Origin of the sequence: Paraburkholderia sp. BR14374 (assembly GCF_040948685.1) — a bacterium.
Classification (GTDB): Bacteria; Pseudomonadota; Gammaproteobacteria; order Burkholderiales; family Burkholderiaceae; genus Paraburkholderia; species Paraburkholderia youngii.
Map to the genome: position 1 here is coordinate 1 of NZ_JBFPKF010000002.1, position 56,351 is coordinate 56,351.

The 56,351-nt window shown below is 65.7% G+C and carries 50 protein-coding genes and 2 pseudogenes (1 of these 52 running past the window's edge); 20 read left to right on the forward strand and 32 right to left on the reverse strand.

Annotation, left to right across the window (positions count from 1 at the left end):
• Positions 1-78: 78 nt before the first annotated feature.
• Together phnX and AB3X86_RS03940 are read right to left on the reverse strand one after the other, a co-directional pair.
• The gene (gene phnX / locus AB3X86_RS03935) at positions 79-654 is read right to left on the reverse strand and encodes a phosphonoacetaldehyde hydrolase (RefSeq protein ID WP_368595007.1); all 576 of its coding nucleotides are present in this window, start codon (positions 652-654) and stop codon (positions 79-81) included.
• A gap of 49 nt (positions 655-703) precedes the next feature.
• Positions 704-1,957 (reverse strand): 2-aminoethylphosphonate--pyruvate transaminase, encoded by a 1,254-nt coding sequence (locus tag AB3X86_RS03940; protein WP_368595008.1) that lies wholly within the window; start codon positions 1,955-1,957, stop codon positions 704-706.
• Between the two features lie 118 nt (positions 1,958-2,075).
• Between AB3X86_RS03940 and AB3X86_RS03945 the strand changes: the two genes are divergently transcribed.
• Positions 2,076-2,975: a LysR substrate-binding domain-containing protein gene (locus tag AB3X86_RS03945; RefSeq protein ID WP_368595009.1), complete on the forward strand. Its 900-nt coding sequence runs from the start codon at positions 2,076-2,078 to the stop codon at positions 2,973-2,975.
• Between the two features lie 115 nt (positions 2,976-3,090).
• On the opposite strand, the gene AB3X86_RS03950 is transcribed toward AB3X86_RS03945, so the two are convergent.
• A complete protein-coding gene (locus AB3X86_RS03950; RefSeq protein WP_368595010.1) occupies positions 3,091-3,837 on the reverse strand; it encodes a glucose 1-dehydrogenase in 747 nt (248 codons plus the stop codon).
• 701 nt (positions 3,838-4,538) lie between these two features.
• On the opposite strand from AB3X86_RS03950, the gene AB3X86_RS03955 reads away from it, so the two are divergent.
• A complete protein-coding gene (locus AB3X86_RS03955) occupies positions 4,539-5,426 on the forward strand; it encodes a LysR family transcriptional regulator (RefSeq protein ID WP_176108421.1) in 888 nt (295 codons plus the stop codon).
• A 35-nt stretch (positions 5,427-5,461) separates the two neighbouring features.
• Here AB3X86_RS03955 and AB3X86_RS03960 read toward each other — a convergent pair whose 3' ends face one another.
• The 3 genes from AB3X86_RS03960 to AB3X86_RS03970 all read right to left on the reverse strand — a co-directional run bounded on the left by AB3X86_RS03960 (position 5,462) and on the right by AB3X86_RS03970 (position 7,334).
• Positions 5,462-5,833 (reverse strand): copper resistance protein CopC, encoded by a 372-nt coding sequence (locus AB3X86_RS03960; protein WP_184227150.1) that lies wholly within the window; start codon positions 5,831-5,833, stop codon positions 5,462-5,464.
• A gap of 19 nt (positions 5,834-5,852) precedes the next feature.
• A complete protein-coding gene (locus AB3X86_RS03965; RefSeq protein WP_368595011.1) occupies positions 5,853-6,785 on the reverse strand; it encodes a hypothetical protein in 933 nt (310 codons plus the stop codon).
• Positions 6,786-6,893: 108 nt separating this feature from the next.
• The gene (locus AB3X86_RS03970) at positions 6,894-7,334 is read right to left on the reverse strand and encodes a DUF2946 domain-containing protein (RefSeq protein WP_368595012.1); all 441 of its coding nucleotides are present in this window, start codon (positions 7,332-7,334) and stop codon (positions 6,894-6,896) included.
• Between the two features lie 205 nt (positions 7,335-7,539).
• On the opposite strand from AB3X86_RS03970, the gene AB3X86_RS03975 reads away from it, so the two are divergent.
• Positions 7,540-8,889 (forward strand): TAXI family TRAP transporter solute-binding subunit, encoded by a 1,350-nt coding sequence (locus tag AB3X86_RS03975; protein ID WP_368595013.1) that lies wholly within the window; start codon positions 7,540-7,542, stop codon positions 8,887-8,889.
• Positions 8,890-8,916: 27 nt separating this feature from the next.
• On the opposite strand, the gene AB3X86_RS03980 is transcribed toward AB3X86_RS03975, so the two are convergent.
• The 3 genes from AB3X86_RS03980 to AB3X86_RS03990 all read right to left on the reverse strand — a co-directional run bounded on the left by AB3X86_RS03980 (position 8,917) and on the right by AB3X86_RS03990 (position 11,943).
• On the reverse strand, positions 8,917-9,828 hold the full coding sequence (locus AB3X86_RS03980; protein WP_368595014.1) for a ProQ/FINO family protein: 912 nt from the start codon (positions 9,826-9,828) through the stop codon (positions 8,917-8,919).
• A gap of 91 nt (positions 9,829-9,919) precedes the next feature.
• Positions 9,920-11,284: an ATP-binding protein gene (locus tag AB3X86_RS03985; protein WP_368595015.1), complete on the reverse strand. Its 1,365-nt coding sequence runs from the start codon at positions 11,282-11,284 to the stop codon at positions 9,920-9,922.
• The gene (locus AB3X86_RS03990) at positions 11,281-11,943 is read right to left on the reverse strand and encodes a response regulator (RefSeq protein ID WP_018434619.1); all 663 of its coding nucleotides are present in this window, start codon (positions 11,941-11,943) and stop codon (positions 11,281-11,283) included. The genes AB3X86_RS03985 and AB3X86_RS03990 overlap by 4 nt, the downstream gene beginning before the upstream one ends.
• Positions 11,944-12,165: 222 nt before the next feature.
• Between AB3X86_RS03990 and AB3X86_RS03995 the strand changes: the two genes are divergently transcribed.
• Genes AB3X86_RS03995 through AB3X86_RS04005 form a run of 3 tightly spaced genes read left to right on the forward strand, consistent with a single transcriptional unit; the run spans position 12,166 to position 17,748 of the window.
• A complete protein-coding gene (locus tag AB3X86_RS03995) occupies positions 12,166-13,578 on the forward strand; it encodes a TolC family protein (protein WP_368595016.1) in 1,413 nt (470 codons plus the stop codon).
• Complete coding sequence (locus AB3X86_RS04000; protein ID WP_368595017.1) at positions 13,568-14,692, forward strand: efflux RND transporter periplasmic adaptor subunit; 1,125 nt, start codon at positions 13,568-13,570, stop codon at positions 14,690-14,692. The genes AB3X86_RS03995 and AB3X86_RS04000 overlap by 11 nt, the downstream gene beginning before the upstream one ends.
• Positions 14,689-17,748 (forward strand): efflux RND transporter permease subunit, encoded by a 3,060-nt coding sequence (locus AB3X86_RS04005; protein WP_368595018.1) that lies wholly within the window; start codon positions 14,689-14,691, stop codon positions 17,746-17,748. Before AB3X86_RS04000 ends, AB3X86_RS04005 begins: the two co-directional genes overlap by 4 nt.
• Positions 17,749-17,786: 38 nt before the next feature.
• On the opposite strand, the gene hpnK is transcribed toward AB3X86_RS04005, so the two are convergent.
• Genes hpnK through AB3X86_RS04020 form a run of 3 tightly spaced genes read right to left on the reverse strand, consistent with a single transcriptional unit; the run spans position 17,787 to position 20,252 of the window.
• A complete protein-coding gene (hpnK, locus tag AB3X86_RS04010) occupies positions 17,787-18,620 on the reverse strand; it encodes a hopanoid biosynthesis-associated protein HpnK (RefSeq protein ID WP_368595019.1) in 834 nt (277 codons plus the stop codon).
• Positions 18,617-19,882, reverse strand: a complete 1,266-nt coding sequence (gene hpnI, locus AB3X86_RS04015; RefSeq protein ID WP_368595020.1) for a bacteriohopanetetrol glucosamine biosynthesis glycosyltransferase HpnI — start codon at positions 19,880-19,882, stop codon at positions 18,617-18,619. Before hpnI (AB3X86_RS04015) ends, hpnK begins: the two co-directional genes overlap by 4 nt.
• Positions 19,883-19,901: 19 nt before the next feature.
• A complete protein-coding gene (locus AB3X86_RS04020) occupies positions 19,902-20,252 on the reverse strand; it encodes a hypothetical protein (protein ID WP_368595021.1) in 351 nt (116 codons plus the stop codon).
• 383 nt (positions 20,253-20,635) lie between these two features.
• On the opposite strand from AB3X86_RS04020, the gene AB3X86_RS04025 reads away from it, so the two are divergent.
• The gene (locus AB3X86_RS04025; RefSeq protein ID WP_368595022.1) at positions 20,636-21,295 is read left to right on the forward strand and encodes a response regulator; all 660 of its coding nucleotides are present in this window, start codon (positions 20,636-20,638) and stop codon (positions 21,293-21,295) included.
• The gene (locus AB3X86_RS04030) at positions 21,292-22,695 is read left to right on the forward strand and encodes an ATP-binding protein (RefSeq protein ID WP_368595023.1); all 1,404 of its coding nucleotides are present in this window, start codon (positions 21,292-21,294) and stop codon (positions 22,693-22,695) included. Before AB3X86_RS04025 ends, AB3X86_RS04030 begins: the two co-directional genes overlap by 4 nt.
• Positions 22,696-22,754: 59 nt before the next feature.
• Here the strand turns inward: AB3X86_RS04030 and AB3X86_RS04035 are convergent, their stop codons facing one another.
• From AB3X86_RS04035 to AB3X86_RS04055, 5 genes are all read right to left on the reverse strand, one after another.
• Positions 22,755-23,816, reverse strand: a complete 1,062-nt coding sequence (locus AB3X86_RS04035) for a lysylphosphatidylglycerol synthase domain-containing protein (RefSeq protein ID WP_368595024.1) — start codon at positions 23,814-23,816, stop codon at positions 22,755-22,757.
• Between the two features lie 193 nt (positions 23,817-24,009).
• The gene (gene hpnI, locus AB3X86_RS04040) at positions 24,010-25,170 is read right to left on the reverse strand and encodes a bacteriohopanetetrol glucosamine biosynthesis glycosyltransferase HpnI (RefSeq protein ID WP_368595025.1); all 1,161 of its coding nucleotides are present in this window, start codon (positions 25,168-25,170) and stop codon (positions 24,010-24,012) included.
• Positions 25,167-26,588: a hopanoid biosynthesis associated radical SAM protein HpnJ gene (gene hpnJ / locus AB3X86_RS04045; protein ID WP_176108403.1), complete on the reverse strand. Its 1,422-nt coding sequence runs from the start codon at positions 26,586-26,588 to the stop codon at positions 25,167-25,169. Before hpnJ ends, hpnI (AB3X86_RS04040) begins: the two co-directional genes overlap by 4 nt.
• A 380-nt stretch (positions 26,589-26,968) precedes the next feature.
• Positions 26,969-27,379 (reverse strand): hypothetical protein, encoded by a 411-nt coding sequence (locus AB3X86_RS04050; protein WP_176369188.1) that lies wholly within the window; start codon positions 27,377-27,379, stop codon positions 26,969-26,971.
• Between the two features lie 36 nt (positions 27,380-27,415).
• Positions 27,416-27,619 (reverse strand): cold-shock protein, encoded by a 204-nt coding sequence (locus AB3X86_RS04055; RefSeq protein WP_007181784.1) that lies wholly within the window; start codon positions 27,617-27,619, stop codon positions 27,416-27,418.
• Positions 27,620-27,912: 293 nt separating this feature from the next.
• On the opposite strand from AB3X86_RS04055, the gene AB3X86_RS04060 reads away from it, so the two are divergent.
• Positions 27,913-29,358 (forward strand): NAD-dependent succinate-semialdehyde dehydrogenase, encoded by a 1,446-nt coding sequence (locus AB3X86_RS04060; protein ID WP_176108401.1) that lies wholly within the window; start codon positions 27,913-27,915, stop codon positions 29,356-29,358.
• Between the two features lie 134 nt (positions 29,359-29,492).
• On the forward strand, positions 29,493-30,113 hold the full coding sequence (locus tag AB3X86_RS04065) for a GNAT family N-acetyltransferase (protein ID WP_368588741.1): 621 nt from the start codon (positions 29,493-29,495) through the stop codon (positions 30,111-30,113).
• Positions 30,114-30,167: 54 nt separating this feature from the next.
• On the opposite strand, the gene kdgT is transcribed toward AB3X86_RS04065, so the two are convergent.
• Positions 30,168-31,172, reverse strand: a complete 1,005-nt coding sequence (gene kdgT, locus AB3X86_RS04070) for a 2-keto-3-deoxygluconate transporter (protein ID WP_368595026.1) — start codon at positions 31,170-31,172, stop codon at positions 30,168-30,170.
• 306 nt (positions 31,173-31,478) lie between these two features.
• Between kdgT and AB3X86_RS04075 the strand changes: the two are divergent.
• The 5 genes and pseudogenes from AB3X86_RS04075 to AB3X86_RS04095 form a co-directional block, all read left to right on the forward strand.
• Positions 31,479-31,652, forward strand: a pseudogene (locus AB3X86_RS04075) (5-dehydro-4-deoxy-D-glucuronate isomerase); the annotation flags it as partial.
• A 21-nt stretch (positions 31,653-31,673) separates the two neighbouring features.
• Positions 31,674-32,429: a 2-dehydro-3-deoxy-D-gluconate 5-dehydrogenase KduD gene (kduD, locus tag AB3X86_RS04080; RefSeq protein ID WP_368595027.1), complete on the forward strand. Its 756-nt coding sequence runs from the start codon at positions 31,674-31,676 to the stop codon at positions 32,427-32,429.
• 102 nt (positions 32,430-32,531) lie between these two features.
• Positions 32,532-33,431: a DNA-binding transcriptional regulator KdgR gene (gene kdgR / locus AB3X86_RS04085; protein WP_368595028.1), complete on the forward strand. Its 900-nt coding sequence runs from the start codon at positions 32,532-32,534 to the stop codon at positions 33,429-33,431.
• Positions 33,432-34,081: 650 nt separating this feature from the next.
• Positions 34,082-34,483, forward strand: coding sequence for a hypothetical protein (locus tag AB3X86_RS04090; RefSeq protein WP_368595029.1), 402 nt, complete (start codon positions 34,082-34,084; stop codon positions 34,481-34,483).
• 75 nt (positions 34,484-34,558) lie between these two features.
• On the forward strand, positions 34,559-34,807 hold the full coding sequence (locus AB3X86_RS04095; RefSeq protein WP_176384842.1) for a hypothetical protein: 249 nt from the start codon (positions 34,559-34,561) through the stop codon (positions 34,805-34,807).
• 46 nt (positions 34,808-34,853) lie between these two features.
• Here AB3X86_RS04095 and AB3X86_RS04100 read toward each other — a convergent pair whose 3' ends face one another.
• Together AB3X86_RS04100 and AB3X86_RS04105 are read right to left on the reverse strand one after the other, a co-directional pair.
• Entirely contained in the window at positions 34,854-36,236 is a 1,383-nt protein-coding gene (locus tag AB3X86_RS04100) for an MFS transporter (RefSeq protein WP_368595398.1), read from the reverse strand.
• A 159-nt stretch (positions 36,237-36,395) separates the two neighbouring features.
• Positions 36,396-36,584, reverse strand: a pseudogene (locus tag AB3X86_RS04105) (hypothetical protein); the annotation flags it as partial.
• 5 nt (positions 36,585-36,589) lie between these two features.
• Between AB3X86_RS04105 and AB3X86_RS04110 the strand changes: the two are divergent.
• On the forward strand, positions 36,590-37,480 hold the full coding sequence (locus AB3X86_RS04110) for a helix-turn-helix domain-containing protein (protein WP_368595030.1): 891 nt from the start codon (positions 36,590-36,592) through the stop codon (positions 37,478-37,480).
• Between the two features lie 35 nt (positions 37,481-37,515).
• Here AB3X86_RS04110 and AB3X86_RS04115 read toward each other — a convergent pair whose 3' ends face one another.
• From AB3X86_RS04115 to AB3X86_RS04135, 5 genes are all read right to left on the reverse strand, one after another.
• Entirely contained in the window at positions 37,516-38,706 is a 1,191-nt protein-coding gene (locus AB3X86_RS04115) for a 4-hydroxybenzoate 3-monooxygenase (RefSeq protein WP_176108393.1), read from the reverse strand.
• Between the two features lie 254 nt (positions 38,707-38,960).
• Complete coding sequence (gene ilvA / locus AB3X86_RS04120; protein ID WP_368595031.1) at positions 38,961-40,532, reverse strand: threonine ammonia-lyase, biosynthetic; 1,572 nt, start codon at positions 40,530-40,532, stop codon at positions 38,961-38,963.
• 364 nt (positions 40,533-40,896) lie between these two features.
• Positions 40,897-42,162 (reverse strand): virulence factor family protein, encoded by a 1,266-nt coding sequence (locus tag AB3X86_RS04125; RefSeq protein ID WP_368595032.1) that lies wholly within the window; start codon positions 42,160-42,162, stop codon positions 40,897-40,899.
• The gene (gene mprF, locus AB3X86_RS04130; RefSeq protein ID WP_368595033.1) at positions 42,159-44,750 is read right to left on the reverse strand and encodes a bifunctional lysylphosphatidylglycerol flippase/synthetase MprF; all 2,592 of its coding nucleotides are present in this window, start codon (positions 44,748-44,750) and stop codon (positions 42,159-42,161) included. Before mprF ends, AB3X86_RS04125 begins: the two co-directional genes overlap by 4 nt.
• Positions 44,751-45,115: 365 nt before the next feature.
• Positions 45,116-45,259, reverse strand: a complete 144-nt coding sequence (locus AB3X86_RS04135) for a hypothetical protein (RefSeq protein ID WP_013089588.1) — start codon at positions 45,257-45,259, stop codon at positions 45,116-45,118.
• Between the two features lie 230 nt (positions 45,260-45,489).
• On the opposite strand from AB3X86_RS04135, the gene AB3X86_RS04140 reads away from it, so the two are divergent.
• Positions 45,490-46,893 carry an MFS transporter gene (locus AB3X86_RS04140; RefSeq protein ID WP_368595034.1) on the forward strand — a complete coding sequence of 468 codons (1,404 nt, stop codon included), beginning with the start codon at positions 45,490-45,492 and terminating at the stop codon, positions 46,891-46,893.
• A gap of 63 nt (positions 46,894-46,956) precedes the next feature.
• On the opposite strand, the gene AB3X86_RS04145 is transcribed toward AB3X86_RS04140, so the two are convergent.
• The 5 genes from AB3X86_RS04145 to AB3X86_RS04165 all read right to left on the reverse strand — a co-directional run bounded on the left by AB3X86_RS04145 (position 46,957) and on the right by AB3X86_RS04165 (position 52,087).
• Positions 46,957-47,451, reverse strand: coding sequence for a DUF421 domain-containing protein (locus AB3X86_RS04145; RefSeq protein ID WP_368595035.1), 495 nt, complete (start codon positions 47,449-47,451; stop codon positions 46,957-46,959).
• A gap of 89 nt (positions 47,452-47,540) precedes the next feature.
• On the reverse strand, positions 47,541-48,206 hold the full coding sequence (locus AB3X86_RS04150) for a glycosyltransferase family 2 protein (protein WP_176126246.1): 666 nt from the start codon (positions 48,204-48,206) through the stop codon (positions 47,541-47,543).
• Positions 48,203-48,808 (reverse strand): SAM-dependent methyltransferase, encoded by a 606-nt coding sequence (locus tag AB3X86_RS04155; RefSeq protein WP_176385015.1) that lies wholly within the window; start codon positions 48,806-48,808, stop codon positions 48,203-48,205. Before AB3X86_RS04155 ends, AB3X86_RS04150 begins: the two co-directional genes overlap by 4 nt.
• A gap of 33 nt (positions 48,809-48,841) precedes the next feature.
• Positions 48,842-49,996: an acyl-CoA dehydrogenase gene (locus tag AB3X86_RS04160; RefSeq protein WP_368595036.1), complete on the reverse strand. Its 1,155-nt coding sequence runs from the start codon at positions 49,994-49,996 to the stop codon at positions 48,842-48,844.
• Positions 49,997-50,116: 120 nt separating this feature from the next.
• A complete protein-coding gene (locus AB3X86_RS04165) occupies positions 50,117-52,087 on the reverse strand; it encodes a PAS domain S-box protein (protein WP_368595037.1) in 1,971 nt (656 codons plus the stop codon).
• Between the two features lie 281 nt (positions 52,088-52,368).
• Between AB3X86_RS04165 and AB3X86_RS04170 the strand changes: the two genes are divergently transcribed.
• Positions 52,369-52,602, forward strand: a complete 234-nt coding sequence (locus tag AB3X86_RS04170) for a hypothetical protein (RefSeq protein ID WP_176110575.1) — start codon at positions 52,369-52,371, stop codon at positions 52,600-52,602.
• Between the two features lie 48 nt (positions 52,603-52,650).
• On the opposite strand, the gene AB3X86_RS04175 is transcribed toward AB3X86_RS04170, so the two are convergent.
• Complete coding sequence (locus tag AB3X86_RS04175; protein WP_368595038.1) at positions 52,651-53,709, reverse strand: NAD(P)/FAD-dependent oxidoreductase; 1,059 nt, start codon at positions 53,707-53,709, stop codon at positions 52,651-52,653.
• A gap of 242 nt (positions 53,710-53,951) precedes the next feature.
• Here AB3X86_RS04175 and AB3X86_RS04180 point away from each other — a divergent pair, with 242 nt between their 5' ends.
• Complete coding sequence (locus tag AB3X86_RS04180) at positions 53,952-54,389, forward strand: carboxymuconolactone decarboxylase family protein (RefSeq protein WP_176126241.1); 438 nt, start codon at positions 53,952-53,954, stop codon at positions 54,387-54,389.
• A gap of 53 nt (positions 54,390-54,442) precedes the next feature.
• Here AB3X86_RS04180 and AB3X86_RS04185 read toward each other — a convergent pair whose 3' ends face one another.
• The gene (locus tag AB3X86_RS04185) at positions 54,443-55,303 is read right to left on the reverse strand and encodes a LysR family transcriptional regulator (protein ID WP_018435610.1); all 861 of its coding nucleotides are present in this window, start codon (positions 55,301-55,303) and stop codon (positions 54,443-54,445) included.
• A gap of 85 nt (positions 55,304-55,388) precedes the next feature.
• On the opposite strand from AB3X86_RS04185, the gene AB3X86_RS04190 reads away from it, so the two are divergent.
• On the forward strand, positions 55,389-56,351 hold the 5' portion of the coding sequence (locus tag AB3X86_RS04190) for a DHA2 family efflux MFS transporter permease subunit (protein ID WP_368595039.1). The gene runs 501 nt beyond the window's last position; 963 of the gene's 1,464 nt are visible here — the first part of the coding sequence; its start codon is at positions 55,389-55,391; its stop codon lies beyond the right edge, outside the window.

Genomic DNA, 56,351 nt, shown 5'->3' on the forward strand with positions numbered 1-56,351 from the left:
CTCCGTGCCGGAAACAGACCGTTGAGCGGCGGATCCGTCCCCACTCAATGCGGCTCTGGCAGCCATGCTAACCCGCGCTCAAATCCGCACGGCGGCTAGCCTCGTCGCACGGGAGTCATACTGACTTGCGCGCCATACGCCGAGCTGCGGCAGCGTCCGGTAGATCATGTACGGCGACGGCCGTCCTTCCGGCGTATCGCCGGTGCACACGATGCTGTCAGGCGAGAAGCCCTGCGCGGCCGCGCCCGGCACGATTTCGTCGATGATCTCGCGGGTATAGCCGGTGGTCGTGCCGATGCGGATATCCTCGTAACGCAGTGCGCTCGCGACTTCGGCGACGCCCGGGATCACCGCGCTATAGCTCGCCGCGACCGCGATGTTCTTCGGCACGAACACGTCGTACACGGCGTCGATATCCGCGTCGGTCGGTGTATGGCCGTGACGCTCGGCCCAGGCTTGCGCGACGCGCGGCAGCGCCATCAGCGCCGCGATATGCGGCCGCTTGGCCATGCCCATCGGGCCGCGTGCTTCGTCGATCGTGATCGGCACGCCGAACTGCTCGAAGGTCTCGACGAAGGCGCCCATCGGCGCGCGTGAACCGTAGTCGACCACCGTGCCGGCCCAATCGAAAATCACCGCCTTCACGTGTTTCATCTGCTTGAATCCCCAGGAATCCGAATGTTGTTGGGTTTGCCGTCGCGGCTCAGGCCGCCTGTGCGAGCGCCTTGCGTTCGTCGAGCGCGGCGGGCGGCGGCGCCGCGTGCGTGACGCCCATCGTGCGCAGCGCCTGCGCGCAGGCCTCGACCACGCGACGCATCACCTGCTCGTCGACCTGGCCGATGCAGCCGATGCGGAAACTGTCGACCACCGTCAGCTTGCCCGGATAGATGATGAAGCCCTGCTCCTTCATCAGTTCATAGAAGCGCGCGAATTCGAACGACGGATGCGCGGGCGAGAAAAACGTCACGATGATCGGCGAGCGCCAGTGCGCGCTGAGCAATGGCTCGAAGCCCAGTTCGTGCATGCCGGCCACCAGCACGTCGCGATTGTTCGCGTAGCGCGCGAGCCGCGCGGGCTGGCCGCCTTCGAGCCTGAACAGCCGCAGCGCCTCGAGGAACGCAGCCACCGTATGCGTGGGCGGCGTGAAGCGCCACTGGCCCGTGCGATTCATCACCTCCCATTGATCGTGGAGATCGAGCGCGAGCGAATGGCTGCGGCCCTTCGCTTCGGAGAGCGCGCTCTTGCGCGCGATCACGAAGCCGAAACCCGGCACGCCCTCGATGCACTTGTTCGCCGAGGACACGAACGCCTCGCACGCGATCTGCCGCACGTCGAGCGGCACCGCGCCGAAGGCGCTCATCGAATCGATCAGCAGTTTGCGGCCGTGCTTCGCGACCGCGGCTGCAATTTCTTCGAGCGGATTGAGGATGCCGGAGCTCGTTTCGCAATGGATCGCGACCACGTGCGTGATCGACGGATCGGCGGCCAGCATGCGCTCGACTTCGACGCCGCGCGGCGGCAGGTAGTCGCCCTTGTCGAGCAGCGTGCAGGCGCGGTCGAGGTAGCCGAGCGTGGTCGCCGCGCGCTTGCCGTACGCGCCGTTCGCGAGCACGAGCGCATGGCCGTCGCGCGGAATCAGGCTGCCGAGCATCGCTTCGACGCAGTAGCTGCCGCTGCCCTGCAGCGGCACGCAGTCGTACTCCCCGGCGGTATCGCCGGCGATTTCGAGCAGGCTCGCGCGCAACTGAGCGGTCATCGCGCGGAAGTCGCCGTCCCATGAGCCCCAGTCGCGCAGCATCGCCTGTTTCGTCGAGAGTGCCGTGGTCAGCGGACCCGGTGTCAACAAGTAAGGCTCGCCGCCAGCCGGCGCCGCGCAGGATGTCGTGCCACGGCTGACGGACGTTGCCGCGGCCGCAACGCTCAATGCCGCCGCCGAACCGCCGATCGCGCTTTCCATGTCGGGTACTCCGATATCGCTATGTCGATACCTCACACGATATAGAAACGCTGTCCATCGGTAAAATCGATATAATCGATGGCGGTATCGTAAAAACTTATTCGTCGGCGAGGCACACGTGCAGTACGCGCAATTGCGGGCGTTTCATGCGGTCGCTGAACATGGCGGTTTTTCTAAAGCGGCCCAGGCGTTGTCGTTGACGCAGCCGGCGGTGTCGGACCATGTGCGGCGCCTCGAACAGGATTACGGCGTCAAGCTGTTCGAGCGCGGGCCGCGCGGCGTGGAGACGACCGAACTCGGGCTGCGCCTGTTCAGCGTGACGCGGCATATGCTCAGCTGCGAGCGTGATGCGCGTCAGTTGCTCGAATCGGCGGGCGGGCTCGAGTCGGGTTCGCTATCGCTCGCGGCCGATGCGCCCGATCTCGCCGTCGCGCTGATCGGCGCGTTTCGCCAGCGGCATCCGGGCATCGTCGTCACGCTGTCGATCGCCAATGCGGCCGAGTGCATGCAGCGCGTGCTGTCGAGTGCGGTCGACGCGGCGATCACGGCCGCGCCGCAAGTGCATAGCCGCCTGCGGTCGCGCGTGTTGCGGCGCGATCCGCTGGTCGCGATGGTGCCGGCCAGCTATGCGGCCGCGAGGAAGCGCCGCCTCAGCTACGCGGAGCTCGTCGAACAGCCGATGATCTTCCGCGAGCCGCAATCGGTCACCCAACAACTGCTCGAAATCGAGCTCGTGCGCGGGTCGTTGCAGGTCGAGCCGGTCATGTACGTGGATGGCCGCGAGGCGCTCGAGGAAGCGGTCGCGCAGGGAATCGGGGTCGGCGTGATTGCGCGCGCCGAGTTCAATGAGTCGCGGCGCATCCGGATGGTGCCGCTCGTCGACTGCCGCGTGCAGATGATCGAATCGCTGACGCGGCTCGCCGAGCGGCCGGGTTCGAATCTGCTCGACGCTTTTTTTGCGGTGGAATTGCCGGGAGCGGAAACCGAGGTCTCGGTCGGCGAGGTTCAACGCGCGTAACACGCGCGCCGTCGCTGCAACAAGCGGCGCGGCCGTCGTGCTACCGGCCGCGCCATCCGTTATCGCACTCGATCTGAAGAGCGGGTTGCCGTAAGCGTTGGCAACCCGGTCAGACTCAACGCGCGCCGCCGCTCGCGATCAGGCTCTCGCCCGTCATCCAGCGCGAGTCGTCCGAAGCCAGGAACGTGACGACATCGGCGATATCGTCGGGTTGGCCGATACGGCCGAGCGGCGTCGTGCTGATCGCCCACGTTTCGAACTCCGAGCCCATCACGCCGGCGGTGTGCGCGCCTTCGGTTTCGACCACGCCCGGATTCACCGAATTCACGCGGATCTTGCGCGGACCGAGTTCCTTCGCGAGCACGCCGGTGATCGCATCGACCGCGCCCTTGGTCGCCGTGTAGACCGCGGTGGTCGCCGGTGTGATGCGGGTCACGACCGAGCTCACGTTGACGATGCTGCCGCCTTCGCCGAGATGTTTGGCCGCCGCCTGCGTCACCAGCAGCAGACCCAGCACATTCACATCGAAGTGCTTATGAAAATGCGCTTCGGTGATCTCTTCGAGCGCCGCGAATTCGTAGACACCGGAGTTGTTGACGAGAACGTCGAGCCGGCCATAGGTTTCGATCGCCGCATCAATGATGCCCTTCGCGTCCGCGGCCTTCGACACGTCGCCGCCAACCGCGACCGCCTTGCCGCCCGCCGCGGTGATATCGGCGACCACCTTGTCGGCGCCCGCGCGGCTCGACGCATAGTTCACCACGACCGACGCGCCTTGCGCCGCCAATGCCTTCGCAATCGCCGCACCGATGCCTTTCGATGCACCCGTTACAACCGCTACCTTGCCTGTGAGCTTGCTCATCATCGTGTCCTTTCAATGGTTCGCGCCGGCATGCCTCGCGAGAAGTCACGAGGTCCACGCCGCTAAATGCTGGAAATGCAGTGGCGCTGTCACAGGTCGTAAATTTAGGCATCGCGTGAGATCGGATAAAGCGGCTCGAGGCGAATTGACACGCCGCTTCCGACGAACAATCGATTCGAAGCGGATTTCGCTGGATATGTTTACGCGGGGCTTACGAAGATTTCGGGGAATACGCGCTGATCTGGGTCGCGGTGCATCTCGTACCAGATCGATGCATGAGACTCCTACGAGTAGACGCCACGATCAGGCGCTACACGCTGAAAGCACTTTATTCACTGCGCTTTTTATTCAATGCTTGCGCAGCAGCGCGATCTGCGCCGCCACGCTCGCGAGCACCGCGAGCGCACCGAGCGTATCGAGAATAATGGACCACATGATCTTCCTCCTCCGCTATCTGCTGCCTCGACGTCATTTAAACGAATGCGCGCGGTATTGATTGAACGTCGAGGCCGAGCAGACAGATAAAGAACCAGCGACGAAAATTCGTCGAGCCCCTGCAGATAGGGTTTGACGGTGCTGTTGCTATCATTCGTTGCCGCCACGGAGCGCTCCTTCGGGAGCACAGAGCCGTAAACGGACATTCAGCGCGCGGCATTCCAACACTAACCCGATCGCCGACGCATCACACCTCTGAGGCATGCATGGAATTTCGCCAACTTCGCTACTTCATCGCAGTCGCCGAGGAGATGAACATCACGCGGGCGGCCAATCGTCTGCATATGACGCAACCGCCGCTGTCGCGGCAGATCCAGCAGATCGAGGAAGACGTCGGCCTGCCGCTGTTCGAGCGCGGCTCGCGACCGTTGCGGCTCACCGAAGCCGGCCGCATTTTCTACACCCAGGCGAAGCGTCTGATCGATGAAGCCGACGAGCTCGCGCCGCTCACGCGCCGGCTCGCACAACTCGCGGAGCGCATCGTGATCGGCTTCGTGCCGTCTACGCTGTATGGCGCGCTGCCCGCGGTGATCCGCTCGTTTCGCGAGGCCGCGCCTCATATCGAGCTATCGCTGATCGAGATGTTCACACTCGAGCAGTTGGCCGCGCTCAAAGGCGGCCGCATCGACGTCGGCTTCGGCCGCCTGCGCTTCGATGATGCGCAACTCGCGCGCGAAGTGCTGGTCGAGGAACGGATGATCGCGGCGTTGCCGCAGGACCATCCGCTCGCACGGCAGAAGAAGCCGCTGACGCTCGCAGCGCTCGCCGAGGAAACGCTGATCGTCTATCCAAGCACGCCGCGGCCGAGCTACGCGGACCAGCAGATCTCGGCGATGCACGATCAGGCGCTGGAGCCGAAGGCGATTCACGAAGTGCGCGAGTTGCAGACCGCGCTCGGTCTGGTCGCCGCGCAGGTCGGCGTGTGTCTCGTGCCGGAGAGCGTCGAGGGCTTGCGCGCGCACGGCGTCGCGTACCGGCCGATTCCGTCGGCAAGCGCGGCGTCGCCGATCATCATGAGCCGGCGCCTGCAGGACGAATCGCCCGCGACGATGCTGATGTGCTCGCTCGCGCGGCAGTTGTTCAAGCGGGTTTGAGCGCCGCTTGCGCGAGCACGGCGCATCGTGCCGCCCTACTTCACATCGAAGCCATAGTCCCCATGCGTTCGATGCCCGTCGGACGCCACCGCGACCCAATGCACGGTGTAGTGTCCGGCCGCGAGCGTCGGCAGCGGCAGCGTCATCACCGCGGGTTGCCGCGCATCCACCGATGACTTCTGCGTGCCGACCTGCTTGCCGCTCGCATCGGTGACGCTCAGCGAGCTGAACGCCGGTTCGAGCGGCCCGTCGAAGGTCACCTTGACCTGCGCGGGCGCGGCCACCGATGCGCCCGCGCCCGGCTCCTGCTTCTGCGGAAACACATGCGCGAGTGCCGCGCTCGCGAACGTCACACCGGCGATCAGTGCCGCCAGGCGCATTGCGTGAGATTCGAAGCTGTTCATCATCGTTTTTCTCCTGCACTACTCATGGAAACAGCGGCTTGCCGAGCGTAGTCGGCGCAATGTCGTCGAAGAACAAATGCGCCTGCACCAGAATGCCGACGTGCGAGCCGCTCGCACGGTTGATCGGAAGCTGTGCCTCGACGCCGAACTGTCCGTAGCGATTGATCCAGATAAAGCCCGGATTGACCGTGCCGGTCGTCTGCCCCTGGCTGCGCGACAGCGGGACCTCGACGAGCGGGATCAGGTTCGAGAACGGCTGCGGCAGACCCGCGTCGTGCACGTGCTGCTGCAGATACGGCAGGCTGTACTGCACGGTGAAGCCGTAGTTGAACGCGTTCGGCTGACCCGCGCCGGTGTTGAGCGCGGGGGCCGCCTCGGCCGTGATCGCGAGCGGGCGCAGATACGCGAGCGAATCGGGCAGATCGCCCATGCCCTTGCCGATGTAGACGGTCGGCGAGATCGTCGAGAAGTTGTCGGCGATCGCTCGACTGCCGGTGCCGCCGAGCTCCGCAGTGACGCCGATCGACGTCATCAGCTCGTGCGGCTCGTTCACGTACAGCAGGTACTTGAGGCCGACGCCGAAGTTGTTGAAGCCGGCCGCGCGCGGGTTGTTCTGGAGCACGTACGCGCCGTCGATCGACACGGCCAGGCGCGGCGTGATCAGCTTGTCGTACTCGAAGCTGAACGTGTTGATGCTCTGGTCGCCGTTGTCGCCAGGCACGCGCTGATGGCCGTACTCGAAGTTGGCTTCGTCGCCGACGCCGGGGTCGTCGACCGCGAGCGTCGCCGGGAAGACGCGGTTGCCGGCGATCGCGTGCGCCTGCGCGATGGACGGCGCAGTGATCAGGCCTACGACGCCGCACGCGGCGTAAGCGGTGTAGGCGACATAGGTGGCAGCCGCGATGAGCGGCGCCGCGCGCGGCGGACGGCCACCGCGCGTTGCTGATGTATGCATGAGTGCATCCTGTCTGTTCGGTGATGACGAGGCCGGCGCGCGCCGTCGAACGGACGCGCGCGAGCAAGCACGATGCACGTAGGCGCATCGCGTCGTAAGGGATTCGGATCAGGAAGCGGAAGGCGGGGCGCGGGGCTGCGCGAAGGTCAGCGGTTCGACACGGCGCACGCTGTTATCGCGCGTCACGGCCGTGTGCTGGCGCGCGCGGAGCGCGGCGACGAACAGCATGCCGACGTTCGGCATCACCGGCAGATGCGCGAGCAGGCTGCAATAGCCGCAGGCATCGCCGGACATCTGCGCGTGCTTGTCCGTGGGATTGCCGGTGTCGTCGGTGTTGTCTGGCGGGTTGGCGATGGCCTGGGTGGGCTCGGGCGTGTCGTCCTGCATCCGCATGCCCGGCATCGACGCCATCTGGCAATGCTCGCCCATCACCGCGTCGGCATGGCGATGGGCGGCGAGCGTCTGCGAGATCGTCGGCGCGAGCGTCGTCAGCAGGATCGCGAGCGATCCTAGCCAGCTGCCGATCTTCCGATACCGACGATTCAACATGCGCCCAGCGACACGCCGCGAGTTGTGAAGTCCACTACTGCCAGACCGCGATTTGCGGCAAATTATGCCATGTACGCGTTATTCTCGGCCGCGGGCGGCAGGCTCCGTCGAGCGCCGCGCGCCCGGTCGATAGAACGGACCGCTACGGCAAAGCCACCGCGCACAGGCGACAATGCCTGCTCCCGGCGTCAAGCACGGAGTATTCATGAAAGCGCAGCGTCCGCGTCCTCCGCACTTTTCCGCCGAACTTACGCGCGCCGAATGGCGCGAGCACCTGCTGCCCTACTTCATCACGGCGCTGCTGATCGCGTTCGCGATCGTGCTGATCGTCTGGATCGCCAATCCGGCGCCGCCGCGCACGATCACGATCAGCGCCGGCCCGCGCGACAGCTCGTTCGTCGTCACTGCGAACCAGTACCGCAAGATCCTCGCGCGCAACGGCATCCGCCTGAACGTGCTCGAATCCGATGGGTCCGTGCAGAACCTGCAGCGGCTGCTGGACCCGAAGCAGCAAGTCGATATCGCGTTCGTGCAAGGCGGGGTGGCCCAAGGGCTGGATACGTCGTCGCTGGTGTCGCTCGGCAGCGTGTTCTATGTGCCGATCGTGGTGTTCTACCGTGGCGCGGCGCTCACGCAACTCGCGCAGCTCGAAGGCAAGCGGATCGCGGTCGGCCGCAAAGGCAGCGGCACGCGGCTGCTCGCGCTGCAACTGCTCGCGGCGAACGGCATCGAGCCAGGCGGCGCCACGACGCTGGTGCCGAGCGACGGTCTGCAGGCCGCCACGCAGCTGGTCGCCGGCGAGGTCGACGCGGCGCTCCTGAGCGGCGACTCGGCGACGCGCGGCCTGATGCTGCGGCTGTTGCGCGTACCCGGCATTTCGGTGATGAATTTCGACGAAGCCAGCGCCTATACGCGCGTGTTCCCGTTTCTCGACCAGATCGACCTGCCGCCCGGCGTGCTTGACCTGAAGCGGCGCATTCCGCCCGAGACCGTGCATCTGATCAGTCCGACGGTCGAACTCGTCGCGCGCAGCACGCTGCATCCGGCGATCTCGGATCTGCTGATCGAGGCGGCGCAGGAAGTACATGGCGCCGCGGGCCTGTTGCAGCACGCCGGCCAGTTCCCGACACCGGTCGAGCACGAATACCGGATCAGCGAGGACGCGCAGCGCTATTACCGGACCGGCAAGGGCTTTTTGTATCGGACGCTGCCGTTCTGGCTCGCGAGCATCGGCGATCGCACGCTGGTCCTGCTGTTGCCGGTCGCTGTGCTGCTGTTGCCCGCGATGCGGGTGATTCCGGCGCTGTACCGGTGGCGGGTGCGCTCGCGCATCTATCGCTATTACGGTTCGCTGATTGCGATCGAGCGGCACGCGCTCGCCGGCGCAACCGACGAGGAGCGCACACAGCTACTGGGACAACTGGACGAGATCGAGGCGGCGCTGAACCACCTGCGCATGCCGTTAGCGTATGCGGATGCGTTTTATGTGCTGCGGGAGCATGTGGGATTCGTGCGCAGCCGGCTGACGGCTGCGCCGCACGTCATGGCCTCTTGAGCGAGGCCGCGACGGGCTATGCCAGGCTTAGGCCTGGGAGGGAGTGGAAGCTTGCGTCTCGTGTTGGGCGCTGGTTTGCGCCTGGGTGTCCGCGCTGCCGGCGGCATTCGGTGCTACGGCTTCCGGCGTTGCAGCAGCGGCATCCGCTTGCGGAACCGCCTGTTCCGCGACTGCCGCTGCGACTGCTTCGGTCTGCGGCTCGTCGGCGGTCGCCTTCCCGGACGGTGACGGTGTACCGGCATCGGTCGGAGCATTCGCGCTTGCCGTCGCCGCGGCGGCCTTCTGCGCGCCCTTCGCCGCGCGATGCGCGAGCAGGCGCTGCGCACCGGCCGCTTCCTGCGCCGTAACCTTGCCGGCTTCGACACCCGCCAGATCGACGCGCGCGGCGCCTTCGACGAGGCTCTTCCAGTAGCGCCCGCCACGGCACCACGTCTTGATCGCGTCGCGCAGCTCGGCTTCGGTCAGCGACAGTTCCTTCGCATGCACGACGAGGTCTTCGAAAACGCCGATCTTCAGCGGCAGCTTCGGGGCCGGATTCTTCGGGAAAGCGACCGGGAAACGCTTTTGCAGACGACCGATCGACCGCACCACCGGGTCCACCGGCTTGGCCTCCACCGCCGCCGCCCTGGCGGGCGCGGCGCCCTCGGGTGCGGCGTGGCGCGGCTGCGGGCGGCCGGGTCGCGTGCCCGGCTTGCCTTCCGGCCGACCACCGGCCTTCGCGGCCGGCTTGCCGCCGGGCCGGCCACCGGACTTCGTGCCCGGATTGGCGCCACGCTCGGCGTTAGAGCCAGGATGTGCCCCAGGATTTGAAGCGGGCTTGCCAGCGGACTTCGAAGCGGGGCGCGCAGCCGATTTGCGATCGGGCTTGCCGGCGCCCTCGGCGGCGGCTCGCGCCGCGGCCAGTTGCTTCTTCAGTTCAGCGAGTTGTTCGAAACCCATAGTGCACAACCAATCTGTCGATCTGTAAAAATGAGATTGTAGCAGCGTGCGCCTATATGCTTGTGACAACCGCTAGCCGCAATGACGATCGTTAATTCGCGGCCGTGACGGGCGCATCGGCGGCGGGCGCGTGCAGCCCGGTGACCGACACCCGCAAGCCCGGCGCGCCGACATTGTTGCGCAGCGACAGCCCGAGCTGATGCCGCTCGGCGATCCGCGCGACGATCGCGAGACCGAGCCCGCTGCCCTCGCCCTTCGACTCCTCGCCGCGATAGAAACGGTCGAACACGCGTTCGAGCTCCGCCTCCGGAATCCCCGAGCCGCTGTCGACGACCTCGAAGCCCACCCGCTCGCCCGTGCGCCGCAGCACCACGTCGACACGGCCGCCCCGCGGCGTATGACGAATCGCGTTGTTGATCAGATTCCCCAACAACACGCTGATACTGTGCGGCTCGGCGAGCACCGTGTAGGCGTCGTTCGGTGTGCGGGCCTGTTCGCATTCGAGGCCCAGATCGATCTCGCGCAGCTCGGCGAGCACGGAACAATCGCTGACCGCCTGCTCGCCGATGCGGCGCAGGCTGACCGGCACCGTCGACGTGACCGGCTGCGCGTCTTCGCGCGCCAGCGTCAGCAATTGCTGCACGAGGTGGATGATCCGGTTCACCCGATTTTCGACACGCTCGAGCGTCTGCCCCTCGCCCCTCAGCGAGCCATCGCGCGACGCCGCCTGCAGTTGCAGCTTCAGCGCCGCGAGCGGCGAGCGCAACTCGTGCGCGGCATCGGCGATGAACGTGCGCTGCGCCTGCGACGCCGTATGCAGCCGTTGCAGCAGATCGTTCAGCGCTTCGACGAGCGGCCGGATTTCGACCGGCATGTTGCCGTCGAGCCGCAGCGGTTCGAGCGAATCGATCGAACGCGTCGCGAGCGCGCGCGACAGCCCGCCGATCGGCGCGAGCCCGCGCGCGACCACCAGCAGCACCAGCGCGATCGTCACCGGCAGCAGCACGCCGAGCGGCCATAGCGTGTGCAGCGCAAGATGCAGCGCGAGATCCTCGCGCACCGATACGGGCTGCGCGACCTGCACGTAGCGGTCTGGCTGCGCGACGCCGAAGACGCGCCAGTGGTACTCGCCGCGCGGTACCGTGTGGAAGCCCGGCGCCAGACGCTCGAACATCGGCGTCTGCGCGGAGTGATAGACGAGCGTGCCGCTCTGGTCCCAGATCTCGATGACGATGCGGTCGTCGGCCAGATCGCCGAGGTCGGGGGCGCGACGCTCGCGCAGGCCCGCGCCGCTCAGCGACGACGGCAGCGACAGCGCGACCGTGCGCAGTTCGTAGTCGAACAGCTCGCTCGCCTCGCGCCGCGCGGTATGGAAGATCGCGAAAGCCGCGACCATCGAGGTCGCCGCCATGCCGAAGATCAGCCAGCCGAGCAGCCAGCGGCGAATCGACGTCATCCGCACCTCTTCAGGCGGTAGCCGACCCCGCGCACGGTCACGACCTGGTCCGCGCCGATCTTGCGCCGCAGACTGTGCACATGCACTTCGATCGTGTTGCTGCCGACTTCTTCGCCCCAGCCGTACAGCTTTTCTTCGAGCTCGGCCTTGGTGAACACGCGGGTCGGCTCCTCGATCAGCGCCTGCAGCAGCGCGAATTCTCGCGGCACGAGCGGCAGCGGCACCCCGTCCTTGGTGACTTCATGCGCGGCGGGGTCGAGCGTCAGTTCGCCGTGGCTGTAGACCGGCTGCTTCTGGCCAGTGCGTCGGCGCAGCAGCGCGCGAATGCGCGCGGCCAGTTCGTCGAGATCGAACGGCTTGATCAGGTAGTCGTCGGCGCCGGCGTCGAGACCGCGGATGCGTTCGTCGATCGCGTCGCGCGCGGTCAGGATGATGACCGGCGCCGCGCCGCCGTTGCGGCGATACGCGTTCAGCACGTCGATGCCGTCTTTTTTCGGCAGGCCGAGGTCGAGCAGTACGAGGTCGTACACGCCGTTATCGAGCGACAGTTCCGCCGCGCGGCCGTCCTCGGCCCAGTCGATCGCGTAGCCGGCGCGGCGCATCGCGCCCAGCACCGATTCCGCGATCATGTCGTCGTCTTCGACCAATAGCAGGCGCATGGTCTCTCCCTTCCTTGCTGCGGTTTTAGCCGCCGCATTATCGGCCCCAGCAGCTTAACGAACCCTTACGGGGTACTGATGACGGCGCCGATTTCGCGCGGCTCGGGTCACGCTATTCGACGTTAAGCCTGTCTTAAGCGCGCGCTTCGGAAAATTGGCTCCCATTGCGAGGCCTCGTTCGCGAGTCGCTCGCCCCTTCCGATGATTCGCAGGAGCCGGATTTTGCCCGATTTCCATCCCGTGACGGCGCTGCGTCGGCGCGCGCTGGTGCCGTTATGCGCGCTGCTGATGAGCGGCTGCGCGACCTATCACCGCGAACCGCTCGCGCCGCAGGTCACCTCGACGTCCGCGCGATCGCTCGAACGGATCCGCATCGATCCCGCGAGCATGCCGCTGCCCGAGTTGGCCACGCATCGGTTCGATCCCGCCGACGGGCTCGACATCGACGAAGTCGCGATGCTCGCGGTCGCCAACAACCCCGATCTGAAGCTGGCCCGCGACGATCTCGGCATCGCCCGCGCGCAGGCTTATTCGGCGGGTCTGCTGCCCGATCCGCAACTGAGCGTGTCGAGCGATTATCCCGGCGCGGCCGGCACCACGCGCGCGTTCAATTATGGCCTCAGCATCGACGTGATGGCGATCGTGCTGCGCAGCGCGAACAAACAGTCCGCCGACGCGACGCTGGCGAAGACCGATCTCGGCCTTCTGTGGCAGGAATGGCAGGTGGTCGCGCAGGCGCGCCAGCTGTTCGTGAAGAGCTGCTTTCAGCAGCGCACGCTGCCGCTGTTGCAACAGCAACGCGAACTCGCGCGCACCCGCTACGAGCGCATGGCCGCGGCGCGCGCGGACGGCAATCTGACCGACGATACGCTCACCGCCGCGCTCATCGCTTACAGCGACGCGCGCAAGCAGTACACGGACGCCGAGCGCGCGGCCGTGCAAACCCATCACGATCTGAACGCTCTGCTGGGTCTCGCGCCCGACGTGCAATTGCAGTTGCAGGCAGGCCACGACGACAATGTCGCACCGCTTTCCGACGCCACGCTCGACTCAGCGCTCGCCGAGCTCGCGCACCGCCGCCCCGACCTGATCGCGCTGCAGGCCGGCTACGAAGCGCAGGAGCAGAAATACCGCGCGGCGATTCTGAGCCAGTTCCCGAGTCTGTCGGTCGGTTTCGTGCGGGCGCGCGACACCTCGAACATCTACACGAGCGGCTTTCAGATCAACCTGAGTCTGCCGATCTTCAACCGCAATCAGGGCAATGTCGCGATCGAAAAAGCGACCCGTCAGCGACTTCGCGACGAGTACCAGACCCGACTGAACCAGGCGTATGCGGACGTCGCCCGGCTGCGCGAGGACAGCGCGATTCTCGCGCGGCAGTTGCAGCAGACCGAAGCCGCATTACCCGGCGTCGAGCGCTCCGCGCGCGAAGCGGCGGCGGCCTACGCCGAACATAACCTCGCGCTCGGCGCGTACACCGACGCGCAAAGCGCCGCGCTCGCGAAACGCATCGACGTCGCGACGCTGCGCGAAGCGCTCGACGAACAACGCGTCGGCTTGCAGGCGCTGCTCGGCAGCGCGATTCCCGACGCTTTCACTCCCGCTCAAACTTTCATCGACACTCATGCGAAATAGCCTGTTTCCATCGCGGTACGGATGGCCGCGTGTTGCGGCCGTCGCCGCGCCGCTGGTTTGCGCGGTCCTGCTGTATGCAGCGGTCCATCCGGTGCGTGCGGACGACAACCCCGCCAGCGAAACTCAACCGTCGGTCGCGGTGCAGACCGTGCGCGTGCAGCGCGCCGCGATCGCGCAGCCGGTGCGCGGCTTCGGGATCGTCGCGACCACCGCGTCGAACCTGACGACGATCAACCTGCCCTATGTGTCGCGTATCGCACAGATGCGCGTGCAGGCGGGCGAGACCGTCAAGCGCGGCACGCCACTGTTCGTCGTCCAGGCCGATCCTGCCGCGGTGCTTGCCGCCACTCAGGCGAGAAGCGCGCTGACGCTCGCGCAAGGCGAACTCGCGCGGACCCGGTCGCTGTACGACAAAGGTCTCGCGACGCAATCGCAGCTCGCCACCGCGAGCAAAGCCGTCGACGATGCGCGCGACGCGCTCGCCGCGCAGAATCAGACCGGCGCCGCGAGCGGCAGCAAGGTCGTGACCGCGCCGTTCGACGGCGTAGTGCTGCAGCTATCGGCGGCGCAAGGCGACCAGGTGCAGGCCGGTGCGGCGATTCTGCAACTCGCGAGCGGCAGCGGCCGCGACGCGCGCGCAAACGTAACGCTCGGCGTCGAGCCCAGCGATGCCGCAGCGATCCATCCGGGCGACGTCGTCACGCTGCACGGCCTGTCCACGGCGCTCGCGCGGACGTCGATCGAAGGCCGCGTGGTGCTGGTCGGTGCCGCGATCGATCCGCAATCGCAACTGGTCAACATCGGCGCGACGGTACCGCTCGCGCAGACGCCGTTCATCCCCGGCACACGCGTTTCCGGCGACATCGCGACCCGCACGGGCACGCACTGGATCGTGCCGCGCGCGGCCGTGCTGCAGGATGGGCAGCATGCGTACGTGTTCCAGATCACGCCGCAAAACAAGGCGCATCGCGTCGCAGTGAGCATCGCGATCGAAAACGGCGAGCGCTACGGCGTCGATGGCCCGCTCGACCCCATGCTCGGCGTCGTGACGAGCGGCAACTACGAGCTGAAAGACGGCATGGCGGTCCGCGCCGCGGGAGATGGCGCGCGATGAACTTCGGCCAATGGATGCAGACGCATCGCCGCTCGCTGCTGTTCGTCATCGCGTTGCTCGCGATTGCCGGCGTGTTGAGCGCGTTCCGTCTGCCGATCTCGCTGTTTCCGAACGTCGCGTTTCCGCGCGCGGTCGTATCGCTCGACGCGGGCGATCGCCCCGCCGAGCAGATGACCACGCTCGTCACGATGCCGGTCGAGGAAGCGCTGCGGCGCGTGCCGAACGTGCGCGACGTCGAATCGAGGACCAGCCGTGGCGCTGCGGAGATCTCGCTGAACTTCGACTGGGGCACCGACATGGCGCAGGCGACGCTGCAGGCTCAATCGGCGATCAGCGAAATTCTCGCGACGCTGCCGCCCGGCACGACGATGCAGGTGCGGCGCATGGACCCGACCGTGTTTCCGGTGCTCGCGTACAGCCTCACGTCGAAGCAGCAGTCGCTGTCCGCGCTGCGCGATCTCGCGCAGTTCCAGATGCGGCCGCTGTTGTCGTCGGTGGAAGGCGTCGCGCGCGTCGAGGTGACCGGCGGCGCCGAGGACGAGTTCGAGGTCGCGGTCGATCCCGCCCGCCTCGCCGCGTACAAGCTGTCGCTCGCCGATGTATCGAAGGCGATCGGCGCGAGCAACGTGCTGATGGCAAACGGCCGCATCGAGGATCACGACAAGCTGTACCTCGTCGTCACGAACTCGACGATCACGCAGCTCGACGAACTGCGCAACGTCGTCGTGGCCGCCAACGGCAATGCGAACGGCGCGCAGATCCGTCTGGGCGACGTCGCGACGGTGCGCCAGGGCGTCGTGCCGCAATGGATGCGCGTCACCGCCGATGGTCAGGATGCGGTGCTCCTGAACGTGTACCAGCAGCCCGGCGCCAACAGCGTCGCGATGGCACGCGCGATCCGCGCGAAGATTGCCGCGTTCCAGCCGCAGATGCCCGCGGGCGTGCATCTGTCGAACTGGTACGACCAGAGCGAACTCGTGATCGCGTCGGCCACCAGCGTGCGCGACGCGATCATGATCGGCATCGTGCTCGCGGCATTGACGCTGTTCTTCTTCCTGCGCAACTGGAAGATCACCGCGATCGCGGTCGCGCTGGTGCCGGTCGTGATGGCCGCGACGATTCTGCTGCTCGACGTGTTCGGCATGGGCTTCAACATCATGACGCTGGGCGGTATGGCGGCCGCGGTCGGCCTCGTGATCGACGACGCGATCGTGATGATCGAGCACATCGTGCGGCGCATGCGTGAAGCCGGCGCGCGCGCGTTCCATGGCCGCGTGATGGCCGCGGCGCTCGAGTTCACACGGCCGCTCGCGGGTTCGTCGGCGGCAACGCTGATCATCTTCGTGCCGCTCGCGTTTCTGTCGGGTGTGACGGGAGCCTTTTTCAAGGCGCTGTCGCTGACGATGGCGAGCGCGCTGCTCATTTCGTTCCTCGTCACGTGGCTCGCGGTGCCGATCCTGTGCGACCACTGGCTGAAGCCCAAAGACGCCGAGGAGCACCAGGAAACCCGTTTCGCCGCATGGCTGAACCGGCGCTATGCGGCGACGATCGGCCGCGTGATCGCACGGCCGCCGCTCGTGCTGCTCGGCGTCGTGCCGTTGATCGTCGTCGCGGCGTTCGCATTCACGCGCGTCGGCAGTGGCTTCATGCCGAGCATGGACGAAGGCGGCTTCGTGCTCGACTATCACACGCAACCGGGTACGTCGATCACCGAAACGGACCGGCTGATGAAGCAGATCGAGCAGATCGTGCGCGCGAATCCGAACGTCGCGACCTATTCGCGCCGCACCGGCGCGGGCCTCGGCGGCGATCTGAACGAGCCGAACAAGGGCGACTTCTTCGTGCGGCTCAAGTCCGGCAAGCGCGAGCCGATCGACACCGTGATGGAGGAAATCCGCTCGCAGATCGAAAACCAGGTGCCGGGCGTCAGTATCGAGCTCGCGCAGCTGATGGAAGACCTGATCGGCGATCTGACCGCGGTGCCGCAGCCGGTGCAGATCAAGATCTTCTCCGACGATCCGCACACGCTCGACACCACCGCGCGCAGAGTTGCCGCGCGTATCGGCCAGATTCAGGGCATCGTCGACGTGAACGACGGTATCAACCCGGCCGGCGACGCGATCGAGCTGCACATCCTGCCCGCCGCTGCCGCGGCCGAAGGCATGGACCCGCAGGCGATCGCGCAGGCCGTCACCGACATGCTCGAAGGCAATGTCGCGACGCAGTTCCAGAGCGGCCCGAAAACGGTCGGCGTGCGCGTGCGCGTGAACGGCGCGCGCCAGATGACCGATACGCAACTCGGTCAGTTACAGATTCGCGCGCCGGACGGGCATCTGTTCGCGCTGAAGCGCGTCGCCGATCGCGTGAGCGTCACCGGTCAGCCCGAAATCAGCCGCTCGAATCTGAAGCGGATGGTCGCGGTCACTGCGCGCATCGACGGGCGCGATCTCGGCTCGACGATCGCCGACGTGCAGAAGGCGCTCGGCAACGCGGACCTGCTGCCGTCGGGCGTCTATTACGAGCTCGGCGGTCTGTACCAGCAACAGCAGATCGCCTTCAAGGGGCTCTTGACCGTGTTCGGCGCCGCGATCGCGCTCGTGTTCGGCCTGCTGCTGTTCCTGTACGAACGCCTGCGTGTCGCGCTCGCGGTGCTGGCAATGCCGCTCTTCGCTGCCGGCGCGGTGTTCATCGGCCTTTGGATCACCGGCATCGAGTTGAATATCTCGGCGATGATGGGCATGACGATGATCATCGGCATCGTGACGGAAGTTGCCATCTTTTATGTATCGGAATTGCAGGCGCTGGTGCGCGACGACGAAATGCCGTTCGACGACGCGTTGCAGGCCGCCGGCCGGAATCGTCTGCGGCCGATCGCGATGACGACGATCGCCGCGATCCTCGCGCTGTTGCCGCTCGCGTTCGCGCTGGGGCAAGGCTCGGCGATGCAGCAACCGCTCGCGATCGCGATCATTTCCGGACTGATCGTCCAGTTGCCGCTCGTGCTGTTGCTGCTGCCGGCGTTGCTGAAGCTATTGATGAAAAAGCAGCCGGTGTGAGCGCGGCCCAGGTTTTCCGCGTTTCGCGAAGCATGACGCTACGCAAGCACATCCGCGAACCCGCCGACTCGCGCGCCGAGCGCGCGGATCGCGGCGGCCACCTTTGGCGACAACAGCGCCTGCAACTCGTCGGCATGCCGGTAGTCGTGCATGCCCTCGCTCAGCGCGTCACCGGCCAGCGCCGGATGACAATAGATTTCGCCGACGCCATGCGGCAGATTCGCGAGCGCGGCGAGCCAGCTCGCCTCGTCCATGCGCCCGCTCGCCGCAATGCCGACCACGTAGTCGTTGTGCGCGATCCCCGCGCGCTCGAGCCGCGTCTTCACGTGCGCGACCCACGGCCGCAGCCACAGCGGCGCGTTCGCTTCGAACGGCAGACGCATCGCCTTCATGCCGTAGTCGCGGCCGATGTCGAGGATCAGGCCGAGCACGGTCGGATGCAGATGAAAATGCTTGTGCGTGTTCACGTGATCGAGCCTGAGGCCGGTCGCGGCGAAGGCTTCGAATTGCGCGCGGATTTCGTAGGCGAGTTGCCGGCGCACGTGCGGCAGAAAGAAGAAGCGCACGCCGTCGCGCACCATGTTGCTGCCGAAGCGGCCGTTCTCGTCGAGCAGCGCGGCGACCTGCTCGCGCGGCGCCAGCGCGGCGCCGTCGGCCAGCACCAGATGCAGGCCCACGCGCAGTTCCGGCAGCGTATGCGCGCGCGCAACCGCGTCTTCGGCGGCCGGCGCGCCGACCATCAGACTCGCGGCGCGCAACACACCCTTGCGATGCGCGCGCTCGACCGCGAAATTGACGCGCTGATGCAGGCCGAAATCGTCGGCGGTGATGATCAGTCCGCGCGGTTGGGCCGGTTTGCCGCGCGCTGTCACGTGAGGCTGTCCAGCCGGCCGCTGCGCTCGGCGGACGGCGTGCCGAGCCGCATGCGCTCGCCGCGCCACACGACGTGCGAACCGAACGCGCTGACGAGCCACTGAAGCGCGAGCAGCGTATCGCGCAACGGTACCAGCGGCAGATCGCGCCAGAACGTGCGCGCACGGCGCGCCGCACGCAAATGCAGCAGCAGGCGCGCACCAACGCAGAGCGCGGTCGCCGACGCGCTCGCGACCACCGCCGCGAACGGCGCGTGAGCACAGGTTGCGAGCGACACCGTCAGCCCTGCGCTCGTCAACAGCCACGGTGTGGGGAATGTGATCAGCAGCGACACGAAACCCGGCGGATTGACCGAGCGGATCGTGCGCAGCCAGCGCGTTTCGCGCTGCCACAGCGCCGCGAAGGTCGGCTCGATCACGTCGGTGGCGACCATCACCCGCGACAGCACCGTTTGCAGACCGAGAGCGCGCACGTGCTCGGCGAGCCAGTAGTCGTCGGCGAGGCAGTTTTTCAGCGCCTCGAAGCCGCCGATGCGCTCCAGCGTCGCGCGCCGCAACGCGAGAGTCGCGCCGAAACCGAAGCGGCGCGAGCCCATCGCATGGGCGACCCGCACCGACGGCGCGAACCACTCGTTGATGAACAGCGCACCGACGCGCGGCCAGAAGCCGCCGACGCCGCGCGCGACGTACAAGCACGTGACCACGCCGACGCTCGGGTCCGCGAGCGGCGCGGCGACGCTGTCGAGATAGTCGGAGTCGACCGCGATGTCGCTGTCGGCGATCACGATCACGTCGTGGCGAGCGCGTGCGGCCATGTTGATCAGGTTGCTGACTTTCAGATTGCTGCCGTGTACGCGCGTGTCGATCGCGAGCTCGATGTCGCACTTGGGATAGGCGGCCTGCAAGCGGCGCACCACCGCGATGGCGGGATCGTGCGGCGACGACACGCCCAGCACCAGCTGAAAATGCTCATGCCGCTGCTCGCAGAAGGTCCGGAGATTCTCGTAGAGACGCGGCTCGGCGCCGCACAGCGGCTTCAGCACGCTGACACCGACCTGCGCGAACGGCCCGCCTGGTCCATCGGACGAACCCACTAGCGAACCGCCGTACGCGCCATTGACCGCCCTGCCGCCATGATGGTTCGATTTATGCCGCGCGGTGAAAAACGGCATGGCGAGCGCGGCGGCTACCGTGTAGATCGAAGCGCTAACGCAGCCGGCCAACAGAAGCCATTGACATGCAATCAACGCGTGGGCCGCCATCGTGTGTCGTCCGTATCCGTCAGTGCTCGGCCAGCACGAACGGTTGCCCCGTTAGCCGGAGGTGAAGCACGACGAGCCACCGGCGTGGACAGTTCGCTGAGATCACGGCGGGCCATGCGCCGCGAGCAGCGCGAATCGCGTAGTCGCGCCGCACCGCGAGCTCGAAGGCGACCTGGGAGAATTCGCGCGCAATCACCACGCCGCCGATGATCAGCGCGAGCGCGAACAGCCTGAACGATGCTGAAGCGAAAAAAGCGTCAGAGACCGGCAGTACAGGCAGCGCGATGCACAGCAGCGCTTCGGTGCCTGCGGCGGTCAGAGACGCGACTAGCAAATGGGCTCGTAGCATGTCGATGGTGACTCGCTTCATAACGTGCCTCGTGCGGGGCCTTGCAGCCTGACCGGATGCTGGCATTGGGCGGGACTCGTCGATACCGTCCATTGACGCTATCGACCAGCATAAAGAATGCCTCGCGCGTCGCTCCATCGAAGTCCTTACGATCAGGTTGCGATGGCCTGACGACAACCTGGTCTCGCACATGCATCACGATCTGCGACGACCATTTTATAGCGCGTCGATGGTATCGATTCAAGCTGAAGGAAACCTTAAGCATCGGCATGGCATAAAGCGGCTAACGAACGGCGTGGTTACACTTCGAAACACCGGCGGATTGTTCGTATAGACGCATCAATGCCGCTTGCATAAAAATGCAGGACGTTATGCAATAAATCCTCACATGGAATATTTGCCTCATGCGCTTACTCCTCGTAGAAGACGACGAGCTCATCGGCTGCGGTGTGGAAGCGGGCCTTCGCCAGGCCGGCTTCACGGTCGACTGGGCACGCGACGGCCACAAGGCCGGCCTCGCGCTCGACACGACTCAATATGCATTGGTGGTACTCGACCTCGGCCTGCCACGCGTGAGCGGCACGGAGTTGCTCAAACGCATGCGCGACGCCGGCAATGACGTGCCGGTGCTGGTGTTGACCGCGAAAGGCACGGTCGTCGATCGCGTCGGCGGTCTCGAAGCGGGCGCCGACGACTATCTCGGCAAGCCGTTCGATCTCACCGAACTGGTCGCGCGGTGCCGCGCGCTGTTGCGCCGCGCACAAGGTCGCAGTATCGATTTGATTCGTTACCAGAATCTGACAGTGAATCCGGCCGCGCAAACAGTGCAGATCGACGAGACGCGCGTGCCGCTTACATCGCGCGAATGGGCGATTCTGCTGCAACTGCTGACCAATCTCGGCATTCCGCAGTCGCGCTCGCGGCTCGAAGAAAGCCTGTACGGCTGGCAGGAAGAAATCGAAAGCAATGCGATCGAGGTGCATGTGTCGAACCTGCGCAAGAAGCTCGGCGCAAATCTGATCAAGACCGTGCGCAACATCGGCTATGTGATGGAGAAAGAATGATCGGTCCGTCGATCCGGCGGCGCCTCGTGCTGCTGGTGCTGGCGAGCATCGCGCTCGTCTGGGGCGGCGCGCTCGTGTCGAGCTACCGGCAGGCGACGCGCGAAGTCGGCCTATGGGAGCAAGCCCGCCTCGCCGAACTCGCGCAGATGCTCGCGCTGCTCGATTCGGCCAATCTGATGACGCTCGCGAATGCGCGCATCGACCTGCGCGAAGAAGAGCGAAACGGCGAAGCCGGCGCGAACAACTACGATGACGACGACACCCTGCCGCGCGATGCGCTTTTCCAGGTGCGCTCGGCCGACGGCGTCGTGCTGGCAGGCAGCCCGCAACTGCACGCGCTGGCCGCGTGGGATTTGCCGTTGCCGCCGGCGAGCGGCTCGCAAGACGTGATGCTGGTCGGCGAGCTCTATCACTCGTTCACGTTGCGCGAGACCGTGCTCGGTCACAGCGTGCGCGTGTTCGAGCCGGCCAATACCCGCAGCGACCTGGTGAGCGAAATCGCGAGCCGCATCGCACGGCCCACGCTGATCGCGCTGCCGGTGCTCGCGGTGCTCGTGTGGTTCAGCATCGGCTGGAGCCTCGCGCCGCTGAAGGTGCTATCGGCCGCGCTCAGTTCTCGCGACATCAACCGCATGGAACCGGTCGGCATCGGCCGCACGCCGCTCGAGGTGCGCCCGCTCGTCGATGCGATCAACCAGATGCTCGCGCGTCTGCAGCATGCGCTCGAACTCGAGCGCGCCTTCACCGCCGACGCCGCGCACGAACTGAAGACGCCGCTCGCCGCGATCAAGGTGCAGGCGCAGGTTGCGCTCGCGGAGCCCGACATCGGGCTGCAGCGGCTCGCGATGGAGCGCGTCGTGCAAGGCGTCGATCGCAGCGCCCGGCTCGCCGAGCAGTTGCTGCTGCTCGCGCGGCTCGACGTGCAGGAGAAGCTGCCCACCGAGCCGGTGAAGCCGGCCGCGATCGCGAGAGATACGCTGCTCGCGAACCGGCGTAATGCGCAGCAAAAGCACATCAACGTGATGCTGGTCGGCGACATGCTCGCCGAGATCGATGCGGAGCCGGTGCTGATCGGCATCCTGCTCGACAATCTGCTCGACAACGCGATCAAGTATGGACGTACGGGGGGCAATATCGAAGTCGCGGTGCGCCATGCCGACGAGCACGTGCAGCTGAGCGTGCGGGACGACGGTCCAGGCGTCGGGCCAGACGATCTCGCGCGCCTCACGAACCGCTTTTTCCGCGCGACCGGCAATCAGGCGACCGGCAGCGGGCTGGGGTTGTCGATCGTTGCGCGGATCGCCGAGCATTTCGGCGCGAGTCTGCAGCTAGGCGCGGGAATCGGGGGCCAGGGGCTTGCAGTGCGGGTGTCGTTTCCGGCCTATCGCGCGCCGCGCTGACGGCGCGCGGTATGCGCGTCGAAGACGCGAGCGGGAAGCGGAAACCGCGCGCCGATCGCTCAGCGCCGCTCGCCGCCGCGGTTCACGTCAGCGACGCCCGAACGCTGTTTGGCCAGCCCGGCGCCCACCCCGTGCGGCGCGGCATGCGGCCGCGCGCCGCCGGACGCCTCGAACAACTGCCACGCGATCAGGCCCGGCACGAACACCAGCAGATCGCGAATGCGCCGCGCGGCCGCGAGCGCAAGACAGGTGGCGGGATCGAGCCCGAGTGCGCCGCCAATCAGTACGAAGGCGCCCTCCTGCACGCCGAGACCGCCCGGCACGAAGAACGCGGCGCTGCTGACCGCCTGGATCAGCGATTCGATCACGATCGCCTCGACGAGCGTCACGCGCGCGCCGAGGAAATACAGCGCGAGCCAGATTTCCAGCGAGGTCAGCACGCATTGCAGCGGCTGCCAGAAAAACAGATAGCGCAGCACGACCGCGCGGCGTCGCCAGATCACTTTGATCGATTGATCGATCTGCGCGGACTGCCCGACCAGCGCGGTCAGCTTGCCGCTCGTCATATTGTTTGCCACGCGCGTGATGCGCTCGAACGGATTCGCATGCTGCACGAGCCCGAACAGCAATAGCAGCGGCGTCAACGCGACCACGCCCCACGCGAGCTGCCCGGCAAGCCGCAGCGCGCCCGATTGCGCGTTGGCGAACAGAAAGCCGATGCCGACCATCGTGAACATCAGCTGACTGATCAAGGTCAGTTGCATATCGACGATGGTGCTGGCGACCGCTGTCGATGGCCGGACGCCCCAGCGCTTGAACATGCGGAACGCCACGAGTTCGCCGCCGATCCGCGCGACTGGCAGCATGGAGTTGACCGATTCGCGCACCCATACCAGATGCATCATCCTGCCGAAGCTCGGGCGATTCGCGCCGCGAATCAGCGAGCGCCAGTCGCAGGCGTTGGCGACCATTGGCAGCACGTGCGCCAACGCGGCCAGCACGAGGCCCGCGCCGGCCGCGCGCAACGCGCTGAGCACCGCGCGCGGATCTTCGCGCCAGACCAGCCACAAAGAGATCAGCAAACCCGCGAGCGCGGCCGCGCGGCCCAGATGCTTCATCATGCGGGCACCTCGCATGCGACCAGGATAGACCTGATGCGCCGCACGCCGCGTGCCGCGGTATGGGTTGCCGTATGGGTTGCCGAGTGCGCCGCCGCCTGTGCCGCCGGGCCGCTGCCGTGCGTCTCGAGTGCGGTGCTGTGTCGCCCGCTCGATCCTTCTTCGCTCATTGCCCGCCCAATCTGCCGTTCGTTCGTCATTCGTCCTGTGCCGCCGACAGCAGCCCGTCGCCGTCGACCTTGAAGCTGAAGCCCCGCCAGATCACCCGCGACGAGCGGAAGCTCGCGACGAAAATCGCAAACGATACGATATCCCATAACGGCAGTAGCCACAGATCGCGGCAGCGCTGACGCAACGCCCTATCCGCGCGCCACTTCAACGCGACACGCGCGAGCACCGTCACTGCCGCGAGCAGCCACGCCCACGGCGCGCCGCCCGAGCACGCGAGCGCGAGCAGCGCGAACGGCAACGGATGCACGAGCGCGGTGCCGAAGTGTCCGAGCGGATCGATGCGGCGGATGGTGCGGCTCCAGCGCAGTTCGTGCGTCACCAGTTGCGCGGCGCTCGTTTCGACACAGGCATGCGCGATCGCGAACGGCGGAATCGTGACCTGCTCGCCCGCCGCGCGCACCGCCGCGCCGATTTCGTAGTCTTCGGCCAGGTGCCGCACGAACGGCTTGAAGCCGCCGATCCGCTCGTAGGTGTCGCGCCGCATCGCAATCGTCTGACCGAAGCACGGGCGCGCGAGCCCGAGCGCGAGTCCGGTGACGACGCCCGGCAGGAACTGGTAGTTGGTGGCGATCGCCGACAGCCGCGGCCAGAATCCCGGATCGGGCTGGCCGCGATACGCGCAGGTGACGAGCCCGACGCCCGGCTTCTGCAATTCGCCGATCACGTTGCGCAGATAGTCGGGGCCGACGCACACGTCGCTGTCGGCGAACACGAGCACGTCGTGGCGCGCCTGCGGCAGCATGTTGAGGATGTTGCTGATCTTGCGGTTCGGGCCGTACAGACGCGCATCGGCGACCACGGCGATGTCCGCCCGCGGATGCAGGCGCCGCAGTTCGTCGACGGTTCGCAGCGCGGGGTCGGCCGAGTCGTGCACGCCGAACAGGAATTGTACGGGCCCCGGATAATCCTGGGCGCAGAAGCTCGACAGATTATCGAGCAGCGCCCACTCGTTGCCGTGCAACGGTTTGATAACCGTAATGGGTGGAAAACTGGAGGGTACGGCCACCGGCCTCGCGAAGAAGCGCCCGATCAGCGCGCTCGCGAGCACGGTATAGCCGATGCCGACAACAGTCGCCGCCGCGCACGCGTACGCGAGCGTGACGGCGGCGATGTGTACGGCGCTCACGCCTCGTGCGCGCGCAGGAAGCGGAAAAATTCGACGCCTTCGCGCAGGCGCCGTTTCATCATGTCCCAGCTCGTCAGCATTTCGCGCAGGATCTCCCAGATCTTCGACGGCCGGAAATAAAAGCGTTTATAGAAGTTCTCGAGCTGGTGGTACATCTCGTCGCGCGACAGATGCGGGTAGCCGATCGCCGCCAGTTGCACGCCCTGCTTGCTGACGAGATTGATCACCTTGTTCTCCGCGAGCCAGCCGCTCTCGACCGCCTGGTGATAGAGCCGGGTGCCCGGATACGGCGCGGCGAGCGACACCTGGATGGTCAGCGGATTGATCTCTTTCGCGTACTCGATGGTCTTCTGGATCGTTTCCTGGGTCTCGCCGGGCAAGCCGATAATGAAGGTGCCGTGCACCTTGATGCCGAGCGTGCGGCAGTCCTGCGCGAAGCGCCGCGCGATGTCCGTGCGCAGACCCTTCTTGACGTTCAGCAGGATCTGGTCGTCGCCGGACTCGTAGCCGACCAGCAGCAGGCGCAGGCCGTTTTCCTTCATGATCTTCAGCGTCGAGTAAGGCACGTTGGCCTTCGCGTTGCACGACCACGTGACACCCAGCTTGCCCATGCCGCGCGCAATTTCCTCGGCGCGCGGCTTGAAGTCGGTGAACGTGTCGTCGTCGAACATGATCTCCTTGACTTCGGGCATGTTGTCGCGAATCCACTTCACTTCCTCGAGCACGTTCTCGACTGAACGCACCCGATAGCGATGGCCGCCGACCGTTTGCGGCCACAGACAGAACGTGCACTTCGAGCGGCAGCCGCGGCCGGTGTACAGCGACACGTACGGATGCTTCAGGTAGCCGTTGAAGTAGTTCTTGATGGTCAGATCACGCTTGTAGATCGGCGCGACGAACGGCAACTCGTCCATGTTCTCGAGGATCGGGCGCGCTTCGTTGTGCTCGATCGAGCCGTCGGGGGCGCGATAGCTCAGGCCCAGGATCTGCGAGAACGGCTTGCCCTCGGAGATTTCCTTGCAGGTGTAGTCGAATTCCTCGCGGCAAACGAAGTCGATGGCCTCGGTCGCGATCAGCGAATTATGCGGATCGACCGCGACCTTCGCGCCGACCATGCCGATCAGCAGCGACGGCTTGCGCTTCTTGAGGTCCTGGGCGAACAGTGCGTCGGTCGGGAAGGATGGCGTGCTGGTGTGAATCACCACCAGCTCGTATTGCGAAGCGATGTCGAGAGCTGCTTCGACGGACAGGCCGTCTGCCGTTGCGTCGAGCACGCGGCTGTCGGGAACGAGTGCGGCGGGTTGTGCGAGCCACGTCGGATACCAGAACGAGCGAACTTCACGCTTGGCCTGATAGCGCGAACCCGCGCCACCATCGAAGCCGTCGTACGACGGCGCCTGCAAGAACAGAGTTTTCATGGATGCTCCAGCAAGCCTTTATAGGCGCTTTCAGTTTTCAGTCAGGAATCTATCTGTTCCATTGCCCGAATGCAGGTCGTGAAAGCCTGTGCTCGAGCCGCACGTAGCGGCGGCCGCGGTCCTGAAAGGCCACGGGCAGTGGCGCAAATAGTACGGAGCAAAGCTGAAGGAAACCTGAAGAATAATACTGCGTTCAGACCGTCCGCGGCATGCTCCGAGGGGTCGATTTGTGCGATCGACGCGCTCGTGTAGCCGTGTCGCATCGATGTCGTATCGGTGTGGTACATGCATAGGTTGTCGGGTGGTTTGCGGGCTAGCCCCACTGGCGCCTCCGATGCATATCGCATTCACGGGCGCGAACGCGCGGCCCGACGCGTCGCTTATTGCGCAAGATGCCTTGCCCATTCGAGCCAGCCGAGATTGAGGGCCGCGTTTACCACTACGCCCGTCGCCGACGCGAGCGCGGCGATCATGGTCCAGAAGGCCGAGCGCCGCGCCGCGCGCGCCGAAGTGTGCGCGGCGGCCGCCGCGTCGCGCGACGCGCTCGCTGCCGCCTGCGCGATATGCGACGACGCCTCCATGCGCGCGAGCGACCTCAGCGCGAAACCGCGCTCGTCGTCGTGCGTGGCCGCGGCCGCGTCGTGCTCCGCTTCCGCGCGCTGCGCCTGTTCGAACAGATAGCGATGACAGAACGGTGTAAGCGGTTCGTCGGGATAGCGCGCGGCGAAGGTCTTCGCATAGGCGGCGCCGCCATTGCGCTCGATCTCCGCGTAGGCGGCGTCCTTATCCATCGTTACCTCGCATGCGGATGAACCGCCATGCCGACGTCACACGGGCTTGATATCGGCCGCCTGCTTGCCTTTCGGCCCCTGCTTGATTTCGAAGCTGACTTTCTGGTTTTCCTGCAACGACTTGAAACCTTCGGAGCGAATCTCCGAAAAATGCGCGAACAGATCTTCGCCGCCGTCATCGGGGGTAATGAAGCCGAAGCCCTTCGCGTCGTTGAACCATTTCACTGTTCCGGTTGGCATGGCGATGTCCTCGTGATGCGCTGTAAAAGCGGTTGAATGGATGAAGCGCTGCGTTTCGCAGGCGTTTCGTGCGGCGCTGACGCGGCACCTCGGCGTGACCCGCAGAGTCGCTCCGGTGCCAAGCCTCAGCAAACCGCATGCCACGAGCGGACGCCCGCGGTCCGCGTCCGGTGCGATTGCCCGCAATCAGATAAGATAATTGATATCGGCAATTCATTCATGGCCGCGTAGGTGTGCCGCCCCGTGCCGCACAACCACGCGGCCTGTTGTTTTCCCTCTCACAGGAACCCAGCATGGCCATCTCGAGCTATACCGATACCCGTCTTCTGATCAACGGCGAATGGTGTGACGCCGCCAGCGGCAAGACCCTCGACGTGATCAACCCCGCGACCGGCCAGGCCATCGGCAAGGTCGCGCATGCCGGCATCCCCGATCTGGACCGCGCGCTCGAAGCCGCGCAGCGCGGCTTCGAAGCCTGGCGCAAGGTGCCGGCCAACGAGCGCGCCACCATCATGCGCAAGGCTGCGGCTCTCGTGCGCGAGCGCGCCGCCGACATCGGCCGCCTGATGACGCAGGAACAGGGCAAGCCGTTCGCCGAGGCGCGCGTCGAAGTGCTGGCGGCCGCGGACATCATCGAATGGTTCGCGGACGAAGGCCGCCGCGTGTATGGCCGCATCGTGCCGTCGCGCAACCTCGCCGCGCAGTCGCAAGTGCTGAAGGAGCCGATCGGACCGGTCGCCGCGTTCACGCCGTGGAACTTCCCGGTCAACCAGGTCGTGCGCAAACTGTCGGCGTCGCTCGCCTGCGGCTGCTCGTTCCTCGTGAAGGCGCCGGAAGAAACCCCGGCGTCGCCGGCGGCCCTGCTGCAGGCGTTCGTCGAAGCCGGCGTGCCGGCCGGCACGGTCGGCCTCGTGTTCGGCGATCCGGCCGAAATCTCGAGCTACCTGATCCCGCATCCGGTGATCCGCAAGGTTACGTTCACCGGCTCGACGCCGGTCGGCAAGCAACTCGCGGCGCTGGCCGGTTCGCACATGAAGCGCGCGACGATGGAACTCGGCGGCCATGCCCCGGTGATCGTCGCAGAAGACGCCGACGTCGCGCTCGCGGTCAAGGCAGCCGGCGCCGCGAAGTTCCGCAACGCAGGCCAGGTCTGCATCTCGCCGACGCGCTTCCTCGTGCACAACAGCATCCGCGAAGAGTTCGCCGCGGCGCTCGTCAAGCACGCTGAAAGCCTGAAGCTCGGCGATGGTCTCGCCGAAGGCACGACGCTCGGACCGCTCGCCAACGCGCGCCGTCTGAGCGCGATGGCCAAGGTCGTCGACGACGCCCGCAAGACCGGCGCGAAGGTCGCGACGGGCGGCGAACGCGTCGGTACCGAAGGCAACTTCTTCGCGGCCACCGTGCTGACCGACGTGCCGCTCGAAGCCGACGTGTTCAACAACGAGCCGTTCGGCCCGGTCGCCGCGATCCGCGGCTTCGACAAGCTCGAAGAAGCGATCGCCGAAGCGAACCGTCTGCCGTACGGCCTCGCCGGTTACGCGTATACGAAGTCGTTCGCCAACGTGCATCTGCTGTCGCAGCGCATGGAAGTCGGCATGCTGTGGATCAACCAGCCCGCCACGCCGACGCCGGAAATGCCGTTCGGCGGCGTCAAGGATTCCGGCTACGGCTCGGAAGGCGGCCCGGAGGCGATGGAAGCCTACCTCGTCACCAAGGCTGTCACGGTGATGTCGGTTTAATCACCTGATTTGATCACCTTGATCGCGCGCTTCGGTAACGGCGCCGCGGCTTTGCCGCTCGCGTCGTTCCCGAGCACGGATCAACCGGTCTGCCAGGTCCACGAGTGTTCCGCTCGCGGACCTTTTTCATTGCCATGAACGATATCTCCGCGGAATCGATGCAACCCACGCTGAGCGGCTCGTTCGTCGAGTTGCGGCCGCTGCGCGAGGACCACGCGCAGGCGCTCGTCGACGCCGCCGCCGATGGGCAACTGTGGGACATGAAGCTAACCGTCGTGCCGGGCCCGGCGACGATCGATGCCTATATTGCCAGGGCGCTCGCCGGCCGCGCTGCCGCCAGGGTGATGCCGTTCGTGATCGTGCGGCGTGACGAGGATGACGGGAATGACGGCGCCGGCCGCATCGTCGGCAGCACGCGGTTCTGGAAGATCGATCGCGCGAACCGCAAGCTCGAAATCGGCCATACGTGGCTCGCCGCCTCGGCGCAGCGCTCGGTCGTCAACACCGAGGCGAAGTATCTGCTGCTGTGCCACGCATTCGACGTGATGCGCTGCGTGCGCGTGCAATTCACGACCGACGAGCTCAACGACAGATCGCGCGCGGCGATCCTGCGCATCGGCGCGAAACAGGAAGGCATCGTGCGGCACGAGCGGATCATGCCCGATGGGCGCAAGCGCAACTCGGTGCGCTTTAGCATCATCGACGACGAATGGCCCGCGGTGAAAGCGATGCTCGAAACGAAGCTGGCGCGCTGAGCGGCGCGCCAGCTCCCTGCCCCGCTACTGACTCATTCAAACAGGTGCATAGCGCTACTCATTGAGCGGCGCGGCCTGCGTCACCGTGGCGAACTCCTCGCGCAGCGTGCCGCGCGGATGATGCCGGCGCACCCACAGCGCCGTGAGGATCGGCACCAGAATCGCGGTCACGAGGCAAGCGGTGGCGACCATCGCGGTGGCGGCCGGCACCAGCGGTTTGAAGCTCGGAATCATGTCGGCGATGATCGCCGGATTCGCGACCGCCGCCCCCGCCGTCGACGACGCCGCGAGCCCCGCCGCGCCATTGCCGCCCGCGATCCAGCGATCAGCCAGAATCAGCGGCACGCCGGTCACGACGATCACGCCAAGCCCCAGCACGATGCCCGGCAAACCGCTCGTGACGATCACGTTCAGATCGATGCCGTTGCCGAGCGCAAAGCCGAAAAACGGAATCAGCGGATGCACGCAGCGGCCGAACAGCTCGCGCAGCTCGCTATCGAAGTTGCCCAGTGCAAAGCCGATCAGAAACGGCAGCACCGCGCCGACGAACAGCCGCGGCTCGAAGAACGCCACACCCGTGGCTCCAAGAATGATCATGCTGATCAGCGGCCCCGATTCGACCGACATCAGCACGAACGCGCCCGCCTCTTCCTTCGTGCCGTACTGTTGCATCACGGCCGCGTAAAGACCGCCATTGGTCATGTCCATCGAGGTCGTGATCGCGAGCAACGACAGCCCCGCGAAGAGCCCGCTCTTGATGCCGTCGATCGGAATGAAGCGCGCCGCGATCAGCGTGACGATCCACGCGACCAGCATCTTGGTGGCGAGCAGCGTGCCCGACTTGCGCAGCACGGTGCCGGTCGCGCGCAGGTCGATCGTTGCGCCCATGCAGAAGAACCATACCGCCAGAATCGGCACGGTGCCGGTAATCAGGCCGTTGGTGAACGAGCCGAAATATTTGCCCGCGCCGGGCGCGAACGTATGCACACAGGCGCCGAGCAGTAGCGGCACCAGCATCAGGCCGCCTGGAATGCGGTCGATGGCCTTCTTGATCTTCATGTCTCCTCCATGGACGGTGACGTCCTGTTATCGGATCAATGACCCGTGTTGGTGTCCCGGTCTGCGCCGGGCTCTCCCTGTCCGGCGCAATATAGCATCATGAAAGGAACGCCGTTCCGCTTGATTTCTTAAACCTGACTATCGTTTACCCGGTCGGCCTCATTACCCCATTCTAGCCGCAATCGCTCGCCGAAAAGTTTTCGGACCGATGTTCCGAAATTGCGATTCTGCGTTACAGTCTCGGCACAAGGCGGCACCGCGCCCCGCATACCGACAGGAGAATGATCAATGGACGTGAGACAGGCCGAGCCGCACGAAACACGGCATATCGTCGTGCGCAACGAGCAGGCGGTGATCTCGCCGAGCTCGTCGATTCATTCGGGTGTCGGCACGCGCGCGTACACGTTCATCTGGGGCATGGTCGGTGGGAACCAGGTGTTCGGCGACATGGACCATCTCGCGGTTCGCGAGTTGCGCTGAGCGAACATGAGCCCGACCACAATGAATACTTTCGATCTGAGCGGCAAGGTCGCCATCGTGACCGGCAGCAACACCGGCCTCGGCGCCGGCATGGCGGTCGCGCTCGCCGCGGCCGGCTGCGACATCGTCGGCGTCAGCCGCGCGGACGCGGGCGCGACCGCCGCGCGCGTCGAGGCGCTCGGACGTCGCTTCGCCGACGTGCGCGCCGATCTCGCGTCGACCTCATCGGTCGACGACATCGTGCGCGCCGCGGTCGAAGCATTTGGCCGCATCGACGTGCTGGTCAACAACGCGGGCATCATCCGCCGCGAAGATGCGCTCGAGTTCGGCGAAGACGACTGGGACGCGGTGATGGACGTGAACCTGAAGAGCCTTTTCTTTCTGTCGCAGGCCGCTGCGCGTCAGTTCGTGCGGCAGCAAGGCGGCGGCAAGATCATCAACGTCGCGTCGATGCTGTCGTTCCAGGGCGGTATTCGCGTCGCGTCGTACACCGCGTCGAAAAGCGGCGTGCTCGGCCTCACCCGGCTGCTCGCCAACGAATGGGCCGCGCGGGGCATCAACGTGAACGCGATCGCGCCCGGCTATATGGCGACCGCGAACACCGCCGCGTTGCGCGACGACGCGCAGCGCAACGAAGAAATTCTCGGGCGCATTCCGGCCGGCCGCTGGGGCGTACCCGACGATCTCGCGGGGCCGGTGGTTTTTCTCGCCTCGTCGGCGTCGGACTACGTGCATGGGCATACACTGGCGGTGGATGGCGGCTGGCTCGCGCGCTAGCGACAGCACGAGTTCGCCACCAGCGCGCGCGACGCGCTATGCTCTCGCGCCGGGTGAGCATCGGCTCGATGCGACAGCGGCGCGGCTTGGCTCAGACAGGGAATGATCGACATGGCGGCAACGGGAACAGACAGGAACGCGGCGAGAAACACGGCGAGAAGCACTGCGCGCGACAAAGCGCTCGATAAGGCGCTGGATGCGGACAGCGGTGAGCGAGGCGAATCGGCGTCGTCGATCGGGCGCGTGTTCGCGATTCTCGGCGCGATCGGCGACACCGGGCAGATCGGCATCAGCGAGTTGTCGCAACGGCTCGGCATGTCGAAGACGACCGTGCATCGCGTGATTCAAACACTGAAGGCGCTCGGCTACGTGACTCAGGAAGTCGAAACCGAGCGCTATCGGCTGACGATCCGCCTGTTCGAGCTCGGCGCGAAAGCGCTCGAAAGCGTCGATCTGGTGCGCGAGGCCGACGTCGACATGCGCCGCATCGGCCAGATGACGCGCGAAGCGGTACATCTCGGCGCATTCGACGAGGACGCGATCATCTACATCCACAAGATCGATGCCGACTACGGGCTGCGCATGCAGTCGCGAATCGGCCGGCGCAATCCGCTGCATAGCACGGCGATCGGCAAGGTGCTGCTCGCATGGATGGACCCGGCCGATGCGCGTGACGTGCTCTCGCACATCGAATTCCGCAAGTCGACGCAAAAAACCTTGACCTGCGCCGAAGCGGTGCTGAGCATCCTGCCGCACGTACGCGAGCAGGGCTACGGCGAGGACAACGAGGAGCAGGAAGAAGGCCTGCAATGTATCGCGGTGCCGGTGTTCGACCGCTTCGGCCGCGTGATCGCCGGTCTGTCGATTTCGTTTCCGACGATGCGCTGCGGCGCCGACACGAAGCAGCATTACGTCGCGCTGCTCAAAGAAGCCGGTCTCGCGATTTCGGCGCGGCTCGGCTATCGCGAAGCGACCGCCCAGGAGCCCGCGGCCGCGCAGTAAGACAGCCTGATGACGCTACAGGTGTGGCGTCATTTCCTCGTGCTCGCACGAACGCATGGCGAGTCCGATGACCAGTCTGCAACCGAATGTATCTGCGCGGCATAGATAAGGCGAAATTCCATTCGCTTCTTTTTTCACCAATCGATGCGCCGAACCTTCGCTCCGCATCCATGCATCGCCTGCGCTTCAATGCGGTTTTTTTCATAGCCTCTTCAAGGGTTTGCCCGCACGCCTGACCATCGCCCGGCATTTCGACATCTGATCCCCGGCGCTTTCCCTCTCCGTTCATCGCACTCGCATGAACATATCGATGCGACCTCCAATCGACACTTCCTGTTACACACAAACACATCGGTAATCGCGCCGCTCAGTAGAGTTCGGTTCAAACGAAAGCGGTTTAGATGAAACGCTTCGCACGACAGGCACTCGCATCACAGATTTCAGGGAGCAACATCATGAAAAAAATTCTCGCATTGGTCATTCTCGCCGCCACGCTCGGCGGCGCGTTGAGCGGCTGTATCGTCGTCCCTGGCGGCGATCATCCGCATCACGACCACTACTACGAACGCTATTGATCGCGCCATCACGCGCAGTAGGTGCGCGTCCGGCTCGCCACTCCATCGCAGACATCCACACAACAGAGAACAATCATGAGTCTTTCACGCAACCGCTTGATATCGTTGAGCGTCATCGCGGGTCTCGCGATCGGCGCATCGACGGCCGCTTTCGCGCACGTCGATGTCGGCGTGAATATCGGTGTGCCGGGCATCGCGGTCGCGCCCGCCGTGGTCGAGGCTCCGCCGCCCCCGCCGGTCTATGTGCAGCCCGCGCCCGTGTATGCGCCTCCGCCGCCGCCCGCGGTCGTGATCGCGCCGGGCTGGTACGGCGATCGTTACTACGATGGTCGTCGCTATTGGGAGCGTCGCGAGTGGGAACATCACCACGACGAATGGCGCGATGCACGCGGCCCGCATCGCGACTGGCACGACAACGACTGGCACGACAACGGCTGGCACGACAACGGCTGGCACGGTCACGGGCATGACCATTGATGGAAGCCAGGTGGCGTTAATCGCGCCACCATGCCGCGCTTGCATTCGCGCCACCCCTTTGACAGGAGCGACGACGTGCTACGCAATGATCCGAGACGAGTAAGCGCGCAGGTCGACGGTGCGCAGATCTGCGCCGAATACAGCGAGCTGACCGGCCAGCTGTGCCTGCGCCAGGACGGCACGCTGGTGCGCGAATGGTTTCCACCGCATTCGTGGATAGCGATCGCGTCGGTGGCCGGCGCGCGCCACTGGGGCACGCGGCCGACCGACGACGAATTGCTCGCGCTGCTGCACAACGAAATGGCGTTGCTGCGCGCGACCTGAGCGGTCGCGCATTGTTCGAGCGTAGCGGCACGCCCGACGCCGGACTTCACTCGATCGCTATCGCGCCGACGTTGTCATCGACCGACGCGTGATCGAGCGGCTCGCGCCGCATCATCAGCACCACCCCGCCCGCCGCGATCACGGCCGGCACCGCGAGCAGGCTAAACACCGCGCCGAACTGCCAGCCGAGCCCCATCAACGCCGCGCCGACGAACGCGCCCGCCACGCCGCCGACCCGGCCGATTCCCAGCATCCACGCCACGCCCGTCGCGCGCGCCCGGGTCGGGTAGAAACTCGCCGCGAGCGCCGACATCGACGTCACCGCGCTGGTCGCGACCGTACCGGTCAGGAAGATCAGCGTGCCGAGCCAGACCTGATGGCCGACGCCCCGCCCGACCAGCAGCACGAGCGCACCGACGAGCACATAGGTGAACGCGATCACGCGATGGCCGGCGAAGCGATCCATCACCCAGCCGACGCACAGATTGCCGAGGATGCCGCCGAGCGGAAACAACGACGTCATCAACGCGGCCTTTTCGCCGGAGAAGCCGGTGTCCTTGAACAGCGTCGGCAGCCAGTTGGTCAGCAGGTAGTAAATCAGCAGCCCCATGAAATAGGCGAGCCACAGCATCAGCGTGCCGAAACGGTAGCGCGCCGACAGGATGATCGCGAGCGCCCACTGCGAGCGCGAGTCGGCGCCATTGCGGCGCACGTCGACCGCGAAGAAGCGGCATCCGTCGAAGCGGTCGTGAGGCGCGATGCGTTGCAGGATTCGCGCGATCCGTTGATCGGCCCGCTTGCGCACCGCGAGGAATTGCGCCGATTCCGGCAGTAGCAGAATCAGCAGCACGCTCAGCACGAGCGGGCCGATGCCGCCCGCGACCAGCACGCTCGGCCAGCCGAGATTCGGAATCAGCCATGCGGACGCAAAGCCACCGAGCGCGAGCCCGCCCGAAAAACCGCAGAACATCGCATTGACCGCGACCGCGCGAATCCGCGCGGGTGCGTACTCGGACATCAGCGTGACCGCGTTGGGCATCGCCGCGCCGAGACCGAGGCCGGTGAAAAAACGCAGCACGGTCAACGATTCGATCGACGTCGCGCGGGACGCCGCGAGACTCCACAGCCCGAAGAAGAACACCGACAGCACCAGCACCGTCTTGCGTCCGATGCGGTCCGCGAACGGGCCGGCCGCGAGCGCGCCGATGCCGAGTCCGACCAGCGCCGCGCTCATCACCGGGCCGAGCGCGCTGCGCGCGATGCCCCACTGCTGCACGAGCGACGGCGCGATAAAGCCGACCGCGGCGGTGTCGAAACCATCGGCCGCGACGACCAGAAAACACAGCACCAGAATCGTCCACTGAAACGGCGAGAAACGCTGTCCGTCGATGAAGGCCTGCACATCTACACTGCGTTCGGAGCGGCTCATGTGCGTGCTCCTTTCTGCTTGGTCATTGCTATGTCTCCTTGAGATGAAGAGATATTTTCTTGTCGTTCGAATTGCCTGGTCACCTGCCGCGCCGTCGGCGTGCGAGCCGCCATCGACGCTTAGGACCGGGCCCGTGATATGGCTGGCCGCGTCCGACATGAGAAAGCCGTTCACGTTGGCGATTGCTTCGGGATGCGCGAGGCGTTGGATCGGCGTGCGCTTCTCTGGATCATGCCGCGCGGACGATATTCGGCCGCGTCTTCGATGGAAAAAAGTATAGCCACGCGCTTCGGGACGAAATTGGACAAAGGCAGCGCATCGCAGGACAATTCGAACATAGGAGACCAAACTGCATGAGAAATATCCCTAACTATGATCTGTACGGAGAGTCCGCGCGGCCGCCGTGGTACGACGCATTCAATTTCGAATGGATCGTCGAGCGCAGTCGGCCGAACGACTGGCATATCTCCGCGCACCGGCACGATGCGTTGCTGCAGATTCTCTATATCCGCAGCGGTTCGGGCTACGTGCTGATCGAGAGCGAAAAGCTCACGATCAAAGCGCCATGCCTGATCCTGCTTCCGGCGCAAACGGTGCATGGTTTCGTGTTTTCGCCGGAGATCGACGGGCTCGTGATTACCGCCGCACAGCGCGCGTTGGAGACGATTTCGAAAGCGGTGTCGCCGGGCCTCATGCCGGTGCTGCAACGGCCCGCGCTGATTCCCGTGCGGCCGGCCATCGGCGAGCGCACGTTGATGCCGTTGTTCGGTTTGCTGGAGCAGGAATTTCGGGGCAGCGCGCGCGGCCATATCGCCGCGGGCATGTCGCTGATGATTGCACTTTTTGTGCAGGTCGCGCGTCTGACCGATGCCCCGTTAAGCGCGGGTGCGACCGTCAACGACCGGCGCGCCGCGCAGATCAAACGGCTACGCGAACTGATCGCCGCGCATGTGCGCGAGCATCTGCCAATCGATTTTTACGCGGGAAAGTTGGGGGTGACCGCGGCGCAACTGGGCCGCATCTGTCGTGAGGAGCTTGGCCATTCGCCGCTGTCGCTCGTCAACGACCAGTTGATACGCGAGGCGCAACGCGATCTGGTGTACTCGGGTTCGAGTATCAAACAGATCGCGCATGCGCTCGGTTTCGAAGACGCGGCCTATTTCAGCCGCTATTTCCGCAAGCAGACCGGTGTCACGCCCAAGGAGTTTCAGGCGGCCGCGCATCGGGATCTGTCGATCAATTAGCGATCCCGATGATCGCGCGGTGCTTGCAGTGGCATTTACAGATTCGCCTGCATCTGCGCGCCGGCGGCGCCTACGTAGTTCTCCGCCAGTACCGTCGCGGCCGTGCGCGACGTCGTCACGTACTCGAGCTCGGCAACCTGCAACTGCTGCTCGAACGCCGAAGCGCCTTCGATACGGTGCAGCATGCTGGTCATCCAGTACGAGAAGTGCTCGGCGCGCCAGATGCGCTTGAGCGCGGTTTCGCTATAACGGTCGAGCAGATCGGTGCGGTTTTCCTTGTAGAACGCGTCGAGCGCCTTGCTGAGCACGTTCACGTCCGCGACCGCGAGGTTCAGGCCCTTCGCGCCGGTCGGCGGCACGATATGCGCGGCGTCGCCTGCAAGGAACAGGCGGCCGTATTGCATCGTCGTCGACACGAAGCTGCGCATACCGACGATATTCTTCTGGAAGATCTTGCCGTCGATGAGCTTATGGCCCTCGTCCGAATCGGCGCGCGCATGCAGTTCCGCCCAGATGCGATCGTCGGACCAATTGTCGACCGAGTCCTTCGGATCGCACTGGAAATACATCCGCTGCACGTTCGGCGAGCGCGTGCTGATCAGCGCGAAGCCGCGCTCGTGGCGTGCGTAGATCAGTTCGTCCGACGACGGCGGGCCTTCGCACAGAATGCCGAACCAGCCAAACGGATAGACGCGCTCGAAATCCTTGCGCAGCGCCTGCGGAATTGCCTGGCGCGACACGCCTTGCGAGCCGTCGCAGCCGATTACGAAGTCGCATTGCAGTTCGTGCTCCGCGCCTTCGTGGCGATAGCGGATCGACGGCTTATCGGTATCGATGCCGTGCACCGACGTATCCGACACGCCGAAACGCAGTTCGGCGCCCGCGGCGACACGCGCCGCGACCAGATCCTTGATCACTTCGTGCTGGGCATAAACCGTGATCGCCTGACCGGTGAGATCGGTCAGATCGATGCGGCGGCGCTTGCCGTCGAACGCGAGTTCGAAACCGTGATGCAGCGCGCCTTCGGCTTTCATGCGTTCGCCGACGCCGGTTTGCGTCAGCAGGTCCATCGTGCCCTGTTCGAGCACGCCGGCGCGGATCGTCGATTCGATCTGATCGCGGGTGCGCGTTTCGAGCACGACCGAATCGATACCGCGCAGATGAAGCAGATGGGAAAGAAACAGGCCGGCAGGCCCTGCACCGATGATGCCAACTTGGGTGCGCATAGACGTCTCCTGAATGCGGTGATGAAATTTGCGCTCAGTGTGACGATCGTGACACCTATCCGGCAATGCGATATGGCGGATAGGCCGTATCGCATTGCGCGATAGAAGGTGTGAGGCAGGAGCCGGTGCAGTGTCGTTGTATCGGCCGCAAACGCAAGAGTGACGGTGCTTTCCGGCGATTTGGACGACACTCGGCTCGTTCTGCCGGCGTGGCGTCCACTCAGGTAAACCCCGATCCGCTAAACGAGCTTCGACTAGCCGAGAAACAGCCGATAGACCGGATTTCTCGTTTCTTCCCAGCACGGATAGCCGAGCGTTTCGATGAAGCGCTCGAATGCCGCGTGGTCGCTTTCGGGCACCTGAATGCCGACCAGAATCGAGCTGTAGTCCGCACCCTGGTTGCGATAGTGGAACAGGCTGATGTTCCAGTTCGGCGCCATCGACGACAGGAATTTCATCAGCGCGCCCGGACGCTCGGGAAACTCGAAGCGGAACAGTCGCTCGTCGCGCGCAAGCGGCGATCGGCCGCCGACCATGTAGCGGATGTGCTGCTTCGACAGTTCGTCGAAGGTCAGGTCGACGGTCGCAAAGCCGTGCGCTTCGAATGCGCCGGCGATCTGCGCCGGTTCGCTGCGGTTGCGGATCTGCACGCCCACGAAGATATGCGCCGAGTTCGCGTCGGCGATCCGGTAGTTGAATTCGGTGACGCTGCGCGTGCCGACCAGTTCGCAGAAACGCCTGAAGCTGCCGCGCTCTTCGGGGATCGTCACGGCGAAAACCGCCTCGCGCGCTTCGCCCACTTCAGCGCGTTCGGCGACGAAGCGCATGCGGTCGAAGTTCATGTTCGCGCCCGACGTGATCGCGATCAGCGTCTGGTTCTCGATGCCTTCCCGTTCGGCGTACTGCTTCGCGCCCGCCACCGCGAGCGAGCCCGCCGGTTCGAGCACGCTGCGCGTGTCCTGGAACACGTCCTTGATCGCCGCGCACAGCGCATCGGTGTTCACGAGCAGCACTTCATCGAGATATTCGCTGCACAGGCGGAAGGTTTCCTCGCCGACGAGCTTCACCGCGGTGCCGTCCGAGAACAGGCCCACTTCGTTCAGCGTCACGCGCTCGCCCGCCTTCAGCGACGCGGCCATCGCGCACGAATCATCGGTCTGCACGCCGATCACCTTGATCTCCGGGCGCACCGATTTCACGTATGCGGCGACACCGGCCGCGAGACCGCCGCCGCCGATCGGCACGAAGATCGCGTGAATCGGCCCCTGGTGCTGGCTGAGGATTTCCATCGCCACCGTGCCCTGGCCGGCGATCACGTACGGATCATCGAACGGATGCACGAAGGTCAGGCCGCGCTCCTCCTGCAGCTTGACCGCGTGACCGTAGGCGTCGCTATACGATTCGCCGAACTGCACGACCTCGACGGTCGGCCCGCCATGCGTGCGGATCGCGTCGACCTTGACCTGCGGGGTCGTCACCGGCACGACGATGATCGCCTTCACGCCCATGCGTGCCGCCGACAACGCGACGCCCTGCGCATGATTGCCGGCCGACGCGGTGATCACGCCGCGGCTGAGCGCCTCGGCCGGAATATGCGCCATCTTGTTGTACGCGCCGCGCAGCTTGAACGAGAACACCGGCTGGTTGTCCTCGCGCTTCAGATAGACCGGATTGCGCAGCCGCGCCGACAGGTTCGGCGCGCGTTCGAGTTCGGTCTCGCGTGCCACGTCGTAGACGCGCGCGGTCAGGGTCTTTTTCAGGTAGTCATGAGACGGCGCGACGCGCCCGGCCGCTGCGGCGGCCTGTTCGAGTTCGGTTAACAGCACGGCAAGCTCCTGGGTGGCAACGTTCGATGCAACAACGAATCAACCGCGATCGACATCAGTCGATGGCAATCGCAGCATGTTCGCCAGGAGGCAGGTAGAGAATGAACCTGAAAGCGGACATAAAAAAACCCGCCTCGTTTGGCGGGTTATGTGTCACTGCAAGTCGACGCGCGCTAACCCACCATTCTATGAATGATGCTAATAATCAGCGCAATACGGATGTCGAGGCAGTTCATGCCGGCGATCTTCGTCGACTTGGCAGGCTTTGTCAATCTCCGCGGACCACGGTTCCGGCCAGAACGGAGCAGCAAAAAAACGGGGCGCGCCGTCAAGCGCGCCCCGCTGATACAGCCAACGCCGCAAATCAATCGCGCACGCTGCTCTGCTTCTTGAATGCCGCGAGAATGCGTCGCTCCAGCGCGTTGTAATCGCGGCCGAAGTGATGGTCGCCGGAGGTGCGGATGACTTCTACACCGCTCTCGTCGAGCGCCGGACACAGCGTGTCGGTCTCGCTCTCGCCATAAAAGCATTGAACGATCGACGGCGGCACATGCGTCAACTCGGGCCGCACGTTCAGCGCCTTGTCGCTCGCGGGCATGCCGAGCCAGCCGCCGACACGGATCTGGAAGTCGGCGTCGGGCGCGAAGCCGAGCAGCGACATCAGCGACACCTTATCGCGCTGCGCCTGCGGCAGACGGTTATACGCGAACGGCATCACATCGGCGCCGAACGAGTAGCCGATCAGCGCAACGTGCTGCGCGTGCCAGCGCTCGCCATAGGTTTGCATCACGCGCGCGAGATCGCGGCTCGTTTGCGCAGGCGGCTTCTCGCTCCAGAAATAACGCAGGCTGTCCCAGCCGACCACCGACACGCCATCTTTCTGCAACGCCTGCGCGATCGTCTTATCGAGATCGCGCCAGCCGCCATCGCCGGAAATCACGATCGCCATCAGGCCATTCGGATGCGCGGCCGGCAACTCGATCAGCGGCAGGTCGGAGACGTCGTCGGCACTCGTCGAGACTGGCTGCAGATGCGGCGTCAGCAAAGCGACCAGACGCGCGCGATCGGCGTTGCCCGTGCTCGCCGTTTCGACGAAGCCCGGCACCTTGTCGCGGATCACGGTCGGGTCGGGCGGACACGGTTCGAAGCGCGCGTCGAGCGTGCGGTCGGCGTCGACCGACACCGCGCCCGCGATCGTATTGGACGGCGCCTGCTCGAGCACGTGCATCGCCAGCGTTGCGCCCTGCCCCGTACCCGCGACGATCGGCGCGAAGTAGCGGCTCGACTGCGATTGTCGTTCGAGCTGATGGCTAAGCGCCTCGGCATCGCCCACCAGTTGATGGCAGGTTTCCTTTTTCGCGGCAAGGTTGGCCTCGTAGCGCGCGGTATCGACGCCGACCGTCATTGCGCCCGCTTTCGCGAGCGCATCGGCGCTCTGCTGATCGGCCGCGCTCCAGCCGCTCGCCTGCGAATACAGTACGACGAAGCCGCGCAGCGGCCCCTCGGGCTGCGTGACGCGCACGTCGCCATAGCGGCCGCCCGGTACGGTGGTGGTGACCGCGTGCGCGAGCGCGCCGCAACTCAGAACGCTCGCCGCGACGGCGAGCCGGAACAACGGATGCAATGTCATGAACGCCGGCCTCCTGCCAGCAGCGACAGGTCCGCGAGCGTGAAGAACACGCCCGAACCGGATGCCGCGAGATAACGCGGCTCCCAGCGCGGCTGGAACTTGCTCTTGAAAGCACGCAGTCCGCGGAAGTTATAGAAGCGGCCGCCGAAGCGCCACACGATGCCGGCCAGCCGATGCCAGCGCGACGCGAGCGGAGTCGGCTGCACGCCGGAGAGCGGCGCAATGCCGAGACTGAGCGAGCGGAAGCCCGCCTGCTTCAGATGCAGCGCGAGCTGCGTGAACAGATATTCCATCGCGTACGGCGACGCGCTTTCGACGTGACGCATCACGCCGACGGTCGCCTCGGTATTCATATCGGTCGTCATGAAGGTGACGAACGCGACCGGTTCGCCGTTCTGGCGCACCAGCATCACCGACTGCGCGGCGAGGTATTCGTCGTGGAAAGCGGCGACCGAGAAACTCTTCTCGCGTGCATCGTGGCTGCCGAGCCAGCCATCGGAAATGCCGCGCAGCGTTTCGAGCGACGCCGGCACACGCGCCTGATCGATCACTTCGACGCTAAAGCCGTCGCGCTCGCCGCGCTTCAACGCATAGCGCAGATGCGCGCGGTGCGAGCCCTTCAGATCGAAGTCGTCGAGCACGACGTGCGCTTCCTCGCCGAGCTTCATCAGCGTGAGACCGGCGTCGAGATATAGCGGCAGTGCATTCGCGCGCACCTGATAGAACGCGGCGCGGCCGCCGTGCGCATGCGCGAGCGCGACGAACTTTTTGATGAGACCCGCCCACTCTTCGCGCGGCCCCACCGGATCGTGCAACGCGGCCCACGTGCGGCCGTATTTCGCGTACATCAGGAACGCCTCGCGCGATTCCGAAAACAGGAAGCTCTTGTCGCCCATCAACGCGAGACCGGCATCGCTGCGTTCCTGCGCGCGCACGATGCGGGCGGCGTCGAGCAGATCTTCGGGCGCCGGCTTCACGAAGCGGCCCGGCGCCGGACGCAGCAATTGCCAGAACGAGAACGTCGCGGCGAACACGCTCGCGGCGAGCGTCGCGCGCAGCGCGCGCGGCGCGCGCTCGTCGAACGCGAATTGCCACCACAGGTCGCGCGTGTACGGCACGTCACGGAAAGCGAACAGCATGACCCACGTCGCGAACATCAGCACCATCGCGATCGACACGAGCCAGCCGGCCGTGAAACGCTCGGCGAACAGCGACGAATGACGGTTGAAACGCTTGCGCGTCGCGAGCAGCAGCACGATCAGCATGCCGAGCACACCAGCTTCGACGAATGCGAGACCCTTGGTCAGCGACAGCGCAAGGCTCAGCAATGCGAGCGCGAGCGTCATCCACCATGCCGCATCGAGCCGCCGCAGCAGCCCACGCGCGACGAACAACAGCAGCACGCCGAGCACGCTGCACAGCATCGCCGAGCTTTCGAGCACCCACAGCGGTACCACGTCGCGCAGCACATGAATGCGCTGCCAGAACGCCGGCGTCGCGCTCGAGATGACCAGCATGCCGCCGACCACGAACGTAACGAGGCTCAGAAACAGCGGCGCGAGTTCCGACACGCGCTGCGCCTGCAGCATCGACAGACGGTTCTTCAGCGCGCGCCCCTCGAAGCCCGCGAGCAGCGCCGCGGAGACGATCAGCGGCACGCCGAAATAGATCGCGCGATACGCGAGCAGCGCGGCGACCATCTGATGCATCGGCACGCTGCCGCTCAGCGTGAACACCATCGCCGCCTCGAACACGCCGACCCCGCCAGGCGTATGGCCGATCAGGCCGAGCAGCATCGCGGCCGCATAGACGGTAATGAAGCCGATGAAGCTCACGTTCGCATGCGGCAGCAATGCCCACAGCGCGAGACCTGCGGCGACCACGTCGAGCACCGCCAGCGCGACCTGCGCGAGCAGATCACGGCGCGCGGGAATATCGAACGAGAGCCACTGCCAGCGCGTGCGAATCGGCCGCGTTTCGCGGCGGCACGCGGCGGCGGCGAGCGCCAGCGCGATCAGCAGCGCAGCGCCGCTCCAGCGCAGCGCGACCGGCGACAGATGCAGCATCGGCGCGAGCTGTGCGGCCATGCCGAGCATGCCCAGCGCGGTCATCAATACCAGGGCGAGTGCGAGCGACACGCTCGTGAACACGGTCATGCGGCCGATCTGCGCGGGCGTGATGTTCGCGACGCCGTACACGCGCGCGCGCACCGCTCCGCCCGTCAGCGCGCCGAAACCGGTCGCATTGCCGAGCGCCGAGCCGGCCGTCGCGCCGACCCACAGCGCCGCGCGCGGCACCCTCGCGCCGAGATAGCGCAGGCCGACCGCGTCGCGCCCGACCAGCGCGACGTAGCTAAGCGCGGTCGCGCCGAGCGCGCCGATCCACTCACGCGGCGACAACTCGCGCAGTTCGCGCATCACCGAACGGTAATTCACCGCCTCCGACAGATGCTGCAGCACGACCAGCAGCAGCCCGCAAATCACGAGCGCGAGCACGGGCGACAGAAGTCCCCGGCTGCCAAGCACTTTCGCTGCACGGCCGGGCAGCGCGCGCAGGCGCTCGAAGCTGTGTTGAAGTCGGTGGAACATGGTCAATGCGGGCCTTGCGAGAGCGGTCGCGGCGACGGGTGCGTCACGCGCGGTATCGCCTGTGGCGGCGATTACAAAGTGATAACGGCAAAACGTGCAAAAGGTTGACAGCAATAGCAATTTTGCTGTCGATTCACCTACGCGTCGCGCGTCAAAAGCGCGCGAGCGATATCTGGAAGGGAAACGGCGATGGCGGGCCAGAACTGGCCCGACGGGAGGGCTACTCTTTGGGGACGGGTGACAACGGCGCCGATGACGCTCTTAACGCGCCCTGCCTGGCGGGGCCAGAAAGCACAATGCCCGCTACACGAGCGGGCATCGACACGGTTGGCGGGTCTTGCGCGGCCCGCGCGCGCAATGCGCGCTTATTGCGGGCGACGATACGCTTCGGCGATCACCGCGCAGTTCTGCAGATGCAGGTTCAGCGCATGCAGCGCCAGCGCACGCAGCTTGCCGAAGAACGTGGTGGCGGCGGGGGTGGAACGGACGACAGTCGATGCGGTGTTCATAGCGGCTCCTGACTAAGGGTTTTTACCTAAGCAATAACCCGATTATAGCCATCTCGTGCCGCAGCGCAACAAAAATCAATATTTATTGGCGGTATCGCACCGCCGCCGTCGCGTGTCGGATACAGAAACTGTAAAGGGTCGGCATCGGCCGCGCAGGTATTAACAATCCGCACCGTACAGGTGCAATAATGCCCCCTTTGCCTGCGACGCTTCGCCGCAGCCTCGCCGCCATGACAGTCGCCCAGACTCAGAAAGCACTGATTGCGCCCCTTATCGTCGCGTGCGCGATGTTCATGGAAAGCGTCGACGCCAACGTGATCGTCACCGCGCTGCCGGCCATGGCGCGCGATTTCGCCCGCGACCCGGTCACGCTGAAAATCGCGGTCACGAGCTACGCGCTCGGGCTCGGCGTGTTCATCCCGGTCTGCGGCTGGCTCGCCGACAAGTTCGGCGCCCGCACGGTGTTCCGCACGGCGATCGGCATCTTCGTCACGGGCTCGCTGTTGTGCGCGGCGTCGAACTCGCTCGCCACTTTCACGGTTGCGCGTTTCATTCAGGGCGTCGGCGGCGCGATGATGGTGCCGGTCGGGCGAATCATCATCTTTCGCGTGGTGGAAAAAGCCGACTTCATCCGCGCGATGAATTATCTGAGTGTGCCCGCGATGCTCGGCCCCGCTGCCGGTCCGCTGCTCGGCGGCTTCATCACCACGTATCTGCACTGGCGTCTGATCTTCTTCATCAACGTGCCGATCGGCATTCTCGGCATTTATCTGACCAATCGCTATATCGCCAATACGCGTGAACCGGACCCCGGCCCGCTCGACTGGATCGGCTTCCTGCTGTCGGCGGCGGGCGCGGTGCTGCTGCTGCTCGGTTTGTCGCTGGTCGGCGGCGAACTGATTTCGAATACCGACGCGTTCGGCATGTGCGCGCTCGGCGCGATGCTGCTCGCGATCTACGTCGTGTACGCGCAGCGCGTCGCGCTGCCGCTGCTCGACTTGCGCTTTTTCAAGGTGCCGACTTTCCAGGCGAGCGTGCTCGGCGGCTCGCTGTTTCGCATCGGTCTCGGCGCGCTGCCGTTCCTGCTGCCGCTGCTGCTGCAGGAAGGCCACGGCATGAGCGCGTTCCAATCGGGGCTGATCACCTGCGCGTCCGCGTTCGGCGGCATGTTCATGCGCACGATCGCCTCCACCGTGCTGCGCCGCTTCGGCTTTCGCCAGGTGCTCGTGTTCAACGCGGCGCTATCGGGCATTTCGATCGCCGCGTGCGGACTCTTTTTCCCGCACACGCCGACGTGGATCATCTGGGTCGTCGTGCTGCTCGGCGGCTTCTTCCCTGCACTGCAATTCACCAGCCTCAATTCGCTCACCTACGCGGAGATTGCGAGCCGCGACGTCGGCCGCGCGACGAGTCTCGGCAGCGTCGTGCAGCAGATGTCGCTCGGTCTCGGCGTGACGGTCGGCGGGATCGTGCTGCAGATTTCGCGCGCGCTGCATGGACATCCGAGCATCACCTGGTCGGATTTCTGGCCCGCGTTTCTGGTGGTCGGGCTGTGCTCGTTCGCGTCGATTCCGGTCACGCTGCGCTTGCCGCGCGGCGCGGGCTCGGAGATTTCGCGAGGCGGGCGCGGCTGAGCCGCGCGTCGAGCCCTTACAGCCCGCCCGCACAAACGCCCCGCCCTTCCCGCGTTCGGGCGCTCATTCGCGCTTGCGTATCACGCTCACCTCGCCATTGCGTTCGAGGATCGCGGCGGCCACGTTGTCCATCGAGCGCGAGCCGATTTTCTGCCGCACGCTTTCCTCGATGTCGGTGCGCGTGATGAGCGCCGCGTGCATTTCGTTCGCCTGGAACTTGCCGTCGCTGAACACCTCGCGCTCGACGCCGCACACCAGCAGCTCGAAGCGGCGCGAACGTATGAACGCCCACGCGAGCACCCGGTGACACACGACGATCACCAGCGACGCGACCACGGTCGCGATGAACGGCGACGCCCCGACAATCGCGCGGCTCAGCATCGCGCCGAGCAGAATCACGACGACCAGATCGAACGGCGTGCGCTGACCGAACGAGCGCCGCCCCGATACGCGAATCAGCACGATCGCGATCACGAACACGACGATCGAGCGCAGCCCCATCTGCAACGGGTCGAGCTCCCTGCCCTGGCCGAATAGAACGAAAAACGCGTCCATCATGTTCGTCCTCCCCGCGGCGTATTGCCGTGCCAATGCTCCGGTATCCGGATGGTTGCGAGCGAGACCAGCTCGCGGCGCAGCGCCATCGCTCAGGCCAGCACGCCATCCGTCGCCCATGCAATGAGCGTATCGCCGAAACCGCCGCGCGCGCGGGCCGCGGTACGCGCGCTCGTGGTCACGCGCGGCGCGGCGCTCCACGCGATGCGCGCGCCCGTCGCGATCAGGCGATCGACGAGCGCAACGTCCTCGCTGCACTTGAGCGGCGGAAAGCCGCCCGCGCGCCGATAGGCTTGCGCGGATACGCCGAGATTCGCGCCGTGCACGTGACGATGTCCGTCGGCGTCGATATAGGTCTTGCGAAAATATTCGCGCACGCTGTGCGGATGCGCGCTCCAGTCGTCGACGGCGATCGAGCCGCACACCGCATCGGCGCCGAGCGCCAATTGCGCAGCGAGCCAATCCGGGGACACGCGGCTGTCGGCATCGGTAAACGCGAGCCAGCGCGCGCCGAGCGCGAGCAGCAGCGACGCGCCCAGCGCCCGTGCGATCCCGACGTTGCGCGCCTTCAGCGTCAGCGTCTGCACGCCGTAAGCCCGAGCGATCGCTCCGCTGAAATCGCTGCACGCGTCGAGCGCGACGACGATCCGCACCTCTTCGCCGGCGAGCGCTTCATGTCGCGACGCTTCGAGCAAGGCCGCGAGGCACCCCGCGATCAACGCCTCTTCGTTATGCGCCGGGACGATCACGCCGATCATAGAAGCCCCTCTCGCTGCGCGACCGAACGTGCGTCGCGCGACCACACGTCGATCAGCAAGTCGGCTTCGTCGTGATGCGCGAGACGTGCGAGGCCGCAGCGCGCATCGAATAGCGCGTGCGCGCGGTCGGCCGATTCGCGCGCTTCGGCGAACGGCCGGCGCCAATGGCAGGCGAGCAGCGTGCCATCGGTCGTCAGCGAGCCCGCGATGCGCGCGGCCAGCGTTTCGAGCTCGGCCGCGTCGAGGTAGTACGCAAACTCGCTGATCACGATCAGATCGAACGGCCCGTGCTCCGTCGGCCATTCGCACGGCACGCTGCGCTGTTGGATCCGCACGTTCGATGCACCCGCGACGCGTTCGCGCGCGAGCTCGACGGCGCGCGGGTGCAGATCGGCAGCGAGCAGCGCGTCGCAGCGCGTCGCGAGCCCGGCCGTCAACTCGCCGTTCGCGCAGCCCGGTTCGAAGCCGTTGCGATAGCGCGGCCGCGGCAGCAGCGCGAGCGTCAGCGAACGCTTGCGGCGTTCGTACCAGCCTTCGCGCAAACGCCACGGATCGTCGCTGCGTCGGTAAAGTTCATCGAAGTACGGCATCGGCGAGCTCATCGTACCGATCCTCCAAAGGAGGGAGAGTAAAGGTCATAGCGTCCACGATGTGAGTGTTTGCGACGACGCGTGATCCGATGCCGGCACTGCGGTCGTGTCAGCGCACGCAACGAGCCGTTCGCCAAGCGCGGCGAGATCGCGTTCCGCGTGGCTTTGCCGCAGAAACACTGGCAGGTCGGCGAGCGCTCGCGCGAAGCGCGCGTCGCGGCACACCGGACCCGCGCCAAGCGCGCGCGTCGCATGATCGATGACGGCGCTCGCGGCCTGCTCGACGGCCAGACGCGCGCGCAACACGCGCGTCTGCGCATCATCCGAAGGTCGCGCGTCGATCCACGCGGCGGTTTCACGCAACACCGCGGCGGCCGACCGCAACGCGACATCGGTCGCGCCGAGATGAGCCAGCCGATGCGCATCCGCGCGCCGCGCGCACGCGTCGCGCAGCGTGCGGCCGATCTGCGCGGCCGCGCCGTACCAGCAGGCGGCGATACCGGCGCCGCCATGCCAGAAGCCCGCGCGCCGCAGATATTCATGCGGCGCGCCGACGAGCGTCGCCACGGTGTCGTTGAACGTCACATCGGCGCTCGCGGTCGCCTTCATGCCGACGGCCTGCCACTTCGATGTGTCGATCGAGATCGAGCTGTGGTCCAGCGCGACGGCCGCGAGCACCGGCTCGTCATCGCGCCATGCGGTCACGAGCGCATGGGTGAGCGCCTGCGCGCCGGAGCACCAGGCTTTGGTGCCGGACATTTGCACCTGAGCGCCCTCGCCGGAAACGTTCTGGATTCCTTGATTGATTGCTCGCACTCGCGCGTCCGGCGCTTCGGCTGCCCACACGCCCCAGCGGCTTCCCGGCGGCGGCAGCGGACCGTTCAGCTCGGCGAGAATCGCGAGCGCATCGGTATGGCCTTCGAACAGTTTGACGAGACCGAGGTCGCACGCGGCAACGGCGGCCAGCGCGCGCCAGCGCACCAGCGTCTCGCCATGCCCCGGCAACGGCAAGCTCGGCGCGCGATCGTAGCCGCGCTCGATAAGATCAGCGAGCAGTGCTCCGAGAGCAGCGGGATCGTTCGCATCGAAGCGCGCGTCGCGCAGGAAATCGTCGAGCGGCGGTGCGCAGCCGCCGTGTTGATTCGAGATCTGCCGTGACTGGGCCTTGAAGCTGGCCGCGTGGTCGCGCGTATCGAGCATCGTGCCTCCCTGCACCGTTTCGATCCGCGGCCCGCCGAGCGGCGGCGGACCGGAACGTATGCAGAGTCGGAGCAAACATCATGCCCCGGCTGACGAGGCGGCCGCGCAGCGAAAAAGCGCCTACGTCCCCCCGCTTCCGCTCAGTCGACCATCGGCCTTCGTGAGCAATGCGTCGAGGACCGTCATCTCGACCGGCTTCACCAGGTGCGCATGGAAACCCGCGTTGCGAGTGCGATCGAGATCGCTCGCATGACCGAAGCCCGTCATCGCCGCGTACATCGTGCGAGCCATCTCGGGCAGCGCGCGCAACGCCGCGAGCGTCGCATAGCCATCCATCTTCGGCATCGCTAGATCGATCAGCGCGAGATGCGGCGAGAAGCGCGGCGCGACCTGCAGCGCCTGCTCGCCCTCGTAGGCGATACGCACCTCGTGGCCCTTCAGTTCGAGCAGCATCGCGAGGCTGTCGGCCGAATCGCGATTGTCGTCGATGAGCAGAATCCGCAGCGGCTGCACGTGGGGCGCGGCACTGATCGCGCCGTTCTCCGCGGTGTCGGACTGCGCGGAGAGCGGTAGACTCAGAGTGAACGTGCTGCCGAGCCCCGGTCCTTCGCTGCTCGCGACGATGCTGCCACCATGCATTTCGACGAGCGACTTGCACAGCGTCAGGCCGATCCCAAGACCGCCTTCGCCGAAGCTTTGCCCTTCCTTCTCCTGCGCGAATAGCTCGAAGATCTTGTCGAGCGAGCGCACCGGAATACCGCAGCCGGCGTCGCGCACTTCGAGCACCGCCATGCGAAAGTCGACCCGTCCACGCATCTCGATCACGCTGCCGTGCGGCGAAAATTTCGACGCGTTGTGCAGCAGGTTTTGCAGCACCTGCACGAGCCGCGTCATGTCGCCGCGAATGCTCACGGGGGCGTCGGTGACCTGCGCGACCACGCGCTGCTCGCGCGAGTCGGTGAACGGCCGCGCCGCTTCGATCGCGCGCGTGACGAGCTCGGTGAGGTCGACGCGCGCAATCCGCAGTTCGACCTTGTCGGACATGATGCGGCCGATATCGAGCAGATCGTCGACGAGTCGCGTCAGGTGCGTGACCTGGCGATCGATCAGATCGCGCGCACGCGCGACCACCGGGCTCAGATTGGCTTCCATCTGCATCGTGCCGACCGCGTTGCGCACCGGCGCAAGCGGATTACGCAGTTCGTGCGCAAGCGTCGCGAGAAATTCGCGCATGCGCTCACCGGAGCGCTCGAGCTCCTCGCGCCGGCGCCGCTCGGTCAGATCCCGCGTGACCTTGGCAAAGCCGCGCAAGCGTCGGGATTCGTCATAGACGGCCGTGATGATCACGTTGGCCCAGAACGTCGAGCCGTCCTTGCGCACGCGCCAGCCTTCGTCTTCGACGGCGCCGATCTGCCGCGCGATCGCGAGTTCGCGCGCGGGCTTGCCGGCCGCGGCCTCCTCGGGAACATAAAACTGCGAGAAGTGCCGACCGACGATTTCATCGTGCGTATAACCCTTGATGCGCGCGGCGCCCGAGTTCCAGCTGACGACGAAGCCTTGTGGATCGAGCATGAAGATCGCGTAGTCCTTCACGCTATCGACGAGCAGACGGAAGCGCTCCTCGCTCTGGCGCAGCGCTTCGAGATATTCGCGCTGCGCGGTCAGATCGCGCGTGATCTTCGCGAAGCCGGTGACCTCGCCCTGCCCGTTGCGTATCGCGGTGATCACGACGTTCGACCAGAACGTCGTGCCGTCCTTGCGCACGCGCCAGTCCTCGTTCTCGAAGCGGCCTGTGTGCGCCGCCTGTTCGAGCTCGTAGCCTGGGCAGCCGCGCGCGACGGCTTCCTCGGTATAGAAGCGCGAGAAATGCTGGCCGACGATCTCGTTTTCCGTGTAGCCCTTCAGCTTCTGCGCGCCGGCGTTCCAGCTCACGACGTGGCCTTTAGCGTCGAGCAGAAAGATCGCGTAGTCCGAGATCGCCTGCACGAGCGACCAATAATCGACGCCGACGAGCGCCGAGGGCGCGGCCTCGGCCTGCACTCGAGCGGGCTCGCCGTGGACGCGGAGAGTAGAAGCATCAAGCTGGGTCATGGCGGACACGTAATTGGAATTGTTGTGTACAGCAAATCTCGCGCCTGGCCGGCGCCGAAGCCTTCGCGCAAACGGTTGCGCGGCCCTCGCATGGGCCGGGATACCTCGCGAAGAGCGCTCGGGCGCCGGCTCATCAGGCGCAAAGCTTATAACGGCGGGCCCCGCGATTGCTAGCCGGTCATCACTGAAAGCGTCGCCGCCCGGCGGTTTCGGCTTTCGGTTTCACCCTTCGATAGCAAAAACAGGAGTGTCAATTGAAAAAGGTATTCACGACTTTCGCCATGAACTTCGCGGCCCCGTGTGCCCTCGCCGCGGCATTAAGCTTCGCATCCAGCGTCGCGCAGGCCGAAGGCTGCGCCAAAGGCGCGGTCGTGGGCGGGGTGACCGGCCACGTTGCCGGACATCATGGGACGGCGGGTGCGGCCGCGGGCTGCGCGATCGGCCACCATGAGGCGAAGAAGAAAGAGAAGGCCGCGAGCGCCGCGGCCGCCGCGAGTCAGCCCGCTGGAAAATGATGCCAATGGCCGGTCCGGCTCGACATCGCTGCGCTTGCGCGCACGCCGTCAACCGGCCGCGCCGATCTTTTCCGCGAGCTTCGTGTCGTAGCTCGAATGGACATGCACGCGTTTCTTGTCGGGATACGCGTATGCGTAGGCCTTGCGCAGCGCGAGCGACGCCTCGTGAAAGCCTGACAGGATCAGCTTCTGCTTGTTCGGATAGTTCGCGATGTCGCCGACGGCGAAGATGCCCGGCCGCGAGCTTTCGTAGTTCGAGGTATCGACATCGATACGCCCGCCGTGAATCTTCAGTCCCCACTGCGCGATCGGGCCGAGATCCGCGACGAGTCCATACAGCGCGATCAGGTGTTCGGCTTCGAGCTGGGTCTCGCCGTGGATCTGCCGCAGCGTCAGCGCACGCAGCGCGCCGTCTTCTACCTCGAGCGCCGCGATCGCGCCGATGATGAAGTCCATCTCACCCGCCTCGACCGCGCGCCGCATCAGCTCGACGCTGGAATCTGCCGCGCTGAAGCCAGCGCGCCGATGCACGAGGGTCACCCGCCGCGCGACCTTGCGCAACGCCAGCGCCCAGTCGAGCGCCGAATCGCCGCCGCCCGCGACGACCACGTTCTTGTCGGCGAAATCGGCGAGGCGCGCCACGCTGTAGTGCACGTAGCGCTTTTCCAGCGGCACGGCCTCGGGGAGCCCGAGCTTTTGTGGGACGAACGCGCCATTGCCGGCGGCGAGCAGGATCGCCGCGACGTCGAACACGAGGCCGCGCTGGGTGCGCACGGTCCAGCGGCCGTCGTCGCGTTGCTCGACCGTGTCGACGCGCTGTTCGAGATGAATCGGCACATCGAACGGCTTGCATTGCGCGACCAGTCGCTCGACCAGTTCGCGCGAAGTGCATGACGGAATCGCGGGAATATCGTAGATCGGCTTGTCGGGATACAGCTCGATGCACTGGCCCCCGACCCTTCCGAGTATGTCGACGATCTGGCAGGTGAGGCCGATCACACCGGCCTCGAATGCCGCGAACAGACCCACGGGACCGGCGCCGACGATCAGGACATCGGTGCGGATCGGCGAGGTGGACACAGAGGACGGGTCGGCGGCAACGGTCATGAGGCAGGTCTCCGGGTCACGGTGAAAGGCGCAAAGCAAGCGTCGATGACTCACATTACCGAATCGGCCCGCACGCGGCAACGATGCCATCGTCGGCGGTAAGGATGCTACGCGGGCCCGCTCAATGCACGAAAGTGGCTACCTGAAAATATCTGGAATCGGCCATTTTGATGATCCAGATGACGGACTAAGCTAACACCTGTCCGATCCATCGCAGCGTCCCATCAGCCCAGGAGCCCATCATGGAACAACGTCTCGACTTCTACAAAGCCAACCCCGCCGCGATCAAAGCGCTGCTCGGCGTCGAAGAGCGCATCGGCAAGTCGGCGCTCGAAAAATCGCTGACCGAACTGGTGCGGCTGCGCGCGTCGCAGATCAACGGCTGCGCGTATTGCGTCGACATGCATACGAGCGACGCGCGCAAGGGCGGCGAAACCGAGCGGCGTCTCGCGACCGTCGTCGTGTGGCGCGAAACGCCGTTCTTTACGGACCGCGAACGCGCGGCGCTCGAGTGGACCGAAGCGGTGACGCTGGTGTCGCACGATCACGTGCCCGACGCGGTATGGCAGGCGGTGCGCCCGCACTTCAGCGACGAGGAACTGGTCGACCTGACACTGCTCATCTCGGCGATCAATGCCTGGAACCGCTTCGCGATTTCGTTCCGGAAGATGCCGGCCTGAGTGGTGAATGAGTGGCGGCATAAGCGGCGGCATGAGGTGATGCACTGCCCGCCTCACTCGCCGATCCACGACCCGCGCAGATCGCTGTCATGCAGCAACTGCAGCAGCGTGCCGGCCGGGCGGCTCAAGCGCTTCGCCGCCAGCGCAATGAATTCCACCGACGGCAACGTCGGCAACCCGGCCGCATTCAACGGCGGCGCGAGCCCGCGTGCGGCCAGATACTGCGGCCGCACGGTGATGCCGAGTCCGCCGCGCGCAGCCGCGATACAGCCGGAATGACTGCTGCTCGTGCAGACGATCTGCCAGCTCGCGCCGGCTTCGGCGAGCGCATCGAGCACGACCGCGCGCGTCACGCTCGGCTCGGCGACCAGAATCAGCGGCAGCGGCTGGCTCAGATCGACGAGCGTGCCGGTTCGCGCGAGCCATTCCAGCCGCCCGGTGAAAAGCGGCACGCCGCGCCGGTCGCCGAGCCGGCGCTTGCCGACCAGCAGATCGATCGCACCCGCGTCGAGCAGCTCGTAGAGCCTGCCGGTCATGCCGATCGTGATTTCGAGCTCGACGTCGGGATGCGCATTGCGAAACGCCGCCAGCACGGTGGGCAGCGGGCCGAGCGCGATGTCGTCCGAAGAGCCGAGCCGCACGCGCCCCTTCAGACGCGGCGCGCGAAATTGCGACTCCGCGCGCGATAACGCCTGCAGGATCACGCTTGCATGCGCGAGCATCGCTTCGCCGTCGGGCGTCATCGCGAGCGAATGGGTGTCGCGCACGAACAGGCGCCGGCCCACGCTCTGTTCGAGGCGCCGGATATGTTCGCTGACGCTCGACTGCGTCAGGTCGAGCCGCCGCCCCGCCTCGGTGAAGCTATGGCAGGCTGCGACGGTCGAGAAGGTCTTCAGCCAGATCGGATTGAGCATGCGTGATTGTCGCGCTGCTTATCGGCATTGTCGATAACAGTCAGCGAGCTTAGTGGGGTTCCCGATTGACGGGGATGTCAATAAGATGACGGAATTCCGCCTGGCCCCGCTCCGGTGGCGCTTTGCCGCCGCGCCCGCTGTCGAAACCATGACCAAGCATTCGTCTCAAACCGCCCTACTGTGGATCGTCGCCGCCGGCTTCTTCATGCAATCGCTCGATACGACGATCGTCAACACCGCGCTGCCGTCGATCGCGAACAGCCTGCACGTCGCGCCGCTCGCGATGCAACCGGTCGTCGTCGCCTACACGCTGACGATGGCGATGCTGACGCCCGCCTCCGGCTGGCTTGCCGACCGCTTCGGCACCCGCCGCGTCTATTTCGCCGCGATTCTCGTGTTCGTGCTCGGCTCGATCTGCTGCGCGAGCGCGCACACGCTCGGCGAGCTCGTGATGGCGCGGGTACTGCAAGGCCTCGGCGGCTCGATGCTGCTGCCGATCGGACGTCTCGCGGTGCTGCGCAGCGTGTCGGGCGAGCAATATGTATCGGCGCTCGCGTTCATTTCGATCGCGGGCCAGCTCGGGCCGATCGCCGGGCCGACGCTCGGCGGCTGGTTCGTGCAGGCGATCACCTGGCACTGGATCTTTCTGATCAACGTGCCGATCGGCGCGCTCGGCCTGTACGCGGTGCACCGCTTTCTGCCGTCGCATGACGAGACGCAGGCGCCGCCCTTCGATGTGATCGGCTGCGCGCTGCTGTCGCTGTGCATGATCGCGTTTTCGCTCGCGATCGACGCGCCGGTCCCGTCGCATCGCGCGGCGTGGTCGGCGGGGCTGTTCGCGTTGGCGGTCGCCTGCGCGCTCGCCTACATTCCGTACGCGAGAAACCGCGGCAATCCACTATTCAGGCTGTCGCTGTTCGGCGAGCCGAATTTCAGCGTCGGCCTGATCGGCAACCTCGTATGCCGGGTCGGTTCGAGCGCGGTGCCGTTCCTCGTGCCGCTCCTGCTGCAGTTGCAGCTCGGCTACTCGCCGCTGCACTCCGGTCTG

What these genes read in the sequence shown, in the direction of transcription:
- phnX (WP_368595007.1), bottom strand. Translation starts at nt 654, where the DNA reads ATGAAACACGTGAAGGCGGTGATTTTCGATTGGGCCGGCACGGTGGTC.
- AB3X86_RS03940 (WP_368595008.1), bottom strand. Translation starts at nt 1,957, where the DNA reads ATGGAAAGCGCGATCGGCGGTTCGGCGGCGGCATTGAGCGTTGCGGCC.
- AB3X86_RS03950 (WP_368595010.1), bottom strand. Translation starts at nt 3,837, where the DNA reads ATGAGCAAGCTCACAGGCAAGGTAGCGGTTGTAACGGGTGCATCGAAA.
- AB3X86_RS03955 (WP_176108421.1), top strand. Translation starts at nt 4,539, where the DNA reads ATGGAATTTCGCCAACTTCGCTACTTCATCGCAGTCGCCGAGGAGATG.
- AB3X86_RS03960 (WP_184227150.1), bottom strand. Translation starts at nt 5,833, where the DNA reads ATGATGAACAGCTTCGAATCTCACGCAATGCGCCTGGCGGCACTGATC.
- AB3X86_RS03965 (WP_368595011.1), bottom strand. Translation starts at nt 6,785, where the DNA reads ATGCATACATCAGCAACGCGCGGTGGCCGTCCGCCGCGCGCGGCGCCG.
- AB3X86_RS03970 (WP_368595012.1), bottom strand. Translation starts at nt 7,334, where the DNA reads ATGTTGAATCGTCGGTATCGGAAGATCGGCAGCTGGCTAGGATCGCTC.
- AB3X86_RS03975 (WP_368595013.1), top strand. Translation starts at nt 7,540, where the DNA reads ATGAAAGCGCAGCGTCCGCGTCCTCCGCACTTTTCCGCCGAACTTACG.
- AB3X86_RS03980 (WP_368595014.1), bottom strand. Translation starts at nt 9,828, where the DNA reads ATGGGTTTCGAACAACTCGCTGAACTGAAGAAGCAACTGGCCGCGGCG.
- AB3X86_RS03985 (WP_368595015.1), bottom strand. Translation starts at nt 11,284, where the DNA reads ATGACGTCGATTCGCCGCTGGCTGCTCGGCTGGCTGATCTTCGGCATG.
- AB3X86_RS03990 (WP_018434619.1), bottom strand. Translation starts at nt 11,943, where the DNA reads ATGCGCCTGCTATTGGTCGAAGACGACGACATGATCGCGGAATCGGTG.
- AB3X86_RS04000 (WP_368595017.1), top strand. Translation starts at nt 13,568, where the DNA reads ATGCGAAATAGCCTGTTTCCATCGCGGTACGGATGGCCGCGTGTTGCG.
- AB3X86_RS04005 (WP_368595018.1), top strand. Translation starts at nt 14,689, where the DNA reads ATGAACTTCGGCCAATGGATGCAGACGCATCGCCGCTCGCTGCTGTTC.
- hpnI (WP_368595020.1), bottom strand. Translation starts at nt 19,882, where the DNA reads ATGGCGGCCCACGCGTTGATTGCATGTCAATGGCTTCTGTTGGCCGGC.
- AB3X86_RS04020 (WP_368595021.1), bottom strand. Translation starts at nt 20,252, where the DNA reads ATGAAGCGAGTCACCATCGACATGCTACGAGCCCATTTGCTAGTCGCG.
- AB3X86_RS04025 (WP_368595022.1), top strand. Translation starts at nt 20,636, where the DNA reads ATGCGCTTACTCCTCGTAGAAGACGACGAGCTCATCGGCTGCGGTGTG.
- AB3X86_RS04030 (WP_368595023.1), top strand. Translation starts at nt 21,292, where the DNA reads ATGATCGGTCCGTCGATCCGGCGGCGCCTCGTGCTGCTGGTGCTGGCG.
- AB3X86_RS04035 (WP_368595024.1), bottom strand. Translation starts at nt 23,816, where the DNA reads ATGATGAAGCATCTGGGCCGCGCGGCCGCGCTCGCGGGTTTGCTGATC.
- hpnJ (WP_176108403.1), bottom strand. Translation starts at nt 26,588, where the DNA reads ATGAAAACTCTGTTCTTGCAGGCGCCGTCGTACGACGGCTTCGATGGT.
- AB3X86_RS04050 (WP_176369188.1), bottom strand. Translation starts at nt 27,379, where the DNA reads ATGGATAAGGACGCCGCCTACGCGGAGATCGAGCGCAATGGCGGCGCC.
- AB3X86_RS04055 (WP_007181784.1), bottom strand. Translation starts at nt 27,619, where the DNA reads ATGCCAACCGGAACAGTGAAATGGTTCAACGACGCGAAGGGCTTCGGC.
- AB3X86_RS04060 (WP_176108401.1), top strand. Translation starts at nt 27,913, where the DNA reads ATGGCCATCTCGAGCTATACCGATACCCGTCTTCTGATCAACGGCGAA.
- AB3X86_RS04065 (WP_368588741.1), top strand. Translation starts at nt 29,493, where the DNA reads ATGAACGATATCTCCGCGGAATCGATGCAACCCACGCTGAGCGGCTCG.
- kdgT (WP_368595026.1), bottom strand. Translation starts at nt 31,172, where the DNA reads ATGAAGATCAAGAAGGCCATCGACCGCATTCCAGGCGGCCTGATGCTG.
- kduD (WP_368595027.1), top strand. Translation starts at nt 31,674, where the DNA reads ATGAATACTTTCGATCTGAGCGGCAAGGTCGCCATCGTGACCGGCAGC.
- kdgR (WP_368595028.1), top strand. Translation starts at nt 32,532, where the DNA reads ATGATCGACATGGCGGCAACGGGAACAGACAGGAACGCGGCGAGAAAC.
- AB3X86_RS04090 (WP_368595029.1), top strand. Translation starts at nt 34,082, where the DNA reads ATGAGTCTTTCACGCAACCGCTTGATATCGTTGAGCGTCATCGCGGGT.
- AB3X86_RS04100 (WP_368595398.1), bottom strand. Translation starts at nt 36,236, where the DNA reads ATGAGCCGCTCCGAACGCAGTGTAGATGTGCAGGCCTTCATCGACGGA.
- AB3X86_RS04110 (WP_368595030.1), top strand. Translation starts at nt 36,590, where the DNA reads ATGAGAAATATCCCTAACTATGATCTGTACGGAGAGTCCGCGCGGCCG.
- AB3X86_RS04115 (WP_176108393.1), bottom strand. Translation starts at nt 38,706, where the DNA reads ATGCGCACCCAAGTTGGCATCATCGGTGCAGGGCCTGCCGGCCTGTTT.
- AB3X86_RS04125 (WP_368595032.1), bottom strand. Translation starts at nt 42,162, where the DNA reads ATGACATTGCATCCGTTGTTCCGGCTCGCCGTCGCGGCGAGCGTTCTG.
- mprF (WP_368595033.1), bottom strand. Translation starts at nt 44,750, where the DNA reads ATGTTCCACCGACTTCAACACAGCTTCGAGCGCCTGCGCGCGCTGCCC.
- AB3X86_RS04135 (WP_013089588.1), bottom strand. Translation starts at nt 45,259, where the DNA reads ATGAACACCGCATCGACTGTCGTCCGTTCCACCCCCGCCGCCACCACG.
- AB3X86_RS04140 (WP_368595034.1), top strand. Translation starts at nt 45,490, where the DNA reads ATGACAGTCGCCCAGACTCAGAAAGCACTGATTGCGCCCCTTATCGTC.
- AB3X86_RS04145 (WP_368595035.1), bottom strand. Translation starts at nt 47,451, where the DNA reads ATGATGGACGCGTTTTTCGTTCTATTCGGCCAGGGCAGGGAGCTCGAC.
- AB3X86_RS04150 (WP_176126246.1), bottom strand. Translation starts at nt 48,206, where the DNA reads ATGATCGGCGTGATCGTCCCGGCGCATAACGAAGAGGCGTTGATCGCG.
- AB3X86_RS04155 (WP_176385015.1), bottom strand. Translation starts at nt 48,808, where the DNA reads ATGAGCTCGCCGATGCCGTACTTCGATGAACTTTACCGACGCAGCGAC.
- AB3X86_RS04160 (WP_368595036.1), bottom strand. Translation starts at nt 49,996, where the DNA reads ATGCTCGATACGCGCGACCACGCGGCCAGCTTCAAGGCCCAGTCACGG.
- AB3X86_RS04165 (WP_368595037.1), bottom strand. Translation starts at nt 52,087, where the DNA reads ATGACCCAGCTTGATGCTTCTACTCTCCGCGTCCACGGCGAGCCCGCT.
- AB3X86_RS04170 (WP_176110575.1), top strand. Translation starts at nt 52,369, where the DNA reads ATGAACTTCGCGGCCCCGTGTGCCCTCGCCGCGGCATTAAGCTTCGCA.
- AB3X86_RS04175 (WP_368595038.1), bottom strand. Translation starts at nt 53,709, where the DNA reads ATGACCGTTGCCGCCGACCCGTCCTCTGTGTCCACCTCGCCGATCCGC.
- AB3X86_RS04180 (WP_176126241.1), top strand. Translation starts at nt 53,952, where the DNA reads ATGGAACAACGTCTCGACTTCTACAAAGCCAACCCCGCCGCGATCAAA.
- AB3X86_RS04185 (WP_018435610.1), bottom strand. Translation starts at nt 55,303, where the DNA reads ATGCTCAATCCGATCTGGCTGAAGACCTTCTCGACCGTCGCAGCCTGC.